55 protein-coding genes (2 of these 55 cut by a window edge) are annotated in these 55565 nt (G+C 63.0%); 29 read left to right on the plus strand and 26 right to left on the minus strand.

The genetic code is table 11. The features are described 5' to 3' along the window. Both NKI37_RS06685 and NKI37_RS06690 read right to left on the minus strand, forming a co-directional pair. Positions 1–1030: the 5' portion of a tetratricopeptide repeat-containing sulfotransferase family protein gene (locus NKI37_RS06685; protein ID WP_027050005.1), read on the minus strand. The gene continues 626 nt to the left of window position 1, outside the view; 1030 of the gene's 1656 nt are visible here — the first part of the coding sequence; its start codon is at positions 1028–1030; its stop codon lies off the left edge, out of view. A 136-nt stretch (positions 1031–1166) separates the two neighbouring features. Further along, positions 1167–2846, minus strand: coding sequence for a tetratricopeptide repeat-containing sulfotransferase family protein (locus NKI37_RS06690; protein WP_027050006.1), 1680 nt, complete (start codon positions 2844–2846; stop codon positions 1167–1169). Between the two features lie 108 nt (positions 2847–2954). Here NKI37_RS06690 and NKI37_RS06695 point away from each other — a divergent pair, with 108 nt between their 5' ends. The 10 genes from NKI37_RS06695 to NKI37_RS06740 all read left to right on the plus strand — a co-directional run bounded on the left by NKI37_RS06695 (position 2955) and on the right by NKI37_RS06740 (position 12441). After that, positions 2955–4067, plus strand: coding sequence for a pyridoxal phosphate-dependent aminotransferase (locus NKI37_RS06695; RefSeq protein ID WP_352788143.1), 1113 nt, complete (start codon positions 2955–2957; stop codon positions 4065–4067). Positions 4068–4213: 146 nt separating this feature from the next. Beyond that, positions 4214–4504, plus strand: coding sequence for an acylphosphatase (locus tag NKI37_RS06700; protein ID WP_023732008.1), 291 nt, complete (start codon positions 4214–4216; stop codon positions 4502–4504). 69 nt (positions 4505–4573) lie between these two features. Then, on the plus strand, positions 4574–5230 hold the full coding sequence (locus tag NKI37_RS06705; protein ID WP_023735525.1) for a TetR/AcrR family transcriptional regulator: 657 nt from the start codon (positions 4574–4576) through the stop codon (positions 5228–5230). A 65-nt stretch (positions 5231–5295) separates the two neighbouring features. Further along, entirely contained in the window at positions 5296–6459 is a 1164-nt protein-coding gene (locus tag NKI37_RS06710; RefSeq protein ID WP_023709798.1) for an isovaleryl-CoA dehydrogenase, read from the plus strand. 9 nt (positions 6460–6468) lie between these two features. Then, positions 6469–7365, plus strand: a complete 897-nt coding sequence (locus tag NKI37_RS06715) for a hypothetical protein (protein WP_352788140.1) — start codon at positions 6469–6471, stop codon at positions 7363–7365. 8 nt (positions 7366–7373) lie between these two features. Then, positions 7374–8981 (plus strand): carboxyl transferase domain-containing protein, encoded by a 1608-nt coding sequence (locus tag NKI37_RS06720; RefSeq protein WP_023834423.1) that lies wholly within the window; start codon positions 7374–7376, stop codon positions 8979–8981. Further along, positions 8982–9512 carry an O-acetyl-ADP-ribose deacetylase gene (locus NKI37_RS06725; RefSeq protein WP_023670208.1) on the plus strand — a complete coding sequence of 177 codons (531 nt, stop codon included), beginning with the start codon at positions 8982–8984 and terminating at the stop codon, positions 9510–9512. 120 nt (positions 9513–9632) lie between these two features. Beyond that, complete coding sequence (locus NKI37_RS06730; protein ID WP_023670207.1) at positions 9633–10007, plus strand: hypothetical protein; 375 nt, start codon at positions 9633–9635, stop codon at positions 10005–10007. Positions 10008–10052: 45 nt separating this feature from the next. After that, positions 10053–10430, plus strand: coding sequence for a hypothetical protein (locus tag NKI37_RS06735; protein WP_023684512.1), 378 nt, complete (start codon positions 10053–10055; stop codon positions 10428–10430). Positions 10431–10479: 49 nt separating this feature from the next. Beyond that, on the plus strand, positions 10480–12441 hold the full coding sequence (locus NKI37_RS06740; protein WP_352788137.1) for an acetyl/propionyl/methylcrotonyl-CoA carboxylase subunit alpha: 1962 nt from the start codon (positions 10480–10482) through the stop codon (positions 12439–12441). 66 nt (positions 12442–12507) lie between these two features. On the opposite strand, the gene NKI37_RS06745 is transcribed toward NKI37_RS06740, so the two are convergent. Both NKI37_RS06745 and NKI37_RS06750 read right to left on the minus strand, forming a co-directional pair. Continuing rightward, entirely contained in the window at positions 12508–13629 is a 1122-nt protein-coding gene (locus tag NKI37_RS06745) for an ABC transporter substrate-binding protein (protein ID WP_023687260.1), read from the minus strand. Between the two features lie 386 nt (positions 13630–14015). Further along, a complete protein-coding gene (locus NKI37_RS06750) occupies positions 14016–14282 on the minus strand; it encodes an SEL1-like repeat protein (RefSeq protein ID WP_006199745.1) in 267 nt (88 codons plus the stop codon). Between the two features lie 440 nt (positions 14283–14722). Here NKI37_RS06750 and NKI37_RS06755 point away from each other — a divergent pair, with 440 nt between their 5' ends. The 5 genes from NKI37_RS06755 (at position 14723) to NKI37_RS06775 (ending at position 18568) form a co-directional block, all read left to right on the plus strand. Continuing rightward, positions 14723–15064, plus strand: coding sequence for a DUF2147 domain-containing protein (locus NKI37_RS06755; protein ID WP_023705415.1), 342 nt, complete (start codon positions 14723–14725; stop codon positions 15062–15064). A 226-nt stretch (positions 15065–15290) separates the two neighbouring features. After that, a complete protein-coding gene (locus tag NKI37_RS06760; protein ID WP_023670201.1) occupies positions 15291–15443 on the plus strand; it encodes a hypothetical protein in 153 nt (50 codons plus the stop codon). A gap of 39 nt (positions 15444–15482) precedes the next feature. Then, positions 15483–15677: a hypothetical protein gene (locus NKI37_RS06765; RefSeq protein ID WP_023670200.1), complete on the plus strand. Its 195-nt coding sequence runs from the start codon at positions 15483–15485 to the stop codon at positions 15675–15677. Between the two features lie 276 nt (positions 15678–15953). Then, the gene (locus tag NKI37_RS06770; RefSeq protein WP_023731828.1) at positions 15954–17414 is read left to right on the plus strand and encodes an AMP nucleosidase; all 1461 of its coding nucleotides are present in this window, start codon (positions 15954–15956) and stop codon (positions 17412–17414) included. Positions 17415–17554: 140 nt separating this feature from the next. Then, the gene (locus NKI37_RS06775; protein ID WP_502896323.1) at positions 17555–18568 is read left to right on the plus strand and encodes an endonuclease/exonuclease/phosphatase family protein; all 1014 of its coding nucleotides are present in this window, start codon (positions 17555–17557) and stop codon (positions 18566–18568) included. A gap of 25 nt (positions 18569–18593) precedes the next feature. Here NKI37_RS06775 and NKI37_RS06780 read toward each other — a convergent pair whose 3' ends face one another. Next, positions 18594–19340, minus strand: coding sequence for a DUF922 domain-containing protein (locus tag NKI37_RS06780; protein ID WP_348528043.1), 747 nt, complete (start codon positions 19338–19340; stop codon positions 18594–18596). Further along, a complete protein-coding gene (locus NKI37_RS06785) occupies positions 19337–21016 on the minus strand; it encodes an electron transfer flavoprotein-ubiquinone oxidoreductase (protein ID WP_023715674.1) in 1680 nt (559 codons plus the stop codon). The genes NKI37_RS06780 and NKI37_RS06785 overlap by 4 nt, the downstream gene beginning before the upstream one ends. 302 nt (positions 21017–21318) lie before the next feature. Here NKI37_RS06785 and NKI37_RS06790 point away from each other — a divergent pair, with 302 nt between their 5' ends. From NKI37_RS06790 to NKI37_RS06800, 3 genes are all read left to right on the plus strand, one after another. After that, positions 21319–21873 carry a hypothetical protein gene (locus tag NKI37_RS06790; protein ID WP_023698594.1) on the plus strand — a complete coding sequence of 185 codons (555 nt, stop codon included), beginning with the start codon at positions 21319–21321 and terminating at the stop codon, positions 21871–21873. A gap of 142 nt (positions 21874–22015) precedes the next feature. Then, positions 22016–22894 carry a uracil-DNA glycosylase gene (locus NKI37_RS06795; RefSeq protein WP_023735528.1) on the plus strand — a complete coding sequence of 293 codons (879 nt, stop codon included), beginning with the start codon at positions 22016–22018 and terminating at the stop codon, positions 22892–22894. 224 nt (positions 22895–23118) lie between these two features. Next, the gene (locus NKI37_RS06800; RefSeq protein WP_352788130.1) at positions 23119–23931 is read left to right on the plus strand and encodes a helix-turn-helix domain-containing protein; all 813 of its coding nucleotides are present in this window, start codon (positions 23119–23121) and stop codon (positions 23929–23931) included. A 19-nt stretch (positions 23932–23950) separates the two neighbouring features. Here NKI37_RS06800 and NKI37_RS06805 read toward each other — a convergent pair whose 3' ends face one another. Further along, on the minus strand, positions 23951–24853 hold the full coding sequence (locus NKI37_RS06805; RefSeq protein ID WP_023687251.1) for a DMT family transporter: 903 nt from the start codon (positions 24851–24853) through the stop codon (positions 23951–23953). Between the two features lie 170 nt (positions 24854–25023). Continuing rightward, the gene (locus NKI37_RS06810) at positions 25024–25236 is read right to left on the minus strand and encodes a hypothetical protein (protein WP_155921555.1); all 213 of its coding nucleotides are present in this window, start codon (positions 25234–25236) and stop codon (positions 25024–25026) included. Between the two features lie 37 nt (positions 25237–25273). Between NKI37_RS06810 and pepN the strand changes: the two genes are divergently transcribed. Together pepN and NKI37_RS06820 are read left to right on the plus strand one after the other, a co-directional pair. Continuing rightward, positions 25274–27913 carry an aminopeptidase N gene (gene pepN / locus NKI37_RS06815; protein WP_352788127.1) on the plus strand — a complete coding sequence of 880 codons (2640 nt, stop codon included), beginning with the start codon at positions 25274–25276 and terminating at the stop codon, positions 27911–27913. A 311-nt stretch (positions 27914–28224) separates the two neighbouring features. Beyond that, positions 28225–30546, plus strand: coding sequence for a PAS domain-containing sensor histidine kinase (locus NKI37_RS06820; protein WP_023670189.1), 2322 nt, complete (start codon positions 28225–28227; stop codon positions 30544–30546). A gap of 103 nt (positions 30547–30649) precedes the next feature. Here the strand turns inward: NKI37_RS06820 and NKI37_RS06825 are convergent, their stop codons facing one another. The 5 genes from NKI37_RS06825 to NKI37_RS06845 all read right to left on the minus strand — a co-directional run bounded on the left by NKI37_RS06825 (position 30650) and on the right by NKI37_RS06845 (position 38219). Beyond that, positions 30650–31123, minus strand: a complete 474-nt coding sequence (locus NKI37_RS06825; RefSeq protein ID WP_023754798.1) for an EF-hand domain-containing protein — start codon at positions 31121–31123, stop codon at positions 30650–30652. A 64-nt stretch (positions 31124–31187) separates the two neighbouring features. After that, entirely contained in the window at positions 31188–34154 is a 2967-nt protein-coding gene (locus tag NKI37_RS06830; RefSeq protein WP_352794393.1) for a bifunctional [glutamine synthetase] adenylyltransferase/[glutamine synthetase]-adenylyl-L-tyrosine phosphorylase, read from the minus strand. Further along, entirely contained in the window at positions 34154–35629 is a 1476-nt protein-coding gene (locus tag NKI37_RS06835) for a sensor histidine kinase (protein ID WP_023742645.1), read from the minus strand. The genes NKI37_RS06830 and NKI37_RS06835 overlap by 1 nt, the downstream gene beginning before the upstream one ends. A 107-nt stretch (positions 35630–35736) precedes the next feature. Next, complete coding sequence (locus NKI37_RS06840) at positions 35737–36411, minus strand: response regulator transcription factor (protein WP_023670185.1); 675 nt, start codon at positions 36409–36411, stop codon at positions 35737–35739. 254 nt (positions 36412–36665) lie between these two features. After that, positions 36666–38219, minus strand: a complete 1554-nt coding sequence (locus tag NKI37_RS06845) for a Do family serine endopeptidase (protein ID WP_023702184.1) — start codon at positions 38217–38219, stop codon at positions 36666–36668. 191 nt (positions 38220–38410) lie between these two features. On the opposite strand from NKI37_RS06845, the gene NKI37_RS06850 reads away from it, so the two are divergent. Next, positions 38411–38680 carry a CopG family ribbon-helix-helix protein gene (locus NKI37_RS06850; protein WP_023684527.1) on the plus strand — a complete coding sequence of 90 codons (270 nt, stop codon included), beginning with the start codon at positions 38411–38413 and terminating at the stop codon, positions 38678–38680. Continuing rightward, positions 38677–38985, plus strand: a complete 309-nt coding sequence (locus tag NKI37_RS06855) for a type II toxin-antitoxin system RelE/ParE family toxin (protein WP_023670182.1) — start codon at positions 38677–38679, stop codon at positions 38983–38985. The genes NKI37_RS06850 and NKI37_RS06855 overlap by 4 nt, the downstream gene beginning before the upstream one ends. On the opposite strand, the gene NKI37_RS06860 is transcribed toward NKI37_RS06855, so the two are convergent. The 8 genes from NKI37_RS06860 to NKI37_RS06895 all read right to left on the minus strand — a co-directional run bounded on the left by NKI37_RS06860 (position 38982) and on the right by NKI37_RS06895 (position 46148). Next, complete coding sequence (locus NKI37_RS06860; protein ID WP_352788120.1) at positions 38982–39446, minus strand: cytochrome c-type biogenesis protein; 465 nt, start codon at positions 39444–39446, stop codon at positions 38982–38984. The genes NKI37_RS06855 and NKI37_RS06860 overlap by 4 nt on opposite strands. After that, complete coding sequence (locus tag NKI37_RS06865; RefSeq protein WP_352788117.1) at positions 39443–41434, minus strand: heme lyase CcmF/NrfE family subunit; 1992 nt, start codon at positions 41432–41434, stop codon at positions 39443–39445. The genes NKI37_RS06860 and NKI37_RS06865 overlap by 4 nt, the downstream gene beginning before the upstream one ends. Further along, positions 41434–41877, minus strand: coding sequence for a cytochrome c maturation protein CcmE (ccmE, locus tag NKI37_RS06870; protein ID WP_352788115.1), 444 nt, complete (start codon positions 41875–41877; stop codon positions 41434–41436). The genes NKI37_RS06865 and ccmE overlap by 1 nt, the downstream gene beginning before the upstream one ends. 3 nt (positions 41878–41880) lie before the next feature. Then, positions 41881–43035 carry a c-type cytochrome biogenesis protein CcmI gene (gene ccmI / locus NKI37_RS06875; protein WP_352788112.1) on the minus strand — a complete coding sequence of 385 codons (1155 nt, stop codon included), beginning with the start codon at positions 43033–43035 and terminating at the stop codon, positions 41881–41883. A gap of 85 nt (positions 43036–43120) precedes the next feature. Further along, the gene (locus tag NKI37_RS06880; RefSeq protein ID WP_023687241.1) at positions 43121–43564 is read right to left on the minus strand and encodes an RT0821/Lpp0805 family surface protein; all 444 of its coding nucleotides are present in this window, start codon (positions 43562–43564) and stop codon (positions 43121–43123) included. A 174-nt stretch (positions 43565–43738) separates the two neighbouring features. Continuing rightward, positions 43739–45157: an ATP-binding protein gene (locus NKI37_RS06885; RefSeq protein WP_023821067.1), complete on the minus strand. Its 1419-nt coding sequence runs from the start codon at positions 45155–45157 to the stop codon at positions 43739–43741. After that, on the minus strand, positions 45141–45806 hold the full coding sequence (locus NKI37_RS06890) for a response regulator transcription factor (RefSeq protein ID WP_023670175.1): 666 nt from the start codon (positions 45804–45806) through the stop codon (positions 45141–45143). The genes NKI37_RS06885 and NKI37_RS06890 overlap by 17 nt, the downstream gene beginning before the upstream one ends. A gap of 81 nt (positions 45807–45887) precedes the next feature. Continuing rightward, positions 45888–46148 carry a hypothetical protein gene (locus tag NKI37_RS06895; RefSeq protein WP_023670174.1) on the minus strand — a complete coding sequence of 87 codons (261 nt, stop codon included), beginning with the start codon at positions 46146–46148 and terminating at the stop codon, positions 45888–45890. A 279-nt stretch (positions 46149–46427) separates the two neighbouring features. Between NKI37_RS06895 and NKI37_RS06900 the strand changes: the two genes are divergently transcribed. Further along, the gene (locus NKI37_RS06900; RefSeq protein ID WP_023732030.1) at positions 46428–46814 is read left to right on the plus strand and encodes an ester cyclase; all 387 of its coding nucleotides are present in this window, start codon (positions 46428–46430) and stop codon (positions 46812–46814) included. Between the two features lie 6 nt (positions 46815–46820). Here the strand turns inward: NKI37_RS06900 and NKI37_RS06905 are convergent, their stop codons facing one another. After that, the gene (locus NKI37_RS06905; protein WP_023670173.1) at positions 46821–47228 is read right to left on the minus strand and encodes a DUF3168 domain-containing protein; all 408 of its coding nucleotides are present in this window, start codon (positions 47226–47228) and stop codon (positions 46821–46823) included. Positions 47229–47445: 217 nt separating this feature from the next. On the opposite strand from NKI37_RS06905, the gene NKI37_RS06910 reads away from it, so the two are divergent. Beyond that, positions 47446–47652: a hypothetical protein gene (locus NKI37_RS06910; protein WP_352788109.1), complete on the plus strand. Its 207-nt coding sequence runs from the start codon at positions 47446–47448 to the stop codon at positions 47650–47652. Between the two features lie 241 nt (positions 47653–47893). On the opposite strand, the gene NKI37_RS06915 is transcribed toward NKI37_RS06910, so the two are convergent. Together NKI37_RS06915 and NKI37_RS06920 are read right to left on the minus strand one after the other, a co-directional pair. Next, positions 47894–48160, minus strand: coding sequence for a DUF1488 family protein (locus tag NKI37_RS06915; RefSeq protein ID WP_023670170.1), 267 nt, complete (start codon positions 48158–48160; stop codon positions 47894–47896). Continuing rightward, positions 48157–48420 (minus strand): hypothetical protein, encoded by a 264-nt coding sequence (locus tag NKI37_RS06920; protein WP_023670169.1) that lies wholly within the window; start codon positions 48418–48420, stop codon positions 48157–48159. The genes NKI37_RS06915 and NKI37_RS06920 overlap by 4 nt, the downstream gene beginning before the upstream one ends. 246 nt (positions 48421–48666) lie before the next feature. Here NKI37_RS06920 and NKI37_RS06925 point away from each other — a divergent pair, with 246 nt between their 5' ends. The 3 genes from NKI37_RS06925 to NKI37_RS06935 all read left to right on the plus strand — a co-directional run bounded on the left by NKI37_RS06925 (position 48667) and on the right by NKI37_RS06935 (position 51023). Then, positions 48667–49029, plus strand: coding sequence for a co-chaperone GroES (locus tag NKI37_RS06925; RefSeq protein WP_023816453.1), 363 nt, complete (start codon positions 48667–48669; stop codon positions 49027–49029). Between the two features lie 64 nt (positions 49030–49093). After that, positions 49094–50722: a chaperonin GroEL gene (groL, locus tag NKI37_RS06930; RefSeq protein ID WP_023684537.1), complete on the plus strand. Its 1629-nt coding sequence runs from the start codon at positions 49094–49096 to the stop codon at positions 50720–50722. 136 nt (positions 50723–50858) lie between these two features. Then, the gene (locus tag NKI37_RS06935) at positions 50859–51023 is read left to right on the plus strand and encodes a hypothetical protein (RefSeq protein WP_023705441.1); all 165 of its coding nucleotides are present in this window, start codon (positions 50859–50861) and stop codon (positions 51021–51023) included. 12 nt (positions 51024–51035) lie between these two features. Here the strand turns inward: NKI37_RS06935 and NKI37_RS06940 are convergent, their stop codons facing one another. Then, the gene (locus NKI37_RS06940; protein WP_352788107.1) at positions 51036–52589 is read right to left on the minus strand and encodes a trimethylamine methyltransferase family protein; all 1554 of its coding nucleotides are present in this window, start codon (positions 52587–52589) and stop codon (positions 51036–51038) included. Next, a complete protein-coding gene (locus tag NKI37_RS06945; protein WP_352788105.1) occupies positions 52571–52876 on the minus strand; it encodes a glycine cleavage T C-terminal barrel domain-containing protein in 306 nt (101 codons plus the stop codon). The genes NKI37_RS06940 and NKI37_RS06945 overlap by 19 nt, the downstream gene beginning before the upstream one ends. 127 nt (positions 52877–53003) lie before the next feature. Between NKI37_RS06945 and NKI37_RS06950 the strand changes: the two genes are divergently transcribed. Next, positions 53004–55163, plus strand: a complete 2160-nt coding sequence (locus NKI37_RS06950; protein WP_023687235.1) for a transglycosylase domain-containing protein — start codon at positions 53004–53006, stop codon at positions 55161–55163. Positions 55164–55236: 73 nt separating this feature from the next. Beyond that, positions 55237–55565, plus strand: partial view of a DUF1214 domain-containing protein gene (locus NKI37_RS06955; protein ID WP_023670163.1) — the 5' portion only. Its footprint extends 256 nt past the window's final position; only the first 329 of its 585 coding nucleotides appear in the window; it begins with the start codon at positions 55237–55239; its stop codon lies beyond the right edge, outside the window.

Genomic DNA, 55565 nt, shown 5'->3' on the forward strand with positions numbered 1-55565 from the left:
TCAGCTTGGCAAGTTCCCCTGCGCCACGAACTTCCGGATGGCTCGCGCAAATTTGCTCGACTAGAGTCGTCCCCGAGCGAGGCATGCCGAGTACAAACACAGGCACTTCGGACATATTCCCGTAGCCGGCCTTTCCAGCCAACATTTCGGGGGAAAAGGCGTCGATTGTTGAATCTATCCGGCGACGGTAGGAGTCCAGATCGAAATGAAGGCCGGCGACCTGCTTCGCTTTCTTGAAATGACCCATCGCGTCTTCATAGCGCTTAAGGTCGTTCAGCACCTTGCCTGCGGCATGATGGAGTTGTTGCGCGACATCTGGGGTAAGGTTTGGATTGGCGAGTTCACCAAGGATGGATCCAAGTTCGGCGGGCTCTTCAGTAAATTTGTACGTATGCACCAGCTCATTGTATGCCGTCCCCAAATCGACGCGACGTTCTATCGCCTCATGCATATAGGCTCTGGCTTTATCCATGCGCCCGAGGCTGGTTAGCGCACTAGCCAGGCCCGTCCGAACCCGAGGATGATCGCGGTTGATCTTCAGCGCTTTCTCATATTGCTGCAAGGCCATGTCAGGCTTGTCAAATGCCGCGTAAGCTCGACCGAGCGAGCAAAGTGCTTCAACCAAATCGGGCTTTAATTCCAAGGCGCGTTGGATCTGCCTGATAGCAAGCGAATATTCGCTAACCTTCAGATAAACCTCACCCAAGTGAAGGTGGTAATAAGGGTTTTGAGGCTCCGCACCCACCGCTCGAACGAAATACTGCAGAGCCATTTCATCATCGGAAACGAGCGCCAGCGTGCCCATGATGTATAAGGCCAGCGGATGGTTTGGCGTGCGTGCCAGCACGCGACGGCATAGTTCCTGGGCCTCGGCAAGTCGCTTCGCCTGCTGAAATCCATACGCCTGTTTCAGTAGGTCATCGTCGGCTCGTGCGCGCGACCGTGTGTACACCTCTTGTGCAGGTGAGGCCTTTGGACCGACTCGAGTCTTTAAATGCTTGGACCAGGCAGGCGGCATCCGAGTGTTCATCGTGCCTCGCTAGCAAAAAAGATAGACTGAAACCAGCATAAACATATTCGGGGAAAAAGGCGGCCATACGCTACCATGCTGGGTCGCTACGCGATTTTGGAGCGCAGAACCGCCTAATATGATCGGCAAAGTCGGGTCAGATTTCAGCAAGGTCGCCCAATGATTCAATCAGCGGCTGGATCTCGCTTTCGTAATTCGTCCACTGCTTGACGGACGACGTATAGATCGGCTGGCGGACCTGCCAATTGCTATAGGTCTTTACGGAGCCGCCCCTGTCAAAAAAGCGCAAGCAGGCATCGTCCCAGGGTAGTCCGAGATAATCTATGAGACGGCGCGACTGCTTCTCTTGATTTTCAATCAACGTCTCGTACCGGTTTTCGAAGATACGGCCCGGGAATATCTTGTCCCAATGCCGCATCAGACGATCATACTCTCTGTAGTAAAGCCCCAGTGTCTCCAGATCGGCGCTATAGCTATGCCCTTCACTGAGTTGCAGGACAAAGCAGGAGATGCAGTTGTCAATGGCGTCGCGGCGACAATGAATGATGCGCGCGTTGGGGAAAAGGATGCCAATCAGGCCGACCAGCTCGAAATTGTGAGGCATCTTGTCGACAATTCGAAGCGCATCAGGGGCCCGCTCGCGCAGGTAGGCAAGATGCTCCGCGGCCAGCGCCCTGGACAGCTGTGGAGTCATCGATGCGATCGCCTCACCGGGGCTTATGTCGGAACCATGCCTAAGGTCGAGCCCGTTAGATGTGCGTCTAAGTTTTGCTAACTCGCCAGCGCCATGAACATTGGGATGGCTGGCGCAGATCTGCTCCGTCAGCGTTGTGCCCGAGCGAGGCATCCCGACTACGAACACGGGCACCTCCGAGGCATTGCCACAAGCAGTCCTTGAAGCCACCAGATCCGGTGTAAAGGTTTCGATCAGGGAATCGACCCAACGACGGTAGGATTGCACATCGAAGCTCTGGCCGCCGGCTTGATTTCCTTTCTTGAAGTGGTCCATCGCCTCCTTGTAGCGGCGGAGGTCGTTGAGCACCTTTCCGGCTGCGTGATGGAGCGTCGCCGCTCCCTCGGATCCGTGGTCCGGGTCTTGAAGCTCCGTCAGGATCGCCGCGAGTTCTGGCGGCTCTTCCGTGAATTTGTGCGTGCGTACAAGCGTACTATAGGCAGCGGGTACCGCGATGCGCCGATCTATTGCCTCTTTGAGATGGACCGCGGCTTCGTCCATACGGCCGAGGCTCGCCAGCGCACGAGGCAGCCCCAACCGGGCCGTGGGATGATCTTGGTCGATCCTGAGCGCCTTCTCAAAGAGCGGCAGCGCCATTTCGCACTTGTCAAACGAGTTGTATGCATCGCCCAAGGCGCAAAGCGCTTCCACCAGATCCGGCTTCAATGCCAGTGCGTGCTGAATGTGTTCGATCGCCGGTGTAAATTCGCTGAGCCTGAAATAGGTTTGACCGAGGCCAAGGTGGAAGTAGGGATTTAGAGGCTCCTGGGCGATCGCCCGACCAAAATACCGCAGGACCTTTTCATCGTCGTACCCGATCCCCAGCGTCCCCAGTATGTAAAGGGCCAGCGGATGTTCGGGCGTTCTCGCCAGAACGCGATGACAGAGTTCTTCCGCCTCAGGCAATCTTTCCTCTTGCTGGAACACGAGCGCCTGCCTCAACATCATATCGTCAGCCTGAGCACGAGACGGAGCCGCTTTTGCGGGCTGGGGTTTCGGTTGCACAAGCTTCGGCTGCGTGCCCTTCGGCGCGGCTTGCGTTTTAAGGTGCTTGGCCCAAGCGGGTGGCAATCGGTTGCTCATTCCATTTCGCTAGCAAAACGGTCCCGCGAAATCTAGTGCGGCATTGTCATCTTGCGCCCGACATGCCTCCACGCTAGCAAGAAGGCCCTTTTCGAGTGAGCCTTTGCCATGCGCCAGCGCCCTGCCCTCACGCCGCTTGTCGGCGCGCTTCCCTCGACGGTGCCGTTTGTCGGCCCGGAGGCGCAGGAGCGCGAGCGTGGCCGCGCGTTTCGCGCTCGCATCGGCGCCAATGAGAGCAGTTTCGGGCCTTCGCCGCGCGTTATCGAGCGCATGGAGAGCGTCGCGCGTGACCAGTGGATGTATTGCGATCCCGACAATTACGAGCTGAAGCAGGCTGCGGCCGCCCATCTCGGCATCGGCGCCGAAAACGTCGTGGTCGGCGAAGGCATAGACGGGCTGCTTAGCCTGGTGGCGCGCATGTATGTCGCGCCTGGCGACGCGGTGGTCACCTCGCTCGGCGCCTATCCGACGTTCAATTTCCACATTGCCGGCGTCGGCGGCCGGCTGGTCACGGTGCCTTACGAAAACGACAAGGAAAGTCTTGACGGCCTGTTGGCGGCGGTCACCCGAGAAAAGGCGCCGCTGGTCTATCTCTCCAACCCGGACAATCCGATGGGCAGCTGGTGGGAAGCGAGCGAGATCATCGGCTTTATCGAAGCCTTGCCGGAAACCACCATGCTGGTGCTCGACGAGGCCTATGGCGAATTGGGGCCGACCTCGGCGCTGCCGCCGATCGATGTCGCGCGGCCCAACGTCATCCGCATGCGCACCTTCTCCAAGGCATACGGGCTGGCCGGCATTCGCTGCGGCTATGCGGTGGCCGAGGCTGAGGTGATCCGCGATTTCGAGAAGATCCGCAACCATTACGGCGTCAGCCGCATGGCGCAGATCGCCGGCGTCGAGGCGCTGGCCGACCAAGACTGGCTGCACAGCGTGGTGGCGCGAGTCGCTGCCGGACGCACACGTATAGCCGGGATTGCCGAGACGAACGGGCTGAAGCCGCTGCCATCGGCGACCAATTTCGTCACCATCGATTGCGGCAAGGACGGCGCCTTCGCGCTGAAAGTGCTGCAAAATCTTTTGTCGCGCGACGTGTTCATTCGCAAACCGATGGCGCCAGGGCTCGACCGTTGCATAAGGGTCAGCGTCGGCCTCGATCATGAGCTCGATATCTTTGCCGAGGAACTGCCCGGCGCGCTCGCCGCGGCACGGGGAAACTAGCCCGGCCGATTGCCGTCGCGACACGGCCTGCCAATGCCGCCAAAGGCCAAGACAGAACCAGCCGGGTCCCCGGCTTCCGTCGATCCAACAACAATCCAACCGTTCAAGGCTGTTGCTTTCGTCCGATCCCGCGCCAGTTCTTGAGCATGGGAGATAACGACCGGCAAAAGGCGGTGCAGGCGCGCATGCATGGTAAGGTGCAAGGCGTCGGCTACCGGATGTGGGCGCGACGCGAAGCGATAAGGCTTGGCCTCGTAGGTTGGGTACGCAATGAACGAGACGGCACGGTGACGGCCTCGATTGCCGGTGCCGATGCTGCGGTTTCCACAATGATCGAACGGCTCCGGCAAGGGCCAAGGGGAGCTTCGGTTTCGAGGGTCGAGATCGAAGAATTCGAACTCCTCGACGCGCCCATCGACTTTCGGATCATTGTCTAGACGGAACCACTTTATTGCCGCTTGAATTAATTGAACGTTCGTTTTATTACTAAATACCGGGAGACGATCATGGCACGCACAACGGGATCCGACGGCGAAAAAACTGAAGCGGCCGTCCGCGAGGCAGCGGTCAGCCTGATCGCCCGCTTCGGCTATGAGGCGACGTCGATGCGGCAGCTTGCCGCCGAGGTCGGCGTCCAGGCGGCCGCGCTCTACCGCTATTTTCCGACCAAGGAAGACCTGCTGTTCACGCTGATGCGCGAACATATGGAAGGGCTGATCGAAGCGTGGGACGCCGCACGCCCCGACGCTGCCGATCCGGCAACGCGGCTTGCCGCCTATGTCGAAAACCACATCGCTTTCCACATCGAGCGCCGCCACTCCACCCATGTCTCGAACATGGAATTGCGCAGCCTGTCACATGACCGGCTGACGCAGATCCTTCGCATGCGCACCGCCTATGAGAAGGAGTTGCGCGCCATCCTGCGCGACGGCGCGGAGGCCGGCGCCTTCAGTGTCGATGACACCGGGCTCACTGCCATGGCGCTGATCCAGATGATGACCGGCGTCATCGTCTGGTTCCGGCCGGGCGAGCGGCTGTCGATGGCTGAAGTCACGGCGACATATCTTTCAATGACAATGCGCCTGGTTGGCGCGAACATAGACGGCAAGACTTACAGCGCCGCGCGTCCCTTCGGACGCGCAAATGACGCTGTAGCATTTTGATTTCGCGCATGATCCTTTCCGAAAATCAAAGTTGATTTCGGGGTCATGCGGCAGGAGGGAACGGCATGTACACGAACACACTCAGCTTCGGGCATGACGAGGACATCGAGGCGCTGCGCGATCTGGTGCGCCGCTTTGCCCAGGAGAAAATAGCGCCGATCGCCGCCGAGATCGACCGCAGCAACCAGTTCCCCGCGCATCTGTGGAAAGAACTCGGCGCGCTCGGCCTGCTTGGAATCACCGCCGATCCCGATTTCGGCGGTAGCGGCATGGGCTACCTCGCCCATGTCATTGCGGTGGAAGAGATTTCGCGCGCCTCGGGCTCGGTCGGCCTTTCCTACGGCGCCCATTCGAACCTCTGCGTCAACCAGATCAACCGCTGGGCGACGCCTGCGCAGAAGGAGAAATTCCTGCCGGCATTGTGCTCGGGCGAAAGGGCAGGTGCGCTGGCCATGTCGGAATCGGGCGCCGGCTCCGACGTCGTCTCGCTCAAGCTGCGCGCCGAAAAGCGCAACGACCGCTATGTGCTCAACGGCTCGAAAATGTGGATCACCAACGGCCCCGACGCTGAAACGCTGGTGGTCTATGCCAAGACCGATCCGGAGCGGAAATCGCACGGCATCACCGCCTTCATCGTCGAAAAGACCATGGCCGGCTTCTCGGCATCGCCAAAGCTCGACAAGCTCGGCATGCGCGGCTCCAACACCGGCGAACTGGTGTTCGACAATGTCGAGGTGCCCTATGACAATGTGCTGCATGAGGAGGGCCGCGGCGTCGAGGTCCTGATGTCGGGCCTCGACTACGAGCGCACCGTGCTCGCCGGCGGCCCGCTCGGGCTCATGGCGGCCTGTCTCGACGTGGCGATCCCCTATGTGCATGAGCGCAAGCAGTTCGGCCAGCCGATCGGCGAGTTCCAGCTCGTGCAGGGCAAGCTCGCCGACATGTATTCGACGATGAACGCCGCGCGCGCGTACGTTTATGCTGTCGCGGCTGCCTGCGATCGCGGCCAGACGACACGCAAGGATGCCGCCGGCTGCGTGCTGTTTGCCGCCGAAAAAGCGACGCTGATGGCGCTCGACGCCATCCAGCTGCTTGGCGGCAACGGCTATACCAACGAGTATCCGACCGGCCGGCTGTTGCGCGACGCCAAGCTCTACGAAATCGGCGCCGGCACCAGCGAGATTCGCCGCTGGCTGATCGGGCGCGAGATCATGGCGGAAGGGGTGTGAGCGATTTCAATGCCTGGTTTGCCAAAATACCTTGGAGTATTAGCACGGACTATCGTCGCATTGATCCCATTGTCGGGATTTGCGAATGCCGCCTCTTCAGATATGCCGCAATTTCGAGATGTTGCAGCACTGCGGGTTGAAGTCATTTCCCGCCTGAAGGCTGACAGCCGAGTCAAGCAAGCAATTCCCAACCCCGCCGATCCGGCGCGTCTTGACGTAACCAGGGTCGGTTCTACCGGCAAGGATATTCATCTTCAGGTGGACGTTACGAACCTGCTAGGCCGCATTCGCGACCTGCCGGCGGGAGAGGCGGAAACCGAAATCGAACGTTTTCTAACCACGCTCGTGCTCAGCGATAGCGAAAGCGGCTTCCAGGCCGATCTACTGATTGCCAACATTCGACCGCGCGAACATCTCGACGCTTTCAAAGGCGATGGCACAGAGCCCGACAAAGGACCGGCGTTTGAAACCTTGGCGGGTGACGTCGTGATCCTTTACCAGATCGACAATGAGGACTCGCTCGCCAGCGTCCGGCTTGACGATGTTGGAGACCGCTCACTCGCACAGCTTGCTCTGGAAAACATCAACAAGCAGATTACGAAGGTCAAGCAGGAGCGTATCCTCGACGGGATATCGATCTTCACCGTCGAAGGGGATGAGGCCATCTCACCCGCTCTCCTCCTGACCGAAAAATTCTGGGCCACGCTTGGACCGCAATTCCCCAACGGCGTTTTCATAGCCATTCCAAAACGCGATGCCATCGTCGTTGTAGACAAGCGGCTTCCCAATGCGGTTCAGTTTGCTCGCTCATTTATCGACAAGGTTTTCAAGACCGAACCTGATCTTCTCTCCGAGTACATTTTCGAGCGCCGTGACGGCAAGCTGCAAGTCGTGGCAGAGCAATAGGAACCGATGTGGCCGTACTCCAAACCCAGATCTCGCCCTCCTCCGAAACCTACCTCGCCAATGCCGAGCGCATGCGGGCGCTGGTTGCCGACATTGCGGACAAGGCGGCAACCGTCGAGCGCGGTGGCTCGGAGGAGGCGCGCGAGCGTCATGTTTCGCGCGGCAAGCTGTTGCCGCGCGAGCGGCTGGCGCAATTGCTCGACACCGGCTCGCCTTTCCTCGAGATCGGCCAGTTCGCGGCATGGTCCATGTATGGCGAGGAGATTTCCTCGGCCGGCCTCATCGCCGGCGTCGGCCGTGTCGAAGGCACCGAGGTGATGGTCGTGGTCAACGACGCCACGGTGAAGGGCGGCACCTATTATCCGCTCACGGTGAAGAAGCATTTGCGCGCACAGGAGATCGCGCTGCAAAACAATCTGCCTTGCGTCTATCTGGTCGACAGCGGCGGCGCCAACCTGCCCAATCAGGACGAGGTGTTTCCCGATCGCGAGCATTTCGGCCGCATCTTCTACAACCAGGCCAACATGTCGGCGGCCGGCATTCCGCAGATCGCCTGCGTCATGGGCTCATGTACTGCGGGCGGCGCCTATGTGCCGGCAATGTCGGACGAGACGATCATGGTGCGCAACCAGGCGACCATTTTTCTCGGCGGCCCGCCGCTGGTGAAGGCGGCTACGGGCGAAGATGTCAGCGCCGAGGAGCTTGGCGGCGCCGACGTGCACACCAGGCTGTCCGGTGTCGCCGACCACTATGCGCTGGACGACGAACATGCGCTGGCCATCTGCCGGCGCATCGTCAAAAACCTCAACCGGCGCAAGACTGTAAGCTTGACCTTACAGAAACCCATGCCGCCGCTTCATGACGCGCAGGAACTCTACGGCATCGTGCCGACGGATCTGCGCCAGCCCTATGATGTGCGCGAGGTGATCGCGCGCGTCGTCGACGGCTCCGAGTTCGACGAGTTCAAGCAGAATTACGGCACCACGCTGGTCACCGGCTTTGCCCATCTTCAGGGCATGCCGGTCGGCATCATCGCCAACAATGGCGTGCTGTTTTCCGAAAGTGCTGTGAAGGGCGCGCATTTCATCGAACTGTGCTGCCAGCGCAAGATCCCGCTGATCTTCCTGCAGAACATCACCGGCTTCATGGTCGGGCGAAAGTACGAGGCCGGCGGCATCGCCAAGGACGGCGCCAAGCTGGTGATGGCGGTTGCCACCGCCAAGGTGCCGAAGGTGACGATGATCATCGGCGGGTCGTTCGGCGCCGGCAATTACGGCATGTGCGGCCGCGCCTACTCGCCGCGCTTCCTGTGGATGTGGCCGAACGCGCGCATTTCGGTGATGGGCGGCGAACAGGCGGCGACCGTGCTGGCGGTGGTCAAGCGCGAGGGCATCGAGCGCAAGGGCGGTGAGTGGAGCGCGGACGAGGAAGCGAAATTCAAGAAGCCGATCCTGATGAAATACGAGCATGAGGGCCACCCGCTCTACTCCTCGGCGCGGCTGTGGGACGACGGCATCATCGATCCGGGGAAAACGCGCGAAGTGCTCGCGCTCAGCCTTTCGGCCGCGCTCAACGCCGACATCGAAGAAACGAAGTTCGGCGTGTTCAGGATGTAGATGAGCAAGTTCGGCGAACGGATACATGTCCACACCGGCGACATCACCAGGCTTGCGGTCGATGCCATCGTCAACGCCGCCAATTCCTCGCTGCTGGGCGGCGGCGGCGTCGACGGCGCCATTCACCGCGCCGCAGGCCCGGAGCTCGAATTCGAATGCCGGATGCTGAACGGCTGCAAGGTCGGCGAAGCAAAGCTTACCAAGGGCTATCACCTGCCGGCACGTTACATCATCCACACGGTCGGACCTGTCTGGCAAGGCGGCGGCAAAGGCGAAGCCGGGCTGCTCGCCTCCTGCTATATCAGGTCGCTCGAAATCGCCGCCGCCAGGGATTGCCGGACCGTGGCATTTCCGGCGATCTCCACCGGCATCTACCGTTATCCGAAAAATGAGGCGACGCAGATTGCCGTTGGCATCGCAGGTACCTTCGTCGGACAGAACTCAACGCCCGAAACAGTTATTTTCTGCTGCTTCGACGAGCCAACAGCTCAACTATACCGACAAGCCGTTGCTGCCATTGAAGGATGCTAGTCTGCATGGATAAGATGGTTCATCCACCTACGCAAAAGAAATTTTCGGTGAGCAGGCTGGCGGCACTGGAGAATAGACGCTATTGTTCATCCCGCATTGGGCAACGGGGATGGGGTAAAGATGAGGCCGAAATATTCGGGAAAAACGACTGCGTCGGTACTTGCAGTCTTGCTTATATTTGCGGTACCCGGCGTTGGCGCCGCGGCATCGCTGGCGGGAAGCAAAGGCGACATCCATTTCTATCCGTATTTGCCGAAAAGCCCGAAAGACCAGTGCACCATGGCTTACAACGCCTATGTGGCCGCCGGCGGCCATTCGGCCTATGCGACCACGCCCTATGCCCGGATCCGTTCGTTGTACATCATCTGCGGCTCGGGCTTGAATGCACCGTCACAGAAGGCTGCCGAAGAACGGGCGATGAAATCCTGCGAGTCCGCCCGCAGCCATTACAAGGTCATTACAGGTGCGGGCTGCGAAGTTGCGGCATCGAAGTAGGCCGACAAGCATCGGCTTGGGCATTTTTCAAATGGGCGGCGCAAGATGAAATCGACACGCATCAAACGAATTACTGTATCGATGCTTGCCGGCCTGCTCGTATTTACGGCACCCGGTATCGGGGCGGCTGGATCGCTGGCGGGCAGCAAGGGAGACACCCGATTCTGGCCTCCGTTGTCACTGAATCCAAAGGAGCCCTGCACGAAGTCGTACAACGCCTATGTCGCGGCGAGTGGCCACTCGGCCTACGCGACCACATTCTACTCCCGCGTCGACGATCTTTACATCATCTGCGGTGCGCGGCTGAACGCGCCATCTCAGAAGGCCGCGGAAGAGTTGGCGTTGCGAAGCTGTCAGGTTGGCCTGAAAAAGTGGAAGGTTCAGACCGCGAGCGGCGGCTGCAAAATCGCGGCTTCGAAATAGGCTCATTCCTGCTAGACCGGCGCCGCCCGAGACAAACCCGGGAGGCTCCATGTTCGCCAAGATCCTGATCGCCAATCGCGGCGAGATCGCCTGCCGGGTGATACGCACGGCCAGGAAGATGGGAGTGCGCACCGTTGCCGTCTATTCCGACGCGGACGCCAAGGCCCTGCATGTCGAAATGGCCGACGAGGCGGTGCATATCGGCGCTTCGCCCGTCGGTGAAAGCTATCTGCGCGGCGACAGGATTGTTGCGGCGGCGCTGGCGACCGGCGCGCAAGCAATCCACCCCGGCTACGGTTTTCTCTCGGAAAACCCTGATTTCGTCGACCAGGTGACAGCAGCAGGGCTCACATTCATCGGCCCGTCGGCCGCCTCGATCCGCGCCATGGGGCTGAAGGACGCGGCCAAGCGGCTGATGGAAAAGGCCGGCGTGCCGGTGGTGCCGGGCTATCATGGCGAGGCGCAGGAGATCGTGCTGCTGGCGTCCAAGGCGCGTGAGATCGGCTATCCCGTTCTGATCAAGGCGCGCGCCGGCGGTGGCGGCAAGGGCATGCGCCGGGTCGAACATCCCGACGATTTCTCCGAGGCGCTGTCGGGCGCACGGCGCGAGGCCAAGGCCGCGTTCGGCGACGACCGCGTGCTGGTCGAAAAATATGTCGACAAGCCGCGCCACATCGAGGTCCAGGTATTCGGCGACAATTTTGGCAATGCCGTGCATCTCTACGAGCGCGACTGCTCGGCGCAGCGCCGCCACCAGAAGGTGATCGAGGAAGCGCCGGCGCCCGGCATGACGCCGGCGCTGCGCGAGGCGATGACGGAAGCGGCGGTCAAGGCCGCCAAGGCGATCAGCTATTCCGGCGCCGGCACCATCGAATTCATCGTCGATGCCTCGCAAGGGCTGAAGGCCGACCGCTTCTGGTTCATGGAAATGAACACCCGCCTGCAGGTCGAGCATCCCGTCACCGAAATGGTCACCGGCACCGACCTGGTCGAGTGGCAGTTGCGGGTAGCCGCCGGCGAAAAGCTGCCGAAGACGCAGAGCGAAATCACGCTTTCCGGCCACGCCTTCGAGGCGCGCATCTATGCCGAGGACGCGGCGAAAGGGTTTCTGCCGGCGACCGGCACGCTGCATCACCTGGCGTTTCCCGACAACGCGCCCGAAGGCGCCAGCATGCGCATCGAGACCGGCGTGCGGGCCGGCGATGCCATCTCGCCCTTCTACGATCCGATGATCGCCAAGCTGGTCGTCCACGCCAAGGACAGGCAGGCGGCACTCGATGCGCTCGGCACTGCGTTGTCGCAGACCGAGATTGCCGGCTCGACCGTCAACACCGCCTTTCTCGCGGCACTTGCCGCGGACGCCGATTTTTCGGCCGGTGATGTCGATACCGGCCTGATCGGCAGGCATCAGGAAGCGCTGACCGCGGTCGCCCTGCCGCGCAGCGAGATCGTTGCCGCGGCGGCCCTTGCCGCGGCGGGCGCCGGTGCCTTGCCGCCGTCGAACGATCCGTGGTCGTCGCTTGCCGGCTATGCGCATTTCCACAGCGTTGCGCGCCGCACGCGCCTGCGCCATGGCGAGGACGATATACTGGCGCGTGTTTCAGTGCGGCCGGACGGGCGCTTCGAGGTGGCGCTGGACGCGCCCTATGACAGCGTCAATTCGCATGATCTTCGCGCCGCCCTTCGCCTTGCCCGCTGGCCAGGCCACGTCACCGTGTTCGAAGGCGCGGTCGGCTACAGTTTCCTCGTCCCGGATCCGCTGGCGCGAACCGACGAGGCGGCCGCCGCTTCGGGCAGCCTGCGCGCGCCGATGCCGGGCCTGGTCAAGCTGGTGCGCGCGGCAAAGGGCGAAAGGGTGATCAAGGGCCAGCCGCTACTGATCCTGGAAGCGATGAAGATGGAGCACACGATCGCGGCCAGCCATGACGGCGTGATCGCCGAGATCGCCACCGAGGGCGCGCAGGTCACCGACGGAACGGTGCTGGTGCGCTTCGTTGAAGAGGCTGCATAGCCGGCTGGAGGCTTGAATGAAAAATGGCCGGGACAAGCCCGGCCATTGCCATGAGTACGCGGCCGCTTACTGCGCGATCGGTGCGTATTTGCCGTCGTGCCACTGGTTGATGTCGTAGCTGGCGTTCTTCAGATCGCCCTTCTCGTCGAAGGTCACGTCGCCGACCACGGTGCTGAACGGCGTGCCGTTCTTCAGCGCTTCGGCTACCTTGACCGGATCGTCCGTTCCGGCGCGCTTGACGCCCTCTGCAAACGCCTGAACGACGGCGTAGGAGAACAGCGTAAAGCCTTCCGGCACGAAGCCGCCCGCCTTGATCTTGGCGATGGCCTCCTTGGCTTCCGGCTTGGCCTGCGGGTCCGACGGGAAGACGAACAGGGTGCCTTCACCGGCGGGGCCGGCGACCTGCCAGAATTCCGGCGAGGCGATCGAGTCCGGCATGATCAGCTGGAACTTGACGCTCTGCTCGGCCGACTGACGCAGGATAAGCCCGGCTTCCGGGTGATAGCCGCCGAAATAGACAACGTCGGCCTTGAGGTCCTTCAGCTTGGTGACGAGAGCCGAATAATCCTTCTCGCCGGCATTGATGCCTTCATAGTCGATCTCCTTGAGGCCACCGGCATTCATCGTCGCCTTCACGGCATCGGCAACGCCCTGACCGTAGGCGCTCTTGTCATGCAGGATAACGACATTCTTGCCGGCATATTTCTTGGCGATCCACGGGCCGATGAAGGCGCCCTGCGCGTCGTCACGCGTATAGAGACGCATGATCGTCGGCCAGCCGGCCTTGGCGGCGGCATCGGTCAGCTCGGGATTTGAAGAGGCCGGGCTCATCATCAGCGCGCCGGCCTCGGCGTAGACGGCGGAAGCCGGGATGCTCGAACCTGAACAGGCATGGCCGTCAATAAACTTGACGCTGTTGGCAACGATCCGGTTGGCCACCGAAACCGCCTGCTTGGGATCGCACTGGTCGTCCTCGATGTCGAGCTTGATCATCGAGCCGTTGACACCGCCGGCGGCGTTGATCGCATCGGCGGCTGCCGTTGCGCCCTGCTTGAACTGATCGCCGATCGTGGCGAGCTGTCCGGTCATCGGGCCGACCACCGAAATGGTGATGTCATCGGCAAAGGCAACCGGCGCGCTCATCATCAGGCCAAATACGGCCGCGCTCAAAATACCCGTTTTTTTCATGGTGATAGAACTCCTCCCACACTCGCGCAGCCGCTCTGGCCGCGCTTCTTTCCGAAGGCGGGACAATTTCATCCTTCATTGGGCCTGTCTAGGCGCATCGGCGCCGCTCGATTGGGCCTCATCAACGCAAAAAGCCACGCCAGCCTGTTCCGGCCGGTCGTGGCTTTTTGCTCGTAGCAGTCCCCATGCGCCCCCGCGCCACGAAAACCTGCCCGCCGTCCCCATTGTGCACGACTGGACCGTGCCGGCCTGCCGCGTTCTTGTTCTTTCATGGTCGGCCGTCTTGTCGCGGCCTTGTCGTTTCACCGGTTCCGACCGTCTTTGCGGTCTTGATCCCGGGGCTTCCCTGTTTTCGATAATCTGCCTGCGATAATCTGCTCGCGATCTCAGTGCATCGTCATCCATTCGCGGGCTTCGCGCAGCGCCTTGGCGATCTCGACCTTGGACATTGCGGCCGACAGTTCCGAGCGCAGTTCCGCGGCGCGGACCGAGCCCTTGATGGCGGCGATGTTGAACCATTTGTGGGCGGCAACGACATCGGTCTCGCAATCGCGGCCGGTCGCATACATCATGCCCAGTTCGAAAAGAATGTCGGCCTGGGCAGTTGCCCCCATGGCGCCGAAGCCGGCTTCAAGCATTTCAAAACGTGCCATTTTAGTCCCCTGTCTGGCTCCCGAGAGCGGGCCTCTTCTGTCCCCCGGTGTTCCCCGGGGAGCCGCTCTTTCGATGCTTCCGAGAATGAGGCCGAGCCTTGAATCCGTCGTTAAATGGCGTGCTTAATTTGGAGAAAACAAAGCTAAAACAAGAGGTAAACGCGGAAATTCGTTAAGGATACAAAGTCAGCAATCCCGCCGTTTTTCGATCGATTTGACGAAAATTTGCAAGACGCCGATCAACACTCTGCTAACCACGCAAACCAAAGCCAACGCCTCGATCGTTTCATTTTCACGGGCTGCGCTCTCCCGACCCCGCATGAAAATTGCGAAACCTTCCGTCGCGGCACCCGCTTTTGTTTTGCCGGGAGCTGGATTAGCTTACGTTTGCGTAAGGGGCAGAGAGGCGGCTGCCCCACCTAACACCAGGGAGGACAGATATGTTTCGCAAAGTGAGCTTGGCCCTGGCGGCCACCGTGATGATGGCTGGTGCGGCCTGGGCCGATCCGATCGAAGGCAATTGGAAGACACAAGCCGGCGACACAGCAGTTATCGGCGGCAGCGGTTCATTCTCCATCACCCTGAAGACCGGCAAATATGCCGGGAAGACCATCGGTTCGCTCAAGGCGGCCGGGGCCAACAAATATGCCGGCAACATCACCGATCCGGCAAACGACAAGACCTATTCGGGCAAGGCAACACTGTCGGGCACCTCGCTCAAGATGAGCGGCTGCGTGCTCGGCGGGCTGATCTGCAAGAGCCAGACTTGGCACAAGCTCTGATCTTGCTGCTTTGAGTTGACCAACGGGGCCTTCACAGGCCCCGTTTTCTTTTGCAGGACGGTCCGCGCCATAGCGACGACCGTGCCGTTTGCGGCGGCGCAAACCCGAACCGACGCTCTCTCTAAGACCTCGTCAATCACTTTGAACCGCAGATGAACGCCGGCATCAGCGCCGGTTCAGTCGCATCAGGGCATTTTGATGGCGTGTTCAAGGAGACACTCCGCAAATGCTCGCTCGCCGCTTCACCATCGTCTGCCTGTTGATGAGCCTGTTCGGGATGCTCTTCGCCATCCTCGTGGCCGAATCCGGCCGTCCGGCGCGTTCCTGGGATGCAGCCAGTTCCTGCCAATTCGATTGCATGAACCATTTTCGCCCCTGAGACGACAAAGACATAGATCCAAACAGAAAAGCAAAAGCCATGAACCGCATCGCCATCAACGCCCTCCAGACCCTTCGGCTCCTACCGCGGGCGGCGCTCGTCCTGGTCGTGCTGTCGGCGCCGGTCCTGGCCATGCCGATGATGCGGGCCAATGCCGACACGACGATCGACGCGCCGGCGACGAAGAAGCATGGCGTCGGCTTTGTCTTGCTGGTCAGTCTGCAGCGCGGGTAAGGTGTGCCGGTATTAAGGTGATGCCGGCCTGCAAGTGGCGGCCTTGGTGCTCACATGCTTCGAGTACGCTCCGCTCCGGTTCTCGAAGCCAACCAGTTTGGTCGCTTCGCGCCCGGCTCGACTCCGGCTCAGCGTTACCTGAATCTCAGCACACCTTGGGCGTGGACGAATAAATCGACCACTTGGCGGCCATCCTCCCCTCCCAAGTGCGGCCTCAAGTCTCTATATTGAGCCATGGAAAAGCGAATCTACCCACAAGCTATCGAATCGGTCGTCATGCCGGAGCCTTTCGGCAAGCAGAGCTTCGACGACGCCAAAAAGGCCGTGGCCGCCTTGCAGGTGCTCTACGACCGCAACACCAAGTTTCTGCGCGACTCCTTTGCCACGCTTGCCGCCGGCGGCGACGAAAGCAAGCGCTACCGCGCCTTCTACCCGGAGATCGGCGTCACCACCAATTCGTTCACCCAGATCGACTCGCGCCAGGCTTACGGCCACATGCCGACCCCCGGGCATTTCTCGACCACCATCACCCAGCCGGTGCTGTTCGAACGCTATCTCGTAGAGCAGCTTCGCCTGATCATGCGCAATCACGGTGTGCCGGTAACGGTTTCGGAATCGACCACGCCGATCCCGCTGCATTTCGCGTTCCTTGAAGGAACCCATGTCGATGGCGCCGCCGCCGACCGCATCAAACGGCCGATCCGCGACCTGTTCGACGTGCCGGATCTTGACGGCACCGACGACCAGATCGCCAACGGCACCTTCGAGGTCGCGTTCGGCGAACCAAGGCCGCTGGCGCCGTTCACGGCGCAGCGCATCGACTATTCGCTGCACCGCATGACGCACTACACGGCGACCAGCCCGCAGCATTTCCAGAACTTCGTGCTGTTCACCAACTACCAGTTCTACATCGACGAGTTCGTCGCCCGAGCGCGGGCCCAGATGGCTGAAGGCGGCCACGGCTATACCGAATTCGTCGAACCGGGCAATGTCATCACCAAGGCAGGGCAAAACGCGCCCAGCGAAGGCGTGGCGGCGCCGCGCCTGCCTCAGATGCCAGCCTATCATCTGAAGAAGCCGAACCATGGCGGCATCACCATGGTCAACATCGGCGTCGGCCCGTCCAACGCCAAGACGATCACCGACCATGTCGCGGTGCTGCGGCCACATGCATGGCTGATGCTCGGCCATTGCGCCGGCCTGCGCAACACTCAGGCGCTGGGCGACTATGTGCTGGCGCATGCCTATGTCCGGGAAGACCATGTGCTGGACGATGACCTGCCGGTGTGGGTGCCGATACCGCCGCTGGCCGAGATCCAGGTGGCGCTGCAGGAGGCGGTCGCCGAAGTCACCGGACTTTCCGGCTACGATCTCAAGCGCATCATGCGCACCGGCACCGTCGCCACCATCGACAACCGCAACTGGGAACTGCGCGACCAGCGCGGACCGGTGCAGCGGCTGTCGCAGTCGCGCGCCATCGCGCTCGATATGGAATCGGCCACGATCGCCGCCAATGGCTTCCGCTTCCGCGTGCCCTACGGCACGCTGCTTTGCGTCTCCGACAAGCCGCTGCATGGCGAGTTGAAGCTGCCCGGCATGGCGACCGAATTCTACAAGCGGCAAGTGGCGCAGCATCTGACCATCGGCATCAAGGCGATGGAGAAGCTGGCGGAAATGCCGATGGAACGGTTGCATTCGCGCAAGCTGAGAAGCTTTTCGGAGACGGCCTTTCAGTAGACCGGCTTGCCGTAAATGTTTGCCGCGAGGCGTTTCGTCATCTTGATTGGGCCGCATTTCAGCCGATAAAGGCCTGATACCTCGGCAATGTATTACCCGGTCTATGGGCAAAACCCGGTCTGATGGCACGCGTGCGAAAGATGATGGCTTCAATGGCGTTCCTGGCAATGCTCGGCCTCTCGGCCGCGCTTGTAGCCGGGTTCTTTGGCGCACTGCATCCGGCCTTCGATTCCTTCGCCCATTTCCGCATCCATTTTGCCGTGCTGATGGGGCTGATTGCGCTGCCGCTGCTCGCCACCTCGTTTCGCCTGCAGGCGGGCGTGGGCCTGCTGCTGGCCGTGGCCGCCTTCGCCAGCACGTTGAGCGCCTTGCCGCGCCTGTGGCCGGTGCAGGCCGCCAATGACGCCGCGCCCGGCAACGAACCGGTCTACCGGCTGCTGCAGATGAACCTGCGTTTCAACAATCCGACACCCAAGAAGGTTCTTTCGCTGATCGCCAGGACCAACCCAGACGTGATCACGCTCGACGAAGTATCGGCCATGTGGGCGACCGAACTCGGCTATATCCAGAACGCCTATCCCTATCGCATCCTGTGCGCCCATCCCGACGGCGTGTGGGGCGTGGCGCTTTTGTCCCGGCGACCTTTTGCGGCCGGCACCGAGCCGCATTGCGAACCGCGCGGCGCGATGGCGGCCGCCACCATCGATTTCGGCGGCACTCCGGTCGATGTCGCGGCGATCCATTTGAGCTGGCCGTGGCCGAAGGAACAATACTGGCAGATCGGCGAGTTGACCGAGACGCTCACCTCGCTCAGCGAGACGGCGATCATGGCCGGCGACTGCAACGCCGTGCCGTGGAGCGCCGCGGTACGGCGCGTTGCCTCGCTCGGCGGACTGACCGTGATGCCGTCGGCCGGACCGACCTGGATCCACCGGACCCTGCCCGATTTCCTGCGGCGCTATGCGGGCCTGCCGATCGACCAGGTGTTTTCGAAGGGCGGGGTGACCATCCTGTCGTCGACGCAGATGGAAGAGACCGGCTCCGATCATCTGCCGGTGATGGTGGAATTTTCATTGATGCGCGACGAGACCAAGCCGGTCGACGAGGATTCTACCGCGACTGTGTCGCTGATCCAGCCCAGCATGGGCGGCTAGATCGTACGCCACGGGGCTTACGGTTTCACAAGCCTACCAAGGCCTCGATGATGCGCTCGACATGGCCGCCTTCACTGTGCTCGCGCGCGTCGAACGCGATCTGTTTTGCCTCATAGAGCTTGGAAGTGGCTTGCAAGCGCCGCGTGGCTTCGACGCGCGTTTTGTTGCATTGCGGATCGTTGGCAAATTTCAGGCCGCGAACCGACCGCTCGGCAGCCTGCATCATCTGCCCGGCGATACGGCCATGGGTTCCTTCATGAGCGAGAACGCCTGTGAAAAACCGGTTCCAGCGTTTGCGCAGCGCCGGCGTGATGGCCGAGGCGACGCGCGGGTAGGTGTAGGCGATGTTGAGCGTTCCATTGGCCTGGCGCAGGCGGCAGACGCCGTTGACCTGACCCACGTCCAGGCTCCAGTCGGCGGTGTAGCTTGTCTGCGCGATGGCGTGGGTCATGAAACCGTGCTTGGGGCCCCTGCGGTTCATGGCGATAACCAGACCGGCACCTGTCGTGCCGGTGATGTCATAGGTTCGCGTCTTGACGACGGTTTTCACCCCCGCCGACGCCGTCCCGACGACGCCGCAGGCCGCGCTTACGACGGCGACGCAAAACAAGACCAACACGCGCATGCCATTTTCCCCATGGACGCGGCAATGAGACCACAAGCAGACGACGGTTTCAACAATCTTTGGCGCCGAGCGCCTTACATGCCTTGGTAAACCCGGCCATCGCCGCCATTTTTGCTGGTTGAGACGGCCCCGGTCGGTGAGGCTCACATGCCCTGATAGACCGGGCCTTCGCCGCCTTGTGGCGGCACCCAGTTGATGTTCTGGTTGGGATCCTTGATGTCGCAGGTCTTGCAGTGCACGCAGTTCTGCGCGTTGATGACGAAACGCACATCCTTGTCAGACGGATCGGCGGCGGCGTTGCCGTCCTTGTCGACCCATTCGTAAACACCGGCCGGGCAATAGCGGGTCGAAGGCCCGGCAAAGACATCATGCTCGGAACGCTTCTGCAACTCCATGTCGCCGACGATGAGATGCACCGGCTCGTTTTCCTCGTGATTGGTGTTGGACAGGAACACCGAGGACAGGCGGTCGAAGGTCAGCACGCCGTCCGCTTTGGGATAGGCGATCTTCTTGTGCTTGGCCGCAGGCTCAAGCGTGGCATAATCGGCCTTGCCATGTTTCAGCGTGCCGAAGGGCGAGAAGCCGAACAGCGTGTTCAGCCACATGTCGAGACCGCCGAGGCCGACGCCGATAATGGTGCCGAAGCGCGACCAGAGCGGCTTGACGTTGCGGACCTTCTTCAAATCCTTGCCGATATCGGTCGCGCGCCAGGCGTCCTCATAAGAAGACAGCTCGTCATTGGCACGGCCGGCGCCGATCGCTTGCGCGACATGCTCGGCCGCCAGCATGCCGGACAGCACCGCATTGTGCGAACCCTTAATGCGCGGCACGTTGACGAAGCCCGCCGCACACCCCATCAGCACGCCGCCGGGGAAGGAGAGTTTCGGCACCGACTGCCAGCCGCCTTCGGTAATGGCGCGCGCGCCATAGCCGATGCGCTTGGCGCCCTCGAAGGTGCGCGATATCGCCGGATGCGTCTTGAACCGTTGGAATTCCTCGAAGGGCGACAGCCAGGGGTTCTTGTAGTTGAGATGCAGGACGAAGCCGACCGCGACCTGGTTGTCCTCGAGGTGGTAGAGGAAGGAGCCGCCGCCTGTCTTCAGGTCGAGCGGCCAGCCGAAGGAGTGCTGCACCAGGCCCGGCCGGTGGTTCTCGGGCTTGACCTGCCACAGCTCCTTGAGGCCGATGCCGTACTTGCCGGGCTCACGGCCGTCGGACAGTTTGTATTTTGCGATCAGCTGCTTGGACAGCGAACCGCGCGCGCCCTCGCCGATCAGCACGTATTTGCCCATCAGCGCCATGCCCGGCGCAAAGCCCGGGCCATGTGTGCCGTCTTTTTCGACGCCCATGTCGCCGGTGACGACGCCCGTGACCGCGCCGGCATCGTTGTAGACGAGGCTGGCGGCAGCAAAGCCCGGATAGATTTCGACGCCTAGCGCTTCAGCCTTGGTTGCCAGCCAGCGGCAGACATTGCCGAGCGAGACGATGTAGTTGCCGTGATTGTTCATCAGCGGCGGCATCAGTATATTGGGCAGACGGAACGAGCCGGCGGGGCCGAGCACCAGGAAATCGTCGGCCGTAACCGGCGTCTTGAAGGGGTGGCCATCTTCCTCGCGCCAGCCCGGCAACAGGCGGTCGACGCCTATGGGATCGACGACGGCGCCTGACAGAATGTGGGCACCAACCTCGCCGCCCTTTTCCAACACCACGACGGAAAGCTCGGGATTGACCTGCTTGAGACGGATCGCTGCGGCAAGGCCCGCCGGGCCGGCCCCGACGATGACCACGTCGAATTCCATGCTCTCGCGTTCGATCTCGCTCATCAACCCCTCCGCTCTGGCCAACCGTTTCCGGCATTTTGCTGGCTCCTGCGCTGCATAGCGCATCAATCCGCGACAGGAAACCGGCGCTGACGTGACAATGCCGATTTCGACAAAAAGTCGCGGATGACAACTCTGCCGCAAGCGTTTTGCGCGCGGCCGCGCTCAGCGTCCCATATTTTAATTGTTCGACGGCTCTCTTATCGGCCATACTTATTTCCATGCGCACGCCGTCCGGCTATTCATTGACGCGCTTCCCCCTTCCGCCCGGCCGGACCTGCCGAGCGATCCTTCTCGCCCTTTCAATGCTTACGCCGGTTCGCGCTCAGGCCGAGCCGGTGAAGGTGTGGGCGACCGGCGCCTATTCCTTTTCCGACGAGCTTGGCGGTTTCCACATCACCGGCGCCTCGGGCACCGGCACCAAGGAAGATCCGTTGGTCATCTCCGAGGAGCTGAATTCGTCAACGCCGGTGACGCTCACCATCCGCACCACCAAACCGATCCAGCCGTTCAGCACCAACGGCGAATTCGCCAACGGCATCCTGTACATGCGTATCGAGGTTCTCAACAACAGCGGCCAGGCCTGGGTCGAATTCCAGTTCGAGCTGCAGGAGATACTCAACCAGCCGAGCGTGTTCGGCGACGGCCTGTCCTTCGACCAGCGCAACAAGACGCCCGACAACATCCTGTCGAGCGCGTACGCCGATTTCGACCGCGATTTCGAACCCTATGACCGGCTCTTGTTCAAGAGTGGACAGATCGACCCGCTGAAGAGGGGACGCTTCGAGTTTCTGATCACCGACTACACGCCGCGCTGGACGTTCTATCTGGTGCAGGATCCGCGGATACCGACGGGGTAAGCGGCAGACGCCGTGAAAATCGCCACGAAATGCCCTTCGTGATTGGCGAAAGCCGACGAGCGCGTAATCTCCCTCCTCGAGGGGGGAGATTACTAACCGCCCAACCTTGCAAATCGTCTCTCGGCGGACGAATGTGCCCGGCATGACTGCCGCCTCCCCCAACAACCGATCCGACCTGGCCGAGTTGCTCGCCTTCTACGCCTCTGCCGGCGTCGACGAAGCGTTGGAGGACGCGCCGGTGAACCGGTTTGCCGGGGCAGCACCGAAGCGCCCCGAGCGCACAACGGCGCCTGCCGCGCCGCCTCGCGAAAACAAGTTTCCGGAACAAGCCGCCGCCAGCCCCGGGCTGGACGCAAGCCGGGTGCCGGACGCGCCGGCGCGTTCCGTTCCGGCCATGGCGACGGTGCCCGACGAGGCACAGGCGGCCCTGGCCCGGCAAATGGCGGCAAGTGCCTCGACGCTCGACGAACTGCGCCAGCACATGGCGTCGTTCGATGGCTGCAACCTCAAATTCACCGCCAAGAACCTGGTCTTTGCCGACGGCAATCCGGAAGGTTCGGTGATGTTGGTCGGCGAGGCGCCCGGCCGCGACGAGGATATTGAGGGCCTGCCCTTCGTCGGCCGCTCGGGCCGGCTGCTCGACCGCATGCTGGCGGCGATCGGGCTTGACCGGACTTCGGTCTATATCGCCAACGTCATTCCCTGGCGGCCACCCGGCAACCGCACGCCGACGCCGCACGAGACCGAAATCTGCCGTCCCTTCATCGAGCGGCAGATCGAGCTGGTCAATCCGAAGGTGCTGGTCAATCTCGGTGGCCCATCAGCCAAAACCTTGCTCAACACGACCGAGGGCATCCTGCGCCTGCGCGGCAATTGGCGCGTCCACACCACGGCTTCCGGTGTCGCCATTCCGGCGATGCCGACGCTGCATCCGGCCTATCTCTTGCGGACCCCTGCGCACAAGAAGCTGGCCTGGCGGGATTTTCTCGAGGTGAAGGCGAAGTTGCGGGAGGTGGGGTGAAGCGCGCCTCTTCCTTCCACCCTTGTGGGGGAAGGTGGATCGGCGCGCAGCGCCGAGACGGATGAGGGGTGTTCCAGCGGAGTGAGACGTTGGCGTTCCCTGGAACACCCCTCATCCGACCGAGCTTCGCTCGGCCACCTTCTCCCACAGGGGGAGAAGGGAGAACCGCGCCAATGACCTCCCAGGTAATTGAAATACGCCTCTCCCCGGCCTACTCATCCCCCATGACAACAGCCCAAACCTCCGCCGGCAGCCTGATCCGCGAATGGCGCACGCGCCGGCGCATGAGCCAGCTTGATCTCGCAATGGAGGCTGAGATTTCCCAGCGTCATCTCTCCTTCGTCGAAAGCGGCCGCACCGCGCCCTCGCGCGAGATGGTGCTGCATCTGGCCGAGCAGCTTGAGATTCCGCTGCGGCAGCGTAATCAGCTGTTGCTGGCTGCCGGCTTTGCCCCGAGCTTCAGCGAGCGGCCACTCACAGATACGACGCTGGCGCCGGCGCTTGCCGCGGTCGAGAGCGTGCTCAAAGGGCATGAGCCGTTCCCCGCCCTCGCCGTCGACCGGCACTGGAACCTGATTTCCGCCAATGCCGCCATCGGCCCGTTTCTGGCCGATGTTGCCGAGCCGTCGCTGCTCCAGCCGCCGGTCAATGTGCTGCGCCTCAGCCTGCACCCGAACGGCATCGCACCGCGCATCGTCAATCTCGCGGAATGGCGGGCGCATCTGCTGGAGCGGCTGAAACACCAGAACGATGCCGCCGGCGATCCCGTCCTGGTCGAGCTGGAGCGCGAATTGCGAACCTATCCGTCCGGGCTCAAGGGTGCGCGGCCGGTGCCGGTCGAGCCCAACGGCATCGTCCATCCGCTGCGGCTGGCGCATGGCGACCAGGTGCTGTCCTTCATCAGCACCATCACCGTCTTCGGCACGCCGCTTGACGTGACGCTGTCGGAACTGGCGATCGAGTCTTTCTTCCCGGCCGACGAGCAGACGCGAGCGGTGCTGGTGCGGCTGGCGAAGGAACGTGCGGAAGCTAACTGAGCCAACCCCGCGGACCTCCTCACCCCTGTGGTGGCGCTGCCTTGCGCGTTCGGGTGCGTTCCAGGCCGAGTTGACGCTCGCGCCAGATGATGAACATGCCGGCGGCAACGACGATCACACCGCCGACGAGCGTGTTGATGGTGGCGATATCGCCAAAGGCGAAATAGCCGACGACCACGCCGAGGATCATCGAGGTGTATTCGAACGGCGCCACCACCGAAGCTTCGGCATGGCGGTACGCCGCCGTCATCAAAATCTGCGCCAGCCCGCCACAGAACCCTGCTGCGACCAGCAGACCGGCCTGCAGCGGCGTCAGCGCCTGCCAGCCGAAGGGCAGCGTAAGCAGCGCCATGACACTCGCCGTCGCCGAGAACCACAACACGATGGTCGCTGTTCGTTCAGTCTGGACAAGATTGCGCACGAGCAGGATGGCATTGGCGGAGATTGCTGCAGAAACAAGAGCAGCGATGACGCCCAGCACCTCCTGGTCGCCGAGCGCGACGCCCGACGTGAGCAGCGTCAGCTCCGGCCAGGAGATGATCAGCACGCCGACCAGACCGACCGCAACCGCGCTCCAGCGATAGACGCGAATGGCTTCGCCGAGGAATAGCGAGGAGAACACCACCACCAGCAAAGGCTGGGCATAGTTCAGCGTGATCGCCTCAGGCAGCGGCAGCCGGGTCAGCGCAAAGAAGCCGAGCCCCATGGCGCAAACGCCGACGACACCGCGCGCAATGTGGTTCAGCGGGCGTTTGGTGGCGAACGCCGTGCCCAGTTTTCTCTTGAAGGCCAGGAAGGCGATGATCGGGAAGATGGCGAAGAAGGAGCGGAAGAAGACGATCTGGCCGGCCGGCAAAGTGCCGGCGGCCTTGATGCAGGTTTGCATGCCGACAAAGACCGCCACCGACATGACCTTGAGCATGATCCCGGTGAGAACATTAGAGCGCCGCGCGTCGTCTTCGACGCGTAAAGGACGCTCTGACACTTTAAATCTGCGCATCGTGCTTTCCAAAAATCGACATTGATTTTTGGGCCGATGCGCGCCGGGATGATCGGACAGTTTCCCGCCCGCTTCGTCTCCAGGCCCGGCTTTCACTGTTTTGTTGCTTCCCGGATCTCCGCTGAGATGCGCGTCGAACGACGCGGTAAACAGGCGCCCATGCCGAACTTCGATGTGACGACGGTCATCAAGGCCTCACGATAATGGCGGAAGGGGAACGCCCCGAAATAGGCATTGGCGCAGTTTTGTCGAGTGACCGTTTCGTGTAAAGAGCGCGCAACTTTAGATTTAATGGGCCAGGACACGTCAGCGGCTCCGATAGCGACAGGGAAACCCAAGGGAATGCGAACCGATACCGGCCAGGTCTTCAAGCTCGAAGACTACCGCCCCAACGACTTTTCCATCCCGCAAACCGGCCTCACCTTCCGCCTTTCGCCAGACGCAACGCGTGTCACCGCAGTGCTGACGATCGAACGCCGCGATGGCGCCGCCGTCTCGACGTCGCTGGTGCTGGACGGCGACGGGCTGGTGCTCAAGCGCATTGCCATCGACGGTCGCGAGCTTGCCCCGGCCGAGTATCTCGCCACGCCGGACCAGCTGACCATTTTGAGGCCGCCGGCCCGTTTCCAGCTGCTGCTCGAGACCGAGATCGCGCCGGCCAGCAATGAGGCGCTGATGGGCCTCTACCGCTCCAGCAATGTCTATTGCACGCAATGCGAGGCCGAGGGCTTTCGCCGCATCACCTATTTCCTCGACCGCCCCGACATCCTGTCGGTCTATACCGTGCGTATCGAGGCGAGGCTGGACGAAGCGCCGCTGTTGCTTTCCAACGGCAATCCGGTCGAAAGCGGCGCGCTTGCCGACGGCTGGCACTTTGCAGTCTGGGACGACCCTTTCCCCAAGCCGTCCTATCTGTTTGCGCTCGTGGCCGGCAATCTCGGCAAGGTTGCGGACAGTTTCGTCACCATGTCCGGGCGCGAGGTCGAACTCGGCATCTATGTAGAGCCAGGCAAGGAGGGGCTTGCCGGCTACGCCATGGATGCGCTGAAGCGCTCGATGCAATGGGACGAGCAGGCCTTCGGCCGCGAATACGACCTCGACGTCTTCAACATCGTCGCCGTTTCCGACTTCAACATGGGGGCCATGGAGAACAAGGGCCTCAATATCTTCAACGACAAGTATGTGCTGGCCGACCGGGAAACCGCCACCGATGCCGATTTCGCCAATATCGAGGCGATCATCGCGCATGAGTATTTCCACAACTGGACCGGCAACAGGATCACCTGCCGCGACTGGTTCCAGCTCTGCCTTAAGGAAGGGCTGACGGTCTTTCGCGACCATGAATTCTCCGCCGACCAGCGCTCGCGCGCGGTCAAGCGCATCGCCGAAGTGCGCACGCTGAGGGCACACCAGTTCCCCGAGGACCAGGGACCGCTGGCGCATCCGGTGCGGCCGCGCCGCTACCGCGAGATCAACAATTTCTACACGGCGACCGTCTACGAAAAAGGCTCGGAAGTCGTGCGCATGATCCGCACGATTCTCGGGGCCGAGGCTTTCCGCGCCGGCATGGATCTCTATTTCGAGCGCCATGACGGCGAGGCCGCGACGATCGAGGACTTCCTGAAGGTGTTCGAGGACGTCTCCGGGCGCGACCTGTCGCAGTTCGCGCTCTGGTATCACCAGGCGGGCACGCCGAACCTGACCGTCAGTTCGACGCACAATCCGGCGACGCGCGAGTTTACGCTTGAGATCGAGCAGTCGGTGCCGCCGACACCGTCGGAGAGCCGCAAGCGCCTGATGCACATTCCGCTCGCCTTTGGCTTGGTCGGCGCCGGCGGTGAGCCGGTCGCCTATGATGGCGTCGAGGGAGCCACCGTCGAGGACGGCGTTATCCACATCCGCAAGCGCCGTCACATGGTGCGCTTCTCAGGCGTCGCCGAGCGGCCGGCGGTGTCGCTGAACCGTGGCTTTTCGGCGCCGATCACGCTTTCGGTCGAGCAGAAGGCCGACGACCAGTTCTTCCTCGCTGGCCATGACAGAGATGCCTTCGCGCGCTGGCAGGCGTTCAACACGCTGCTCACCGATGCGCTGATAGCGGCCTTCCGCCAGATCCTCGGCGGCGCGAAACCGGTTTTCACCGCCAGGCTGACCGGACTTGCCGGCAAGATCGCCGGCGACGAGACGCTGGAGCCTGCCTACCGGGCACTGGCGCTGTCACTTCCCGGCGAGGCCGACATTGCCCGCGACATCGGCACGAACATCGATCCCGACGCCATCTTTGCCGCTCGCCAAGCACTGGCGCTGGCAATCGCGCGCGCCAATCAGCAAACGTTCACCGACCTATACGGCCGCCTCGCCGGCGACGGGCCGTTCAGCCCCGACGCGGCAAGTGCGGGACGCCGCGCGCTGCGCAACATCCTGCTCGACTACCTCTCGCTGCTGCCGAAAGGTGCTGCGCTCGCCGCCCGGCATTTCGAAACCGCGACCAACATGACCGACCGCGCCGCAGCGCTGACCGTCCTTGCGCACCGCCATGACGGTTCGCCGGAGGCGATCAAGGCGCTGGCCGATTTCGAGGCGCGTTATGGCGCCGATCCGCTGGTCATGGACAAATGGTTCCAGATCCAGGCCAGCGTGCCGGGACGCCGGACAGTCGACACGGTACGTGAGCTGACTGGTCACGCAGCTTTCTCGATGGCCAATCCGAACCGGGTGCGCTCGCTGGTCGGCACATTCGCCAGCGCCAACCAGACCGGCTTCCACCGCGCCGATGGCGAAGGCTACCGGTTTTTTACCCAGACCGTACTCGAGGTTGAAAAACGCAATCCGCAAGTGGCGGCCAGGCTGGCGACAGCGCTGCGCTCGTGGCGCTCGCTGGAGCCGGGCAGGCAAGCCAAGGCCAGGGAAGCGCTGCTGGCCATCGCCGGTGCCGAGAACCTGTCGGCGGATTTGCGGGACATTGTGGAGCGAACGCTGGCCTGATCCCTCCCCCTTGAGGGGACGGTGGACAGCCGCCGAAGGCGGATGGACGGGTGGGGTCGTTGCGGCAGTGCGCGACCTCGACCAACTTCGACCGTGATTGAGAGAGTCGAGCGCTTCGCCGAGGACCCCACCCGGCCCTTCGGGCCACCCTCCCCTCAAGGGGGAGGGATTTCAGCGTTATTTCAATCAATTTTTAATGTTTTTCGGCCGCGCCTCTGGACAAGGCGAATCACCTTTGATTCTTTACAGACGATTCGGACGTGCGGTGTTGCCGGATCGTCAAGCGTACGGAAATTCGGGGAGTGCCATTTATGGCCAAGGCGGACGCGTGGGGCGCGCCCGAAGGGACGGCTTTTGAGCGGCGCAAGGCGCGAGGCGACGGCCTCGCCGGCAATACGCGGCTCATCGCTGAACCAGCCTACCGGCGGCTCCTGGCTGCCGAACCCCTTCTGCGCCGTTCGATACCGGCGCTCATCATCATCTTCCTGATCGTCATCGCCGCACTGCGCGTGCTGTCGCTGATGAACGAGCGCGACGAGGCCGAGCGCGACGGCAAGGCGGTGCTGGGTCTCGCCGCCGGCCAGATGGCGAACGCAATCTCGGCCGACCCGACCGCGGCATCCAGCGGTGCAATTGATCTTCTGGAAAGCACGAGCCGCCAGGGCGCCATGGGCAGAAGCCATGTGCTTGTGATCACCGACAGTGCCTTCAAGATCATTGCCGTGTCGCCGCTGTCGACCGGCTGGCAAGGGCGATCGCTGGACAGCCTGGTGCTGGACGGCCAGCCGCTGTTCATGTTCGGCGACCGCGCCGGGGTCATGGATGTCAGCATCGGCGGCCAGGACTGGTACGCGGCGGTGAGCCTGACCCGGGACCGCAAGAACGCCGCCGCCGTGCTGGTGCCGCAGGAAGCGGTGTTCGACAACTGGCGCAAGACCGTCTCGCTCAACGTCACGCTGTTTGTGCTGACAGCCGGCGTGCTGATCATCATCCTCTACGCCTATTTCGGCCAGGCATCGCGCGCCCAGACAGCCGACCGCATCTATCTCGAAGCCCATCAGCGCATCGACATGGCGCTGGTTCGCGGTCGCTGCGGCCTGTGGGACTGGGACATGGTGCGCGGCAAGATGTACTGGTCGCGCTCGATGTACGACATGCTGGGCTACGAGCCCTGCAACTCGATGCTGTCGTTCGGCGAGGTCGACGACATCATCCACCCCGAGGACGGCGACCTGTTCGAGCTGGCCAACAAAATCGTCGAGCGCGAGATCGACCATATCGACCAGGTGTTCCGGATGCGTCACGCCGACGGCCAGTGGGTGTGGATGCGCGCCAGGGCCCAGGTGATCGACCCGGAAGCGCCTGAGATCCAGCTGATCGGCATTGCCGTCGACGTCACCGAGCAGCGGCACCTGGCGCTGCGCTCGGAGGCGGCCGACCTGCGCCTGCGGACCGCGATCGAAAACATCAACGAATCCTTCGTGCTGTGGGATGCCGCCCAGCGCCTGATCATGTGCAATTCCAAATACCAGAAGGACAACGGCCTGTCGGACCGCGACGTCATGCCGGGCGCTGCGCGCGCCGTGCTTGAAGAGCGCATGCTGGCCTTCGCCTCTGAACGGCGGCTGGCCAACACCAACGGGCCGCAAGGGGGCGCAACCTTCGAGCGGCAGCTCTCCGACGGCCGCTGGCTGCAGGTCAACGAACTGAGGACCCGGGACGGCGGCACGGTCTCCGTCGGCTCCGACATCACCCAGATCAAGCTGCACCAGGAAAAGCTGGTCGACAGCGAGCGCCGGCTGATGGCGACCATCCACGACCTCAGCCTCGCCCGCCGGGCCGAGGAAGAGCGCGCCAAGGAACTGGTCGAGCTCAACCGCGAATATATGAAGGAAACCGAGCGCGCCGAGGCCGCCAATCGGGCCAAATCCGAATTCCTAGCCAACATGTCGCACGAGCTGCGCACGCCGCTCAACGCCATCATCGGGTTCTCCGAACTGATGGAACAAGGCCTGTTCGGGCCGCTCGGTTCGCCGCGCTACGAGGAATATGCCAACGACATCAACGGCAGCGGCAAATATCTGCTCGGCGTCATCAACGACATACTCGATATGTCGAAGATCGAAGCCGGCCAATTCTCGGTGGACCGCGAGGAAATCGATCTCTGCCCGCTGATCCGCGAGACGGTGCGGGTGATCTCGCTGCAGGCGGCGGAGAAATCGATCACGGTCGAAACCCGCATCGCCGATACGATGACGCTGTTCGCCGACCGCCGGGCGATCAAGCAGATCGCCATCAATCTGCTGTCGAATGCGGTGAAGTTCACCGGCCAGGGCGGCCATATCTCGGTGCGCGCCCGCAACACGTCAGGCGCGCTGGTGCTGACCATCGAGGACAATGGCTGCGGCATTCCGAAGGAGGCACTGAGCAAGCTTGGCCGCCCCTTCGAACAGGTGCAGAACCAGTTTTCGAAGAACCACGCCGGTTCCGGCCTCGGCCTTGCCATCTCGCGCTCGCTGGCCGAGTTGCAAGGAGGAGCGCTGAAAATCCGCTCGACCGAAGGCGTCGGCACGATCGTGTCGGTGCGCATCCCGGTGAAGAAGGCGCAACCGGCGGTGAAGGCGGCGGCCTGACGGCCCGCCAATGCGAGCGGTGCTCTCCGCTGCGTTCAAGGACTGGGTAGGCGCGGTCATGTAAGGGCTCCGGCGGCTTTCGCCGCCGGAGACATATCGCCACTCACTCCATGCTGTCGTCGCCGCCGTCCCATTGGTGGTGGCGGCCCATGCGGCCGTTCTTTGGCAGTTCGTTGCGCTCGATCTTGCCGTCATTGTTGCGGTCGAGCATCGCGAACACCTTTTTCTCGCGCCCGGTGATGTCGTCCGTGGTCAGCGTGCCGTCGCCCTTGCTGTCGTAGCGGGCAACGATGCGCTTGGCCATTTCCTCGAACCGCGCCTTCTCCAGCGCGTCAGCGAGCTGGGCGACTGTCAGCTTGCCGCCATTATCGGCGACCAGCTTCTTCAGCCGCGCGTTCATGGCGTCGGAAAACTGGTCGAAGCTGATGGTGCCGTTGGAATCCTTCATCGCCTTGTCGAGGCGCATCATGGTGCCCTCGCGCATTCTGGCGCTGGCATTGTTCTCGGCATAGGCGGTGGTGCCGACGGCGCCGGCAAGCGCGATGAAGGCAAGGGCAAGTCCGGTTGTCTTTCTCATGGGTATCTCCTGTTGCATCGTCACCCCCGATGCGATCCGAAACAGCCGCCAACGCTTCACGCCCTCACGACCGTTTCGTACGAAGCAAAAGGTTGAAATCCTTTCTGACCTTTTGCGACGTTTCCTTGAGATGTGCTTCCAGCACACCGAAATCCGGCAGGTCAGTCACCGCCAGAAGCAGATCCGACAATCCCGGCGGAACGTCATCGCGTTCGAATGCGCCGGTGAGGCAAAGCCGCGTCATCTGGGTCAGCGCCAGATAGAGCTGGTAGGCTTCGCAAAGCTGCTGCCTGACGTCGGCCTCGGCGAAATCCGGCGACAGATGCGCCAGGATTTCGCCGGTCGCGGTCACCCTGCGGCCGGCTTCGACCTGCCCGGTTATAACCGCCACCTGCGCGATGAATTCGAGGTCGATGAGGCCGCCGGAGATGAGCTTGATGTCCCAGAGATCGCGCGGCGATTTTTCCTTCTCGATCAGCGCGCGCATCTCGGATGCCTCCGCCCTCACCTTGGCGGCGTCGCGCGGCAAGGCCAGAAGTGCCGCCACCTCGGCCTCGACCTCGGCGCAAAGGGCCGCGTCGCCGCCGATGGCGCGCCCCCGGGCCAGCGCCATGTGCTCCCAGGTCCAGGCCTCCTGGCGCTGGTATTTCTTGAAGGCATCGATGTGGGTGGCCACCGGCCCCTTGTTGCCGGATGGCCGCAAGCGCAGGTCGAGCTCGTAGAGAACGCCTTCGGCGGTCGGCGCCGAGACAGCCGCGATCAGCCGCTGCGTCATCCTGGTATAGTAGTGCGATGGTGCGAGCGGCTTGTCGCCGTCGGACTCGTCGGCATTCGCGTCGTGGTCGTAGAGCAGAATGAGGTCGACGTCGGAGCCGGCGGTGAGCTCGCGGCTGCCGAGTTTGCCCATGCCGAGCAGCGACACGGTGCCGCCGGCGATGCGGCCATGACGCAGCGCGAATTCGGTGGTCACCGCCTGCAATGCGGCGTCGATGGTGAGGTCGGCGAGATCGGAAAAGGCGCGGCCGGCGCGCGCCGGGTCGATCGAGCCGGCGAGCAGCCTGACACCGATCAGGAATTTCTGCTCGGAGGCAAAGATGCGCAAACGGTCGAGCACGTCCTCATAAGCCCGGTCGCCTTCGATGAAAGCGGCCAACCGCGCTGAGAGATAGGCTCGGTTGGGCAGTTCGGCGAGCAGCGCCGGGTCGAGCAGACCGTCGAAGACATGCGGGCGCCTTGTGATGATTGCCGCCAGCCGAGGCGCGGCGCCCATGATCGTCGCCATTAGTTTCAGCAGGGCGGGATTCGACTGCAGCAGCGAAAACAGCTGGATGCCGGCGGGCAGGCCGGCGAGGAATTCGTCGAAGCGAACCAGCGCCTCGTCGGCCCGGCGCGTCTGGCCGAAGGCTTTGAGCAGCGCCGGCGTCAGTTCGGTCAGCCGCTCGCGCGCTTCCGCAGACTGGGTGACGCGGTAGCGGCCGAAATGCCAGCCTCGAATCACGCGGCAGATGTCGCTTGGCCGCTGGAAGCCAAGGCCGTGCAAGGTCTGCAGCGTGTCGGGATCGTCGACATCGCCGGTGAAGACCAGATTGCCGACGCCGGCCGACAATTCAGGCGCGGTCTCGAACAGCGCGGCGTAATGGCGCTCGACCTCATGCAAAGCCGCGCGAAAGGTTTCGGCAAATCTGGCGGCATCGGCAAAGCCCAGCATATGGGCGATGCGTTCCAGCCCTTCATCATCGTCGGGCAGAATATGTGTCTGCTCGTCGGCGACCATCTGGATGGCGTGCTCGACGCGGCGCAGGAACCAGTATTGGCGGGTGAGCGCGCCGCGGGCATCGGCGGTGATCCAGTTGCGAGCCGCCAGCGCCCTCAGCATCGGCACCGTCTCGCGGCCGCGCAGCTCCGGAAAACGGCCGCCGGCGATCAGTTGCTGGGTCTGGACGAAGAACTCGATTTCGCGAATGCCGCCGCGGCCGAGCTTGACGTTGTGTCCTTTGACCGCGATCTCGCCATGACCCTTGTGGGCATGGATCTGGCGCTTGATCGAATGAACGTCGGCGATCGCCGCATAGTCCATGTATTTGCGCCAGACATAGGGCTGCAATTCCCGCAGGAACGCATCCCCGGCATCGAGATCGCCGGCCACGGGACGCGCCTTGATCATGGCGGCGCGCTCCCAGTTCTGGCCGCGCGCCTCATAGTAGCGAAGTGCTGCCTCGACCGGGATCGCCAGCGGCGTCGAGCCTGGATCGGGACGAAGCCTCAAATCGGTGCGGAAGACATAGCCGTGCCCGGTGCGGTCCTGCAGGATGCGGACCAGCCTGCGGGTCAGGCGCGCAAACAGCTCTGTGGCGTCGAGCGGATCGACGATTGCCGGCGCATCCGGATCGAAGAAGACGACGAGGTCGATGTCGGAGGAGAAATTCAGTTCATGCGCGCCAAGCTTGCCCATGCCGAGCACGATCCAGCCGGATTGCCGTGACGGATTTTCGGGATCGGGTAATTTGAGCTTGCCTTGGCTGTGCGCCTCGCGCAGCAGGAAGTCGACCGCCGCGCAGGTGCAGGCATCGGCGAGATTGCTGAGGCGCCTTACCGTCAGCGCGGCATCGGCCTCGCCGGAGAGGTCTGCAAGTGCGATCAGGAAGTGAGCTTCACCCTTCCACTGCCTGAGTTCCATCATCAGGCTGGATTCGGAAACGGTCTCGGCAAAGGCGGCCTTGCCGATCGCTTCGGCGATGGCGAGCAGCCGAGCCTCGACACTGCCATCGAACAGCGCGTCGAGGATTTGCGGCCGGCGGCGCGCGACATCGCGGAGGAAGGGCGAGAGGTCGAAGACGGCAGCGAGAAACTCCTGTGCGGCGCCCTTGCCCCCTAGGAATTTCGCCAGCCGCGGCAGGTTCTCGTCCTTGGCATCGCCAGCGATCTCCGACAGTTCACGCCGGGCGCGGGCCTCATCCAGCGGCGCGAGCTGCGCCGCCAGTTGCAGGCGCCATTCGGTCTCGATCCGTTTCGCAGCCATCCTCACCGCCATCAATGGTCCTCCCGCGCCGGGAAGCTCATGATAACGGACAATCCGGGATTGGCAGGCAGAAGTTCAAGCCGGCCATTGTGAAAAGTCATGATCGCCTTGGCGAGGCTGAGGCCAAGACCGGATCCCGGCTGCGAGCGGCTCTTTTCCAGCCGCACGAAGCGCTCGGTCGCCCTGGCGCGGTCGGCATCGTCGGGGATGCCATGGCCATTGTCGGAAACGGAAAGGCGGATTTCGTGACCGACGCGCTGCAGGGCTACGCGCACGGCAGGCTTTTCCGTCGCATCGGTCGAGTATTTGATGGCGTTGTCGACGATGTTCGACAGTGCCTGGCCGATCAGCTCGCGGTTGCCATCGACGGAAAAATTCCCGTCCGCGGCAGTTTCAAGCACCACGCCAGCCTCCTCCGCCACCGGCTCATAAAGCTCGACAACGTCATGCACCGCGGCGGCGAGATCGACCTTGCTGGTGCTCTCCGAGGAATAGCCGGCCTCCAGCCTGGAGATCATCAGGATGGCGTTGAAGGTTTTTATCAGCTGGTCGGATTCGGCGATGGTGCCTTCCAGCGCCTGCCGGTAGTCGGTGGTCTTGTGCTTGCCCGAAAGTGTGGCCTCGGCGCGGTTGCGCAGTCTGGTCAGCGGCGTCTTCAAATCATGGGCGATGTTGTCGGAGACCTGCTTCAGCCCTTCGTTCAGCGTCGCGATCCTGGCCAGCATGGTGTTGAGGTTTTCCGACAGGCGGTCGAACTCATCGCCGGCGCCGGTCACCGGCAGCCGTCCCGTGAGATCGCCGCCCATAATGCGGCGGCTTGCCTCCGAGACGCTGTCGATGCGCTTCAGCGCGGCGCGGCCGACAAGGAACCAGATCAGCAGCCCGCCCAGGCCCATCATGCCCAGCGCCAGCATCAGGGCGCGGCGGACGACGGCGCGGAAGCGCTCGGGTTCGCCGAGATCGCGGCCGACAAGCATGATCATCTGGTTGGGCAGCCGCAGCACCAGCGCGATGGCGTTGTGGCCCTTCTCGCCCTCGGGCTGAATTTCGGTCTCGCCGGGCTGCGCGCCATTCGGGTCAGAAGCCTGGTTGCGCTGCCGTTCGAGCTCACCTTCGCCGAAACGGCGATAGGAGAAGGGTTCGGTCGTCCAGCCATCGGTCTCGAGCACCCCCGGTGCCAGGCTCTGCACGTTGCCGGTGAGGATCTGGCCGTTGACATCGGCAATGAGATAGAGGTTGGCGCCGGGCTGGCGCGAGCGCTGCTCGACGACGCGCACCAGCCGCGGCAGGCCGCCGCTCTGATAGGCACGGGCGAGGCCGAGCACCTCGTCATTGATGGTCTGCTGGGTCTGGCCGGTCAGCATGCGGGCCGACAACGACGTCATGTAGAAGACCAGCAACACGGCACATAGCGCGAAAAGCAGGAAATAAAGCGCTGAAAGCCGCGCCGCCGTCGTCCTCATGATGGCCGGCAGGGAAAGGGCCATCGAGTTCTAGCTCATGATGAGATTTGGCTGAAATCTCATCATGACCTACCCCTTTGTTGGAGCATGATCTTCTCCAAAAACCGGTACCTACTTTTTGGGATCATGCTCTAGCCGCTCTTCAGCATATAGCCGGCGCCGCGAACCGTATGCAGGATCGGCTTGTCGAAACCCTTCTCGATCTTGCCACGCAGGCGCGAGACGTGAACGTCGATCACGTTGGTCTGCGGATCGAAATGATAGTCCCAGACATTTTCGAGCAGCATGGTGCGCGTCACCACCTGGCCGGCATGGCGCATCAGATATTCGAGCAGGCGGAATTCGCGCGGCTGTAGCGTGATCTCGCGCGCCGCGCGCTTGACCGAATGGGACAGCCGGTCAAGCTCGAGATCGCCGACCCGGTAGACGGTTTCGGCCTCCCTGGCGCTGGCGCGGCGGTTCAGCACCTCGACGCGGGCGAGCAATTCGGAAAAGGCATAGGGCTTGGTCAGATAGTCGTCCCCGCCGGCGCGCAGACCGGTGACGCGGTCATCGACTTCGCCCAGCGCCGACAGGATCAGCACCGGCGTGGTGTTGCCGCGCGAGCGCAGGCCGGCAATGACGGAGAGCCCGTCGCGGCGTGGCATCATGCGGTCGACGACCATCACGTCATAGTCGCCGGCATCGGCCAGCGCAAAGCCGGTTTCGCCGTCGCCGGCGACATGGGCGGTGTGCCCAGCCTCGGCAAAGGCCTTCTGCATATAGTCGGCCGCCTCGCGATCGTCTTCTATGACGAGAATCTTCATAGAGCCGTTATACGCGATTTCGCCGGAAGATTGAGGGGCCGCCATGAGCGCAAAAGCTTTCGTTCAAGCATGTCGTTTTGCCAAAACCGCAGTGCACTTTTGGGCGACATGCTTCGCTGTTAGAGCGGCAGCGGGCGATGGGGGCCCGCTGCCGCCGGGGGCAGAACACGATGACTGACTAACGCGATCGGCCCCTTGCTTCCCGTGCGGCGGCTCGGGGGTGTTGAAACCGCCGCACTGGAAACTGTGTGATGTCAGCCTTTGGCGACTGGCAGCGCGACGAAGCGGTTTGAATCGTCGCGGGTGATCTGCATCAGCACCGCCTTGCGGCCGGACTTGACCGCATCGGCCATCGCCTTGGCGACGTCGTCGGTGCCGTTCACCTCCGTCGAGTTGACCGAGGTGATGACATCGCCGGGCTGGATGCCGCGGTCGGCGGCATCGCTGTCGGGATCGACATCGGTCACCACCAGGCCCTTGCCGTTTTCCGACTTGGTGACGGTGAGGCCGAGATCGGCCAGCGCGGCGGGCTTTGCCGGTGCCGCGGGCTGCTGCGGGTCGGCCGAGGCCTGCTTGTCAGTGGATGGCAACGTGCCGAGATCGACCTTGATGGTCTGGCTCTTGCCGTCGCGCCACACCGTGACGTCGACCGACTTGCCGGGTGGGTAGGCGCCGATCAGACGAGCCAGTTCCTTCGGCGATGCGACGTCCTTGCCTTCGACCTGGGTGATCACGTCACCGGCGGTGATGCCGGCCTTCTTGCCGGGGCCACCGTCCTGGGCGCCCGAAACCAGAGCCCCGTTCTGCGACTTCAGGCCCAGCGATTCGGCGATGTCCGATGTAACCGGCTGGATTTCGACGCCGAGCCAGCCACGCTGCACCGAGCCGCTCTTCATCAGATCCTGCACCACCTGCTTGGCGGTCGAGGCCGGAATGTCGAAGGCGATGCCGACGCTTCCGCCCGACGGCGAGAAGATCGCGGTGTTGATGCCGACGACCTGGCCGTTAAGGTTGAAGGTCGGGCCGCCCGAATTGCCGCGGTTGACCGAAGCGTCTATCTGGATGAAGTCATCATAGGGACCGGCGCCGATATCACGGCCACGGGCCGAGACGATGCCGGCGGTGACGGTGCCGCCGAGGCCGAACGGATTGCCGACGGCCACCACCCAGTCGCCGACGCGAACCTTGGAATCGTCGGCGAAATCGACATAGGTGAACTTGCCGACGCCATCGACCTTGAGCACCGCCAGATCGGTGCGCGGATCGGTGCCGATCAGCTTGGCGTCAAGCTCCTTGCCGTCATTCATCACCACTGTGAAGGCGGAGCCTTCCTCGACGACATGGTTGTTGGTGACGAGATAGCCGTCATCGGAGATGAAGAAGCCAGAACCCTGCGCCACCGGACGCGGCTGGTCGTTGTTATGGTCGCGGTGGCTGAAGCGACGATTGCCGCCGTCATGGCCGTTCTGATCACCAAAGCCGCGGAATTGCTTGAAGAACTGGCGCAGCTGCGGATTGTCGGGCAGGTTGTTCATGCCGTCCGGATCGTCGGACTGGTCGGAGCCGTCATCGGCGGCAGGCTCGATCTTGGCCTTGACCTTGACGCTGACCACGGCCGGCGAAACGCGCTCGACGACATCGGCAAAGCCCGGCACCTGGGGCGCTTCGACCCGCACGGCGTCGGCCAGAACGGGAGCTGTACCAGTGGCAACGGCGCCGAAACCGATGCCGCCGGCAATGGCCAGCGAAGCGGCGGCGGCCAACAGGCGCTTGCGGGTGCGGGAATATGGGTTGGGGGCGATAGTCATGGGTCTCATATCCTCTTTTCACTGGATGCGGCTCAGGCAGAGCATCCTCGGACAAGAGAAATAGAGAGGCGCACATTACGGCGCCATTTCCGGTGCATGAAAGTTTTGTAATGTTGGGCGGTCGCACAAATCGCTTGGTTGCGCTCGCCTGCTGCCCTATGGTGTACACAACTCAGCACAAGGCTTTCACAATGACAGCAAGCACCACCATGACCATTCGAGTCTCGTCCGAGACCAAGCTGAAGCTGGAGCAGATCGCTACCGATACCAGGCGTAGTAAATCGTTCCTCGCCGCCGAGGCGGTCTCAGCCTATGTCGATCGCGAGCTGGATATCATCGAAGGCATAAAACGTGGCATGGCCGACGCAGAGGCTGGCCGTGTCGTGCCCCACGACGACGCCATGGCGGAGCTCGACGCGGTAATCGAAGCAGCGAAAGCCAGGCGCGCAGGCAAGGCGTGAAGCGGTTCGTCACCTGGTCGCGAGAAGCGCTGGACGATCTCACGCAGCAAGTTGCCTTTATCGCTCAGGACAATCCTGCCGCCGCCCGACGCCTCGCGGACCGTATCCGTGAAATGGGCCGGGGCCTTGGTGATATGGCGACGGGCCGACCTGGCCGGGTAACAGGCACTTATGAGAAGCCCATCGGCCGCCTGCCCTACATCATTGCCTATGAATTGCGCCTGATCGCCGGCCGTCAGAGCATTGTTATCCTGCGCGCCATCCACACGTCGCGGGACTGGCCTTTGGAGGAATGGCCGAGCTAGTCGCTCAGCATCTTGTCCAGCGCCGCCTGTTCCTCGGCGCTCAGCGCCTTGGTTGCCAACGAGCGGCGGGAGCGTGTGGTCAGCACAATGTAAATGCCGCCGACTAGAAGCAGAAGCACCGGCGTGCCCCAAAGCAAGGCGTTGCGCGGGCTGAAGCGCGGCTTCAACAGCACGAACTCGCCGTAGCGCGACACGATATAGTCCATCACCTGCTGGTCGGTATCGCCGGCAACCAGGCGCTGGCGCACCAGGATGCGCAGGTCGCGGGCGAGGTCTGCATCGGATTCGTCTATGGACTGGTTCTGGCAGACCATGCAGCGCAGGCCTTCCGACAGTAGCCGCGCCCTCGCCTCGAGCGCCGGATCGGTGAGAACCTCGTCCGGTTTCACCGCTTGCGCCGCGCCGGCAAACAGCAGCGCCAGAAGCAGGGTGAACGAGGCCAACGAGAACCTGGTGCTCACGGCGCGCCTGCCGACGGCATGGAGGCTGCCTGCTTGCGGCGGCGCGAGGGTGCGCCAACCCGCAGGCGACGGTCGAGCAGCGACATTGCGGCTCCCGCCATCATCACCAGAGCTCCGCCCCAGATCAGCGTCACCAGCGGCTTCCACCACAGGCGCACCACGACGGATCCATCGGTGCCTTCATCGCCCAGCGACAGATAGAGCTGGCTGAAGCCGATCGTCTCGATGCCGGATTCGGTCGTCGTCGTCTGCCGCACCGGAAAGAAGCGCTTGGCCGAGGTGATTTCGGCTGAAACGCCGCCATCGGCGCCGATCAGGGAAAAGCGGCCGCGCTGCTCGCTGTAGTTCGGACCCTGCGCCGGGAAGAGGCCGTCGAAACGCAGCGTGTGGCCGGAGAGTTCGACGCTCTCGCCGGCATGCATCGACAGTATCCTTTCGGTGCCGAAGCACAGCGTGCCGACAATGCCGAGCGTCGTCAGCCCGAGGCCGAGATGGGCAAGTGCAGTGCCGAACACCGAACGCGGCAGGCCGGCGAAACGGCGCAGCATGATGGCGTGCGACACATTGCCAAAGCCGGACTTGACGGCGAGGTCGGTGAGCGCGCCGCAGACCAGCCAGCAGGCGAGGCCGACACCAAGGGCGGCGAACACCGACGCGCCGTCGATGAACAGCCCGGTGACCAGCATCGCCAGGAGAGCGGCGCCGAAAGCCGCCATCAGGCGCTGGGCGACGGCATAGAGGTCACCGCGCTTCCAGGCGAGCAATGGTCCGAAAGGAACCACGACCAGCAGCGGCACCATCAGCGGGCCGAATGTCAGGTTGAAGAAGGGGGCGCCGACTGAGATCTTGCCGGCCGAAAGCGCTTCGACCGCCAGCGGATAGAGCGTGCCGACCAGCACGGTGGCCGTGGCCGTGGTCAGGAACAGATTGTTGAGGACAAGCGCGCCTTCGCGCGAGATCGGGTGGAACAGGCCGCCGGCCGTCAGCCGCGAGGCGCGCAGCGCAAACAGGGCCAGCGAGCCGCCGATGAACAGCGTCAAAATGCACAGAATGAAGATGCCGCGGGTCGGATCGGTGGCGAAAGCATGCACCGAGGTCAGCACGCCGGAGCGCACCAGGAAGGTGCCGAGCAGCGACAGCGAGAAGGTGAGGATGGCAAGCAGCAGCGTCCAGATCTTGAGCGCCGAACGCTTCTCCATGACGATCGCCGAATGCAGAAGAGCCGTGCCGGCCAGCCACGGCATAAAGGAGGCGTTTTCGACCGGATCCCAGAACCAGAAGCCGCCCCAGCCGAGCTCGTAGTAGGCCCAGTAGGAGCCCATCGCGATGCCGCCGGTGAGGAACATCCAGGCGACCAGCGTCCACGGCCGCACCCAGCGCGCCCAGGAGGCATCGATGCGGCCTTCGATGAGGGCGGCGACCGAGAAGGAAAAGCAGATAGAGAACCCGACATAGCCGAGATAGAGCAGCGGCGGATGGATGGCGAGGCCAAGATCCTGCAGGACCGGGTTGAGATCGCGGCCCTCGATCGGCGCCGGATTGAGCCGGGTGAACGGATTGGATGTCGCCAGGATGAACAGGAAGAAGGTGGCGCCGATAGCCCCCTGCACGGCCAGCACATTGGCGCGCAGCGTCGCCGGAAGGTTGGAGCCGAAGACAGCGACCAGCGCACCGAAGAAGGTCAGGATCAGCACCCAGAGCAGCATCGAGCCTTCGTGATTGCCCCAGGTTCCGGTGATCTTGTAGATCAGCGGCTGCAGCGAATGCGAGTTTTCCCACACACTCGCCACCGAGAAATCGGAACTTGCATAGGCGCCGGCGAGTGCTGCGAACGATAGCGCCGTGAGCGCGAAGCCTGTGACCGTGACGGGACCGCCGACAGCCATCAGCCTCTGGTTGCCGGTACGAGCGCCGATGATCGGCACCAGCGTCTGCACCAGCGACAGCACAAAGGCGAGGACGAGCGCGAAGTGTCCGGTCTCAACCATTACTGGCTCTTGCTCTCTTGCCACACGCCCTTGGCCTTCAACCCGTCAGCGACTTCCTTGGGCATGTAGCGCTCGTCATGCTTGGCCAGCACGCTGTCGGCGACGAAAACGCCGTCGGCGCCAAAGCTGCCTTCGGTGATGACGCCCTGCTCCTCGCGGAACAGATCGGGCAGGATGCCGGTATAGGTGACCTTGACCGATTTGTGCGTGTCGGTGACCGAGAACGCAACCGTCGCGCCCTGCCCGCGCACGACCGTGCCCTTTTCGACGAGGCCGCCGAGCCTGATGCGCTGTCCCGGCTGCAAGCTGGCGGTGGTCAGATCGGCGGGCATATAGAAATAGGAGGCTTTCTGGCCCAACGCATAGAAGGTCAGCCCGGTGGCGGCGCCGAGGAAGGCCAGACCTCCGACAATCACCGACAATCGCTTCTGCTTGCGCGTCATGTCCTACTCCGTCGCCGTCAGGCCGAGCGAGGCGGCAAAGGCGGTGAATTTCTTCGCTTCCTCACTGTCGGCGCCAAACACGGCGATACCGCGATGCAGCGCGTCGCGCGCCTGGTCGGCCTTGCCCAGCACAACATAGGAACGAATGAGCCGCATCCATCCTTCCTCGTCGCGCGGATTTTGCCGCAATTTTTCGTCGAGGCCGGCGACCATGGTTTCGATCATGGCCTGCCTGTCCTGCGGCGCCATCGACGAGGCGGCATCGACGGCTGCGGCGTCGGGGCCTTTGGCGGGCTCTCCTGACGCGACGCTGCGGTTGGCGGCCTCGGCCAGTGCCCGTTGGACAGCTCCGCGCCATGGCGAATCCTGCGGCAGGGTATCGAGCATTTTCTGCCAAGCCGTGGTTGCCTCGGGTATGCGGCTTTCCTGGGCCAGCGCCATCGCCAAATAGAACGAGGCTTTCGCGTTTCCCGGGTCGAGTTTTAGCGCCTGTTCGAAAGCGGATTGCGCATCGGCCGAAACGATGCCGCCGGCCGCATTGGCGATCGCTTCGCCGAGACCGGCCTCGCGGGCAGCCGTGTCGCCATCGAGGCGGATGGCATTGCGATAGGCGGTCACGGCATCGGGAAAGCGCTGCAGGCGCAGATAGATCGGGGCGAGCACGTCCCAGCCGCGTCCATCGCCAGGGTTGGCGGCAAGATGGGCCTCGGCGCGCGCCACCAACTCGTCGACCGAACTATCGGCCGGATTCTTGGCCAGCCGTTCGGCAAGCGGCTGCGACGGCAGATCCGGCGAGCCGAGCTGGCTGTAAAGGCCCCAGCTGAGCAGAGGGACCGCCAGTACCGCAGCCGTTGCCACCAGCCTTGCCGCCTTTGACGGCTGCCGCGTGCCAGGCGCATCGGCTTGACCGACATTGGCTTGACCAACATCTCCCAGGCGAAGGATGCGGCGGGCGATCTCAGTGCGCGCCTCCTCGGCTTCCGCCGGCTGGATCAGCCCGCGCGCGGCGTCACGCTCAAGCTCGGCCAGTTGGTCGCGATAGACTTCGAGGTCGTGGTCGCTGCTGGTCGGAGCGTCCTTGCCGCCACTGGTCAGCGGCAGCAGCACCGTCAGGCTTGCGCCCAGCGTGAGGATTGCGGCTATGACCCAGAACAGCATGGTTCTTCCAATAGAGCGAGAGCCCTGCTCTCACAACATGAGGGTGCTGCGACGCTTTGACGGGATTCCGACCCCGGCCCAATGTTCAGGTCAGCGGCGTCCAGCTGCCGTCGGCGTTGCGGCATGCGGTGCCCCGCGCGGTCTGGCCGGCCGTGCCGGTAAACACCGTATGGGTGTACTGGCGGCAATCCTGCGAGCCGACGCGGTAGGGCTGGGCCGCGACGACTTCGCCGGAATGAGCCGAACTGTCGCTCTTCCACGTCACCTTCTGGCCGCTCGCCGTATATTCGAGCGCCTTGTATTCCGCCTCGAGCGCCTTGCGCTTCTCGGTGCTGTTCAGGCCGCTGCCGATCGATCCGCCGACGAGCCCGCCGGCCATGGCCGAGATGATCGTCGTCGCGACTTTGGCCCCTGAAGGAGGCGACGCGGGCGGGTTGGTGATGGAGATATCCGGGCCACTGCCCTTGCCCAGCGTTCCGCAGCCGGAAAGAGCGAGCAGTGCGGAAACGAGCGCAACGCGAATCTTCATGCCAACAACCGGTTTTCTTGAACGGGATGCGCTGGGGGCCGCGTCATCGGGGGCGTCAGGACGTCATACTATTGATATTTGTCGGAAATTTGGCCGTTCTTAACGGCTTTTGCGCAATCGAGGGGCCGCCATAACACAGGCATTCGGCCGTGTCGATTGGCCCTGGGCAGTACATCATTGCAAGCTCCGCAAGCGCACAACCGCCTTCAGCCCGCCCATCGTGGAGCGTTCCAGCGCCAGCGCCCCGCCATACTCGTTGACGAGGTCGGCAACGATGGCAAGTCCGAGCCCGGTTCCCGGCTTTGTCTCGTCGAGGCGCCGGCCGCGTTTCAAAACATCGCGGGCCTTGTCCTCGGGGATGCCGGGACCGTCATCCTCGATCGATAGCTCGAACAGGCCGGCTGCGGCCGGCGTGACGGATACGGCAACAGTGCTCCTTGCCCATTTCATCGCATTGTCGAGGAGGTTGCCGACCAGTTCCTCCAAATCCTCGCGCTCGCCAGCAAAGACGATGTCGGCCGCCGGCAGCGTAAGCGACAGGCTGACATCAGGCTTGAGTTTTTGCAGCACGCGCACCATGCGCTGCACCAGCGGGGTCACCGGCGTGCGGTAGACGACGCTGTCGCGCTGCGCGGCGACCCGAGCCCGCTGCAGATAATGGTCGACCTGCTTCTGCATCGAGGCGGCCTGGTCGGCGATGAGCTGGCCCTTGGCGCCGCCGAGCGCCCGGCCCTCGTTGATCAAAACTGCGAGCGGCGTCTTCAGCGAATGGGCGAGGTTGCCGACCTGCGTGCGTGAACGCTCGACGATGCGCTTGTTGTTTTCGATCAGCGCATTGGTCTCGTTGGCGAGCGGCTCGATCTCGGCGGGAAACTGGCCGTCGAGCCGTTGCGCCGTGCCTTCGCGCACCTGGGCAAGCGCGTTGCGAACCCGGCGCAAGGGCTGCAGGCCGAGCAGGATGGCGATCGCATTGATGGCGATCATGCCGACGCCGAACAGGCTGAGATAGGTCAACAGGCGGCCCTGGAAGGTGGCGATCTCGTGCTCGAGCTCGGTCTTGTTGCCCATTACGCGGAAGCGCGCGGCGCGGTTCTTGGCATCGAGGACGAATTCGCTTTCGAACACTTGCAGTTCCTCGTCACCGATGCCGTCGGTGGAATAGCTGCGCTGGAAACTGGAATTGAAAGGCACCTCGGCAACGGTCGGCGACGGGATCGTCGTGGTCATCGAGGACGAATGAAGGTTGCCGTGCACGCCTTCGGAAGCCGGCTCCACCGACCAGTACCAGCCCGAATTCGGCTCCGAGAAGCGCAGGTCGCCAAGGTCGGGAGCACCGGTGAGCTGGCCGGATTCGGAAACGCCGACCGAGCCGATCAGATTGAACAGATGCGCCGACAGCAGGCTGTCGAAGCCGCGCTCGCTGGCCTGGCGGTAGAGCGTGGTGATCAGAGTGAAGATGACGATCAGGGTGAGGATCGCCCAGATCGTGGAAAATCCGATGACGCGGAAGGCCAGCGAGCGCGGCCAGAGCCGCGCCGAAAAAGGCTTCCTTGCTGGTATGGGGAGCGGTTCCGCCTTACGCCTCCGGCTCACGCATGCGATAGCCCATGCCGCGCACGGTTTCGATCATGTCGATGCCCATCTTCTTGCGCAGCCGGCCGACAAAGACCTCGATGGTGTTGGAATCGCGGTCGAAATCCTGGTCGTAGAGATGCTCGACCAGCTCGGTGCGCGACACCACCTCGCCCATATGGTGCATCAGATACGCCAGCAGGCGGAACTCATGCGAGGTCAGCTTCAGCGGCACGCCGTTGACATCGGCCTTGGAGGCCTTGGTGTCGAGGCGCAGCGGCCCGCAAGTGAGCTCGGACGAGGCATGGCCGGCGGCGCGGCGGATCAGCGCCCTCACCCTGGCCAGCACCTCCTCGATGTGGAACGGCTTGGTGACATAGTCGTCGGCGCCGGCATCGATGCCCGACACCTTGTCGCTCCAGCGGTCGCGCGCTGTCAGGATCAGCACCGGCATCTTGCGGCCGTTGCGGCGCCAGCGCTCGACGACGCTGATGCCGTCCATCTGCGGCAGGCCTATGTCGAGCACGACGGCATCGTAGGGCTCGGTGTCGCCGAGGAAATGCCCCTCCTCGCCGTCATAGGAGCGGTCGACGACATAGCCGGCATCGACCAGCGCGTCGGCCAGCTGCCGGTTGAGATCCTTGTCATCTTCTACGACGAGTACGCGCATGATCGGTCAGGCCTGTTGATGGGTCAGATATAGGCCGATTCCGGTGGTCTGGGAAACGACCCTGCAAGGGGGAAGATTGGATCAGTTCGCCGGGACGACGATCTCGGAGCGGCGCGGACGCTGGCCGTCCTTGCCCGGCACAAGCACGACGATGACGCAGACCTCCTGGCCGCCACGCGTCGTCTGCGAAGCCTTGGCCAGCGTGCCGCCATTCTGCTCGGCAACCTGCTGGCCGATCGCGTAGCAATCCGCCGCGGCTGCCGGCGTCGCTTGCGACGCCAACAGGCCGGCCGCTGTGAGCGCCAGTATCGCGGTTCTGACATGAGAGCGAAGCGTTTTCATGGTCGGCGTTGTAACGCAACTGTGCTGAACGTGAAATGAACGGTGAACGGGTGAAAATCCATCCCCGCAATACCCCCTGCGCGCGCAACGAATGAATGCGATCCTACCGCCCAGTCCCTCAGACCGGGCAATGGATTCATAACCGGAAAACCGGCTGCGCGGCTATGGTGTTTGCGCGCAGGTTCTCAATTCGCAGCCAGATTGGGAACAGGTCAAGGCGAGACCATTCTGGGGCCGCCCTAAATAGCGCGGGAAAACGTCAAATCATCGGAGTGCGCCATGACGGATAAACACCTTGCCGACCTTTACCGGGGCTATATCGCTTGCCTGAATGCCCAGGACTGGGCGAAACTTGGAGACTTTGTCGGCGACGAGGTGCAGCACAATGGCGAAATGCTGGGCCTGTCGGGTTATCGCCGTATGCTCGAAGGCGATTTCGAGGCGATTCCCGACCTCCGCTTCAACATCGAACTGCTGGTCTGCCAGCCGCCGCGCGTGGCGGCGCGCCTGCATTTCGACTGTCATCCCAAGGGCGTGCTGTTCGGCCTGCCGGTGAACGGCAAGCGCGTGTCGTTCGCTGAGAATGTTTTCTACGAATTCGGAGAGGGTCGCATCCGCGAGGTGTGGTCAGTCATCGACAAGGCCGAGATCCAGGCGCAGATCTAGGTTGCTTCAATCACTTTGTTCGGTGAGGGCGCGTATCCGCAGCACCCCGTGGTAGAGCGCCAGGTCCTCGTCGTAGCGGGCCTCGGCGAACTCCAGCGACAGGCGGGTCTGGTCGCGCGAGCCGGTGGCGAAAGCGGCGCCGTCAAGGCGCGCCCGGATGCTGTCCATAATCAGACGCGTCTCGGCCTCGCCTTGCGCCTTCGACCAGACATGCAGCGTGATGAGCTGGTCGTCATCATTGTCGGCGCCGGTGTCCAGATCGAATGCGCTGGTCCTGCCATAGGTCACATAAGGGAAGGCGGCACTGTCGGCCGCCTGCTCGCGCAACCCGGCGCCGCCGAGCAGCGCCGTCAGCGAGGCATCGCTCTTCAATCTCATGAACAAGGCTTGCAGCAAATCGCCGGGCGCCGTCATCGTCGTCTCCGTTCGCCTGTCACGCTTTGAACAACCTCAGTTTCGCGCGCAACCTAACCGCGTTGCACGGATTTCGCCAGATGACGATCCGCCTGATGGAAGGCGGCGAATCGGGCGGCATGGCCCTTTCACGGACCGGGTTCTATTTGGCATGCGGGGAGTTTCAAGAAGGGTGTTATGAGGAGCCCTGTTTTCTCCGGCAATTCGAGGTCATTTCATGCGAACGCCACCGCTGCTGCCGGCCTTTGGAAAGCTTGGCGTCAAGCCCCCGGTCGCGATTGCGGCAGCACCCGCCCTGTCGAAGAGGACCGTGGCCCTGCGCATGCGCGAGATACTTTCAATGCATGGCGGCCTGGCCTTGAAGCTGTCGGTGGCCTGGACAATCCTGATCCTGGCGGCGGCATTTTTCATGTCAAGGGCCTGATGCCGATATGGCAAACCGCTACGCGTTGCGCATGGACGAGCCCGAGAGCTGAACTATCTTCGACATCTTCACCGGCCAGCCTGTCGAGCTTAAGCAACAGGTAATGGTGGCCATGAATTTGCGCGATGCGGAAGCGATGGCCGACCGCCTGAACAGCCGGGACGTCAAGCGGCGGGCAAAAGCCGACCGCAAGTCCTGACGCACGCTGATCTCAGCCGCTCTGATGCAAGACGAACGCGCGCTAGCCGAAATCTGCGGCTGTGAGCACATAAATGCTCTTGCGGGTGCGGGCGTAGGCCTTGCTGGCAATGTCATGGATGGAGCTGGACGCGGTATCGAAGGCCGCCAGATAGGTGGCTTCCGCGGTCGCAGTCCCTGATGGCGCCTTCGAGAGGGCATCGGCGGCGACAGAGAAGGAAATCTGGAACATGCCGTCATGGCCGACAAAGCGGATGCGCTTGCCGGCCTCGTCATAGAAGCGGCTTGGATTGGGGAATGTCAGGCTCATGACGTGCCCCCCTTCGGCGCGGCGGCGGCTTTCTTGACGGTAGCCCGCTTCTTCTTCGGTGTCGGGTTCAAGGCTTCCGCGACGCGGTCGGCCTCTTCCTTGGCCAGGCGCAATTCCCTGAGCCTTGCTGTCTTGATCTCCCTGGCCCTCGCTTCGGACATGTAGTCGGAGGTTGCCTTGTTGCGCTCGGCCGTCTTCTTCTGCTTGTCCATGAAGCGGGCTTCAGCTTTTTCCATGATGCTCTGATTGCCTTCGGCCATCGCATAGATCTCCTCGTGCCTGAAATTGTGAAATCGAACTTACGATATAAATAGTCGCTTTGGCCTCGAAATTCAATTTTTCGAAATATCTAGGCGCCTCGCGACGTTTCGAACCCGGCAGACATCACAATACTTTTTAATATTTAATTTTGGCCACGAATAATTTTTGGCACTCCTATCTATCGAGTGCCAACACGCCTATAAGAACGGCGCGGTCGCCTATGCCGGCCCCAGAAAGAAGTTCTCATGAAGTTTCGGCCACTCCACGACCGCGTCGTCATCCGGCGCGCCGAAGGCGATACCAAATCCAAGGGCGGCATCATCATTCCCGACAATGCCAAGGAAAAGCCGCAGGAAGGCGAAGTCATCGCCGTTGGGCCGGGCGCACGCGACGAAAACGGCGCGCTTGTTCCGCTCGACGTCAAGGCCGGCGACTTCATCCTGTTCGGCAAATGGTCGGGCACCGAGGTCAAGATCGACGGCGAGGACCTGCTGATCATGAAGGAAGCCGACATTATGGGCGTCATCGACAAGAGCGAGACGGCCGCTATCGGCAAGAGCGGGACGGTCGTCACCGAGAAGAGCGTCAAAGCCAAGAAGGCTGCCTGACCGGCCTGGCTTTGCCAGGCTCCGGCGAGCCGCTTGCTTCACCACACCAACGGGATTGAAAAAAATGTCTGCCAAGGAAATCAAATTCGCCACCGACGCGCGCGACCGCATGCTGCGCGGCGTCGAGATCCTCACCAATGCGGTGAAGGTCACGCTCGGCCCCAAGGGCCGCAACGTCATCATCGACAAGGCCTATGGCGCGCCGCGCATCACCAAGGACGGTGTGACGGTGGCCAAGGAAATCGAGCTTGCTGACAAGTTCGAGAACATGGGCGCGCAGATGGTGCGCGAAGTGGCTTCGAAGACCAACGACCTCGCCGGTGACGGCACCACCACCGCCACGGTGCTGGCCGCATCGATCCTGCGCGAAGGCGCCAAGCTGGTTGCCGCGGGCATGAACCCGATGGACCTCAAGCGTGGCATCGACCAGGCTGTCGCCGCCGTGGTCAAGGACATCAAGGCGAAGGCCAAGAAGGTCAAGTCGTCGGCCGAGATCGCGCAGGTCGGCACCATCGCCGCCAATGGCGATGCCAGCGTCGGCGCCATGATCGCCAAGGCGATGGACAAGGTCGGCAATGACGGCGTCATCACCGTCGAGGAGGCCAAGACCGCCGACACCGAACTCGACGTCGTCGAAGGCATGCAGTTCGACCGCGGCTATCTCAGCCCCTATTTCGTCACCAATGCCGACAAGATGCGCGTCGAGCTGGAAGAGCCTTACGTGCTCATCCACGAGAAGAAGCTCGGCAATCTGCAGGCGATGCTGCCGATCCTCGAGGCGGTGGTGCAGAGCGGCAGGCCGCTGCTGATCATCTCGGAAGACGTCGAAGGCGAAGCACTGGCGACGCTGGTCGTCAACAAGCTGCGCGGCGGCCTCAAGGTCGCGGCCGTCAAGGCGCCGGGCTTCGGCGATCGCCGCAAGGCGATGCTGGAAGACATCGCCGTGCTGACATCGGGCCAGATGATTTCCGAGGATCTCGGCATCAAGCTCGAAAACGTCACCATCGAGATGCTTGGCCGCGCCAAGCGCGTACTGATCGAGAAGGACACCACCACGATCATCGACGGCGCCGGCACCAAGGCGACCATCCAGGCGCGCATCGCGCAGATCAAGGGCCAGATCGAGGAAACCACGTCCGACTATGACAAGGAGAAGCTGCAGGAGCGGCTGGCCAAGCTCGCCGGCGGCGTCGCCGTGATCCGCGTCGGCGGCGTCACCGAGTCTGAAGTGAAGGAAAAGAAGGACCGCATCGACGACGCGCTGAATGCGACGCGCGCGGCGGTGGAAGAAGGCATCGTGCCCGGCGGTGGCGTGGCGCTTCTACGCGCCAGATCGGCGCTGGCCGGGCTGACTGGCGCCAATGACGATGTGACGGCAGGCATTTCGATCGTGCTCAGGGCACTCGAAGCGCCGATCCGCCAGATCGCCGAGAATTCCGGTGTCGAAGGCTCGATCGTCGTCGGCAGGCTGTCCGACAGCAAGGACCACAATCAGGGCTTTGATGCCCAGAACGAGGTCTATGTCGACATGATCAAGGCGGGCATCGTCGATCCGGCGAAAGTGGTGCGCACCGCACTGCAGGATGCCGGCTCGATTGCAGCGCTTCTGATCACCGCCGAAGCGATGATCACCGACGTTCCGGCCAAGGATGCGGCGCCTGCGGGCGGCGGTGGCGGCATGGGCGGCTACTGACCATCGCCCGAAAATTGCCCGCCTGGGAATCTGGGCGGGCATAAATCAGAACAGGCTGCCGGGGACATTTCCCCGGCGAGCCAGGAATTTCCGTCAGTCAGTCAAGACCAGTCAGCAACGACAGGGAGATCGACAGATGATCACATTTGCCCCGAAGCCAAACGCTGTATCCGCGACCAAGCCGGCGGAGGAGAGCCGCTTCGATCGCATCCGCCGGATTGCCGCCGACAAGCACAGGCAGGCCGATGCCGGGCCGATTCGCCGCGAGCCGTCGAAGACCGGCGACAAGCGGCCGATGTGACGGCTGCCAACCTCACGACATCGGCAACGCTCCGCCCTCTTCGGTGCGGCGGGCAATGAACTCGTCGAGCACATCGGATGTGGCAACGGCCGACGCCGGCGGCTGGAAGTCGGCCAGCGTCCGCTTCCAGATGCCGGTGGCGCGTTCGGTGGCCGACTTCGAACCGGACTGCGTCCAGCTGCCGAAATTCGACCAGTCGGCGACCAGCGGCTCGTAGAAGGCGGTGCGGTAGCGCGTCATGGTGTGGCCGGCGGAGAAGAAATGCCCGCCCGGCTGGACTTCAGCGATCGCCTCGAAGCCGATCGAATCCTCGTCGCCGGGGGTCGTAGCGCAGAGTTCGGCAACCGTCTGCAATACCTCGATATCGGTGATCAGCTTCTCGTAGGAGACGCTGAGGCCACCCTCCAGCCAGCCGGCGGCATGGATGCAGACGGTGGCGCCGGCAAGCACCGAGCCCCACAGCGCGAACTGCGTCTCGTGCGCCGCCTGCACATCGGAAATGTTGGCCGCACTGCCGCCGCCGGACCGCCAAGGCAGGCCGGTGAAGCGGGCCAGCTGACCGGCGCCCAGCGTCGCCTTGACGTGCTCGGGCGTGCCGAAGGCCGGTGCGCCGGACTTCATGTCCACATTGGAGGAGAAGGATCCGTAAACCACCGGTGCGCCCGGCCGCACCATCTGCGCCAGCGCGAGACCAGCCAGCGCCTCGGCATGCTGCAGCGTCAATGCGCCGGCGACGGTGATCGGCGCCATGGCGCCGGCCAGGCAGAAGGGCGTGATGATGGACACCTGGCCGGCCTTGGCGAAGTCGATGATGCCCTGCGCCATCGGGATATCGAGCTGGCGCGGCGAATTGGTGTTGATGACGGCATAGCAATGGACGCCGGCAAGGAACTCGTCCTGCGAGAGGCCGCGCGCCAACCGGATCATCTCGAACCCGTCCTCGACCTGCGGCGTGCCACGGGCGAAGACGAAGGGAAACTTGTCCGACAGGGTCAGCTGCGCACGGTTGACGGCATAGTGGCGCAAACGGTTGTCGACATCCTGAGGCTCGATCCAGGGGCCGAGCATATGCAGCACGTCGAAATTCTGAACAAGCTTGGTCAGTTCTTCGAAAGCGGCGAGCGTGCCCGGACGCCGTCCGCGTTCGAGATCGGTGACGTTGGGCGCCCCGGCTCCGGCGAGGAACGTCATCGAGCCGAGCTCCAGCATGAGATCGCGGCTACGGTTGCCCGCCAGCGCCCGGATGGATTTCGGCGCCGAGGCCAGTGCCGCAGTGACAATATCGCGGCCGATGCGCACCATCCGGCTGTCCTCGTCGACCAGCGCACCGGCTTTGGCGTAGATCGCCCGTGCCTCCGGCAGCAGCACCTTGATGCCGAGCTCTTCCAGCACGCGCAACGCCGTGCCGTGGATGGCCGCGACCTGGTCGTCCGAAAACACCGGCTGCGGCAGGAACGGGTTCTTGAGCGAGCGATAGTTCGGGTGGCGGCTTGGCCCGCTGCCGGCCTCACCGGTGTGCCCGCGCCGGCGCTCGCGCCTGGTCTCCCTTATGATGTCATCGACCATGGCCAAAACTCCTCATTGCCGCATCGCCTGCCCTCGGGGTCGTATGGGAAGGCCGGAATAATTCGCGCCGGCCGCTCGACGCCGACAATGTGCACCGAAAGCGCGGTCCCCTCCCCGGCGAATTCGTCGCCCAGCAACGTCAGCGCGACGCTTTTGCCTATTGTGTAGCCATAGCCGGCTGAGGCGACGAAGCCGACGCGCCGGCCCTTGTGCCAGACTGGCTCGAAGCCACTGGCGTCGGCATCGACGGCGTCGACCTCCAGCGTCACGATCCGGGCGGCGCTCAACAAACCGTGCGGTGTGGCCTGGCAGCCCTTGTGAGCCGGGCTGAAATGGATGAATAGTCTTGGCCGGGTATGCCCGCCCTGAAATTGCCCGCTTGCGGTTCTCAGGTGGGTTGGGTGAGTTTCGGGAATGGCCAGTCCTTTAGAACGACGTCCAAGACGAAGAGGTCCGATCGCCGCCGCATTGCTGGCGGTGGACGCGTGGATCGATTCCTCGCTCTACGAAATCGGCTTCAAGGCCGGCCAGTTCTGGGAATCGGCAACCATTTTTTCGCGGCGCTTCCGAGTCACCGGCTGGCGACGCGGCATCATCGAGGTGCTGAGCGAAGGTTTTACGATGGGCGCCGGCGGCGTCGTCGTGCTGCTCGCACTCGCGATGCCGGCCTTCCAGATCACCACCGGCGACTGGCGCAGTCAGGGCGATTTCGCCGTCACCTTCCTCGACCGCTACGGCAACGAGATTGGCCAGCGCGGCATCATCCAGCGCGATTCCGTGCCTGTCGACGAGATGCCGGACCATGTCATCAAAGCGGTGCTGGCGACCGAGGACCGGCGCTTCTTCGAGCACTACGGCATCGACGTGCTCGGCCTGTCGCGCGCCATCTTCGAGAATGTGCGGGCCAATTCCGTCGTCCAGGGCGGCTCCAGCATCACCCAGCAGCTGGCCAAGAACCTGTTCCTGTCGAATGAGCGTACCTTCCAGCGCAAGATCAAGGAAGCCTTCCTGTCGCTGTGGCTGGAGGCCAATCTGTCGAAGAAGGAGATCCTGCAGCTCTATCTCGACCGCGCCTATATGGGCGGCGGCACGTTCGGCATCGAGGCGGCGGCGGATTTCTATTTCGGCAAGAGCGTCAAGGATCTGAACCTCGCCGAGGCGGCGATGCTGGCCGGCCTGTTCAAGGCGCCGACCAAATACGCCCCGCACATCAACCTGCCCGCTGCCCGCGCTCGCGCCAATGTGGTGCTGTCGAACCTCGTCGATTCCGGTTTCATGACCGAAGGCCAGGTGCTGCAGGCAAGGCTGCATCCAGCCGAGATCGTCGACCGCGGCGAGCAGAAGAGCCCGGATTATTACCTCGACTGGGCCTTCGATGAGGTCAAGAAAATCGCCAAGCCCGGCCAGCATTCGCTGGTCGCCCACACCACTTTCGACGCCAACATCCAGAAAGCGGCGGAGGAATCCGTCGAATTCCATCTCCGCCAGTTCGGCAAGGAATACAACGTCACCGAGGGCGCCGTTGTAGTGATCGAGACCAATGGCGCGGTACGCGCCATTGTCGGCGGCCGCGACTATGGCGCAAGCCAGTTCAACCGCGCCACCAAGGCGCTGCGCCAGACCGGCTCCTCGTTCAAACCTTACGTCTACGCCACCGCCATGGAGCACGGGTTCACCCCGGACTCCGTCGTCTCAGGCGGGCCGATCAGCTGGGGCGGCTGGTCACCGCACAATTACAATGGCGGCTCGGCCGGCAATGTGACGCTGATCACGGCGATCGCCAAATCGATCAACACCGTGCCGGTACGGCTGGCCAAGGACTATCTCGGCATCGGCCCGATCAAGGCGATGGCCGAATCATTCGGCGTGGAATCGCCGCTGGAGTCGCACAAGACCATGGTGCTCGGCACATCGGGCATGACGGTCATGGACCAGGCGACGGGCTACAGCGTGTTCGCGCAGAACGGCTTCGCCGGCTCGCGGCACGGCATCACCCAGCTCGTCACCCGCACCGGCGATGTCGTCTACGACTTTGCCAAGGATGCGCCGGCGCCGCATCGGGTTCTGTCGGAACAGGCTTTGAAATACATGAACACCATGCTGGCTGCGGTGCCGGCGATCGGCACCGCGCGGCGCGCGCAGCTGCCCAACATCGTCGTCGCTGGCAAGACGGGGACGACGCAATCCTACCGCGACGCCTGGTTCGTCGGCTTCACCGGCAATTACACGGCTGCCGTCTGGCTCGGCAATGACGACTTCACCCCGACCCGCAACATGACCGGCGGCACGCTGCCGGCGATGGTGTGGCAGCGGCTGATGGTCTACGCGCACCAGAATATCGACCTGAAGCCGATCCCCGGCCTAGACAAGCCCTTCGTCGACGAAGAGATCGCGGCCAAAGCCGAGGAAGCGGAGAAGAAAAACGCCGATCAGGCAGCCGCCGATGCCGCGGCCGAGCGCCCGGCGGTGTTGTCCAGCCGCACGACACAGACGCTGCGCGAGATGACCAAGGTGTTCCAGACAGCGCCCGTGCTCGGCTCGCCGCAGACACCGGAGACCCTGTCGGCGCTTTGATTCCACAGCGCTGCTTGCTCTGTGGCCTGCCCCGCTATATCCCCGAACGATAATTCTCTCGTCCCGGTTCTTCATGCTCAAGACCGCCTTTTTCACGCTGCTTTCGCTTGCCATAGCCATCGGCCTCGGCGGCGGCAGCGTCTGGTATGCGCTGCAGGCGCAGAGCGGCGTCGGCGCGATCAGCATCGGCCAATGGACCGCCTTCCCCGAGATCGGCACGCAAGATGCCGACCCCTATTCGAAGGCGCGCGTGGCGCGCGAGGGCGTGCTGGCGCTCGGCAAGGCGGAAGGCTTGTCCTTCATCGCCGAACGCGATGCGGCCGGCGATGAGCTTCAGCGGCAATGCGACTACAGGATCGAAGGCAGTTTCCCGACCGCCCGGTTCTGGACGCTCTATGCCGC

Source organism: Mesorhizobium sp. M0626, from assembly GCF_040320665.1.
Taxonomy (GTDB): Bacteria; Pseudomonadota; Alphaproteobacteria; order Rhizobiales; family Rhizobiaceae; genus Mesorhizobium.

What these genes read in the sequence shown, in the direction of transcription:
- NKI37_RS06915 (WP_023670170.1), bottom strand. Translation starts at nt 48,160, where the DNA reads ATGAGCCTGACATTCCCCAATCCAAGCCGCTTCTATGACGAGGCCGGC.
- NKI37_RS06840 (WP_023670185.1), bottom strand. Translation starts at nt 36,411, where the DNA reads ATGAAGATTCTCGTCATAGAAGACGATCGCGAGGCGGCCGACTATATG.
- NKI37_RS06925 (WP_023816453.1), top strand. Translation starts at nt 48,667, where the DNA reads ATGAAGTTTCGGCCACTCCACGACCGCGTCGTCATCCGGCGCGCCGAA.
- NKI37_RS06940 (WP_352788107.1), bottom strand. Translation starts at nt 52,589, where the DNA reads ATGGTCGATGACATCATAAGGGAGACCAGGCGCGAGCGCCGGCGCGGG.
- NKI37_RS06910 (WP_352788109.1), top strand. Translation starts at nt 47,446, where the DNA reads ATGCGAACGCCACCGCTGCTGCCGGCCTTTGGAAAGCTTGGCGTCAAG.
- NKI37_RS06740 (WP_352788137.1), top strand. Translation starts at nt 10,480, where the DNA reads ATGTTCGCCAAGATCCTGATCGCCAATCGCGGCGAGATCGCCTGCCGG.
- NKI37_RS06785 (WP_023715674.1), bottom strand. Translation starts at nt 21,016, where the DNA reads ATGAGCGAGATCGAACGCGAGAGCATGGAATTCGACGTGGTCATCGTC.
- NKI37_RS06800 (WP_352788130.1), top strand. Translation starts at nt 23,119, where the DNA reads ATGACAACAGCCCAAACCTCCGCCGGCAGCCTGATCCGCGAATGGCGC.
- NKI37_RS06900 (WP_023732030.1), top strand. Translation starts at nt 46,428, where the DNA reads ATGACGGATAAACACCTTGCCGACCTTTACCGGGGCTATATCGCTTGC.
- NKI37_RS06775 (WP_502896323.1), top strand. Translation starts at nt 17,555, where the DNA reads ATGATGGCTTCAATGGCGTTCCTGGCAATGCTCGGCCTCTCGGCCGCG.
- NKI37_RS06850 (WP_023684527.1), top strand. Translation starts at nt 38,411, where the DNA reads ATGACAGCAAGCACCACCATGACCATTCGAGTCTCGTCCGAGACCAAG.
- NKI37_RS06795 (WP_023735528.1), top strand. Translation starts at nt 22,016, where the DNA reads ATGACTGCCGCCTCCCCCAACAACCGATCCGACCTGGCCGAGTTGCTC.
- NKI37_RS06755 (WP_023705415.1), top strand. Translation starts at nt 14,723, where the DNA reads ATGTTTCGCAAAGTGAGCTTGGCCCTGGCGGCCACCGTGATGATGGCT.
- ccmI (WP_352788112.1), bottom strand. Translation starts at nt 43,035, where the DNA reads ATGCTGTTCTGGGTCATAGCCGCAATCCTCACGCTGGGCGCAAGCCTG.
- NKI37_RS06880 (WP_023687241.1), bottom strand. Translation starts at nt 43,564, where the DNA reads ATGAAGATTCGCGTTGCGCTCGTTTCCGCACTGCTCGCTCTTTCCGGC.
- pepN (WP_352788127.1), top strand. Translation starts at nt 25,274, where the DNA reads ATGCGAACCGATACCGGCCAGGTCTTCAAGCTCGAAGACTACCGCCCC.
- NKI37_RS06700 (WP_023732008.1), top strand. Translation starts at nt 4,214, where the DNA reads ATGGGAGATAACGACCGGCAAAAGGCGGTGCAGGCGCGCATGCATGGT.
- NKI37_RS06690 (WP_027050006.1), bottom strand. Translation starts at nt 2,846, where the DNA reads ATGAGCAACCGATTGCCACCCGCTTGGGCCAAGCACCTTAAAACGCAA.
- NKI37_RS06890 (WP_023670175.1), bottom strand. Translation starts at nt 45,806, where the DNA reads ATGCGCGTACTCGTCGTAGAAGATGACAAGGATCTCAACCGGCAGCTG.
- NKI37_RS06805 (WP_023687251.1), bottom strand. Translation starts at nt 24,853, where the DNA reads ATGCTCAAGGTCATGTCGGTGGCGGTCTTTGTCGGCATGCAAACCTGC.
- NKI37_RS06830 (WP_352794393.1), bottom strand. Translation starts at nt 34,154, where the DNA reads ATGGCGGTGAGGATGGCTGCGAAACGGATCGAGACCGAATGGCGCCTG.
- NKI37_RS06905 (WP_023670173.1), bottom strand. Translation starts at nt 47,228, where the DNA reads ATGACGGCGCCCGGCGATTTGCTGCAAGCCTTGTTCATGAGATTGAAG.
- NKI37_RS06735 (WP_023684512.1), top strand. Translation starts at nt 10,053, where the DNA reads ATGAAATCGACACGCATCAAACGAATTACTGTATCGATGCTTGCCGGC.
- NKI37_RS06695 (WP_352788143.1), top strand. Translation starts at nt 2,955, where the DNA reads ATGCGCCAGCGCCCTGCCCTCACGCCGCTTGTCGGCGCGCTTCCCTCG.
- NKI37_RS06770 (WP_023731828.1), top strand. Translation starts at nt 15,954, where the DNA reads ATGCCGGAGCCTTTCGGCAAGCAGAGCTTCGACGACGCCAAAAAGGCC.
- NKI37_RS06950 (WP_023687235.1), top strand. Translation starts at nt 53,004, where the DNA reads ATGGCCAGTCCTTTAGAACGACGTCCAAGACGAAGAGGTCCGATCGCC.
- NKI37_RS06895 (WP_023670174.1), bottom strand. Translation starts at nt 46,148, where the DNA reads ATGAAAACGCTTCGCTCTCATGTCAGAACCGCGATACTGGCGCTCACA.
- ccmE (WP_352788115.1), bottom strand. Translation starts at nt 41,877, where the DNA reads ATGACGCGCAAGCAGAAGCGATTGTCGGTGATTGTCGGAGGTCTGGCC.
- groL (WP_023684537.1), top strand. Translation starts at nt 49,094, where the DNA reads ATGTCTGCCAAGGAAATCAAATTCGCCACCGACGCGCGCGACCGCATG.
- NKI37_RS06715 (WP_352788140.1), top strand. Translation starts at nt 6,469, where the DNA reads ATGCCTGGTTTGCCAAAATACCTTGGAGTATTAGCACGGACTATCGTC.
- NKI37_RS06865 (WP_352788117.1), bottom strand. Translation starts at nt 41,434, where the DNA reads ATGGTTGAGACCGGACACTTCGCGCTCGTCCTCGCCTTTGTGCTGTCG.
- NKI37_RS06820 (WP_023670189.1), top strand. Translation starts at nt 28,225, where the DNA reads ATGGCCAAGGCGGACGCGTGGGGCGCGCCCGAAGGGACGGCTTTTGAG.
- NKI37_RS06765 (WP_023670200.1), top strand. Translation starts at nt 15,483, where the DNA reads ATGAACCGCATCGCCATCAACGCCCTCCAGACCCTTCGGCTCCTACCG.
- NKI37_RS06845 (WP_023702184.1), bottom strand. Translation starts at nt 38,219, where the DNA reads ATGACTATCGCCCCCAACCCATATTCCCGCACCCGCAAGCGCCTGTTG.
- NKI37_RS06710 (WP_023709798.1), top strand. Translation starts at nt 5,296, where the DNA reads ATGTACACGAACACACTCAGCTTCGGGCATGACGAGGACATCGAGGCG.
- NKI37_RS06730 (WP_023670207.1), top strand. Translation starts at nt 9,633, where the DNA reads ATGAGGCCGAAATATTCGGGAAAAACGACTGCGTCGGTACTTGCAGTC.
- NKI37_RS06745 (WP_023687260.1), bottom strand. Translation starts at nt 13,629, where the DNA reads ATGAAAAAAACGGGTATTTTGAGCGCGGCCGTATTTGGCCTGATGATG.
- NKI37_RS06790 (WP_023698594.1), top strand. Translation starts at nt 21,319, where the DNA reads ATGCTTACGCCGGTTCGCGCTCAGGCCGAGCCGGTGAAGGTGTGGGCG.
- NKI37_RS06935 (WP_023705441.1), top strand. Translation starts at nt 50,859, where the DNA reads ATGATCACATTTGCCCCGAAGCCAAACGCTGTATCCGCGACCAAGCCG.
- NKI37_RS06750 (WP_006199745.1), bottom strand. Translation starts at nt 14,282, where the DNA reads ATGGCACGTTTTGAAATGCTTGAAGCCGGCTTCGGCGCCATGGGGGCA.
- NKI37_RS06725 (WP_023670208.1), top strand. Translation starts at nt 8,982, where the DNA reads ATGAGCAAGTTCGGCGAACGGATACATGTCCACACCGGCGACATCACC.
- NKI37_RS06835 (WP_023742645.1), bottom strand. Translation starts at nt 35,629, where the DNA reads ATGGCCCTTTCCCTGCCGGCCATCATGAGGACGACGGCGGCGCGGCTT.
- NKI37_RS06760 (WP_023670201.1), top strand. Translation starts at nt 15,291, where the DNA reads ATGCTCGCTCGCCGCTTCACCATCGTCTGCCTGTTGATGAGCCTGTTC.
- NKI37_RS06705 (WP_023735525.1), top strand. Translation starts at nt 4,574, where the DNA reads ATGGCACGCACAACGGGATCCGACGGCGAAAAAACTGAAGCGGCCGTC.
- NKI37_RS06825 (WP_023754798.1), bottom strand. Translation starts at nt 31,123, where the DNA reads ATGAGAAAGACAACCGGACTTGCCCTTGCCTTCATCGCGCTTGCCGGC.
- NKI37_RS06920 (WP_023670169.1), bottom strand. Translation starts at nt 48,420, where the DNA reads ATGGCCGAAGGCAATCAGAGCATCATGGAAAAAGCTGAAGCCCGCTTC.